Here is a 56,494-nt window from a genome sequence, read left to right as displayed (position 1 = left end):
AAGGAAGAGGTCAAGAAGATGCTCGCCGACAATTTCCTGTCGCCGGACAATGTCGTGCTGGAGCAGAACTCGCCGATCGTGAACACCGGCGACAAGCTCATCCTGTTCGATACCGGCATGGGCAGCTCGAAAATGTTCGGCGCCAGCACCGGCCGGCAGCAGAAGAGCATGACCGAGGCCGGCATCAAGCCGGGCGACATCGACGCCGTCGTCTGCTCGCACGCCCATATCGATCATATCGGCGGCATCGTCGACGAAGGCGGCAAGCCGCTGTTCCCGAACGCGCAAGTTTACATCTCACAGACCGATTTCGACTTCTGGACCGACGAGGGCAAGCTCGGTAGCGCGGCCAAGGACTTCGTCGTTCACGCCCGCAAGAACCTGCTGCCGGTGCGCGACCGCATCGTGTTCTTCAAGGACGGCCAGGAATTCCTGCCCGGCGTGCAGGCGATCGCCGCGCCCGGTCACACCGTCGGCCACACGATCTTCATGGTCTCGTCGGCGGGAAAATCGTTCGCCTTCCTCGGCGACCTCTCGCACCATTCGGTGCTGCTGCTGGAGCGGCCGCGGATGGAGTTCTCCTATGACACCGATCCGAAGCAGTCGGCGGAGACGCGCGTCAAGCTGCTGACGATGCTTGCAGCCAACAAGACCCCGGTGATGTCCTATCACTTCGCCTGGCCGGGCTACGGCCATGTCGCCAAGGCGGGCGACGGATTCCACTACTATCCGGAACCGATGAAGATGACGTTGTAGGTCGGCAAATCGGCTCCGGGCGACGCGAGCCGCCCGGAGCCGCGATTCAGCTCATTCCGCAGGCTCCGCGCGGGCAAGTGACGTCGAGCCGGCTGCGTCGGGCCGCACGCGGGGAAAGATCCGCTGAACGAGCACGAACAGCGCGGGGACGAAGAAGATGCCGAGGACGGTTGCCGCGATCATCCCGCCGGCAACCCCGATTCCAACCGCGTTCTGGCTGGCGGACCCCGCGCCCGTCGCCACCGCCAGCGGCAGCACGCCGAGGATGAAGGCGATCGAGGTCATCAGGATCGGACGCAGGCGCTGGCGCGCCGCGTGCAGCGTGGCCTCGACGAGGCTGCGGCCGGCCGCGATCTGCTCCAGGGCGAATTCGACGATCAGGATCGCGTTCTTCGAAGCGAGACCGATAGTGGTGAGCAAGCCGACCTGGAAATAGACGTCGTTGGCCTGACCGAACAGCGTCGCAGCGAGAAGCGCGCCGAGCACGCCGATCGGCACCGTCAGCATCACCGCGAACGGAACCGACCAGCTCTCGTAGAGCGCCGCAAGGCTGAGGAATACGATCAGGAGCGAGATCGAATAGAGATACAGCGTCTGGCTGCCGGTGAGACGCTCCTGGAACGACAAACCGGTCCATTCGTGGCCGTAGCCTTTGGGGAGCTTCGCCATCTGCTCCTCCACCGCCTGCATGGCGACGCCCGAACTGATGCCCTGCCCCGGCTGTCCCTGAAGCTCGACGGCGGCAACGCCGTTGTAGCGCTCCAGGCGCGGCGAGCCAAAACTCCAGCGATCGGTCGCTACGGCCGTGAACGGCACCATGGAGCCGGCGGCATTGCGGACGTACCAACGGCCGATGTCGCTGGTGTCCATCCGGAACGGCGCGTCGCTCTGGACGTAGACCTGCTTGACGCGGCCGCGGTCGATGAAGTCGTTGACATAGGCGCCGCCCCAGGCGGCCGACAGCGTGGTGTTGAGATCGCTCAGGCTCACGCCGAGCGCCGTGGCCTTGGCCTGGTCGACGTCGAGATTGAATTGCGGGGTGTCGTCCTGTCCGTTCGGCCGCGCCTGCGCCACGCGCTTGTCCGCCGCGAGCTGGCCGAGGAGCTGGTTGCGCGCCTGCATCAGCGCCTCGTGACCGTTCCCGCCGGTGTCCTGCAGATAGACGTCGAAGCCGCCGGCATTGCCGAAGCCTGGGATCGGCGGCGGCAGCACGGCGAACACCATCGCATCGCGGATCCGGGCAAACGCACCCATGGCGCGGCCGACCACGGCCTGCGCCGAGGCCGCCGCATCCTTGCGCTCGTCGAACGGTTTCAGGCTGACGAAGGCAAGACCAACGTTCTGCCCCTGGCCGGCGAAGCTGTATCCACTGATCGCGAACACGCCTTGCACGGCGTCTTTTTCGTTGTCGAGATACTGGTGCTCGACCTGCTTGATGACGTCCAGCGTGCGCGTCGAGGTGGCGCCGACCGGAAGCTGGATCAGGGTCATAATCGAGCCCTGGTCCTCCTCGGGCAGGAACGAGCTCGGCAGCCGCTGGAACAGGACGACCATGGCGGCGACGATCGCCGCGAACGCGATCAGGACGCCGGCGACACGCTTGATCGCGCCGGCCGCTCCGCGCTGGTAGCCATCGGCCATGCGGTCGAAACCGCGGTTGAAGGCGCCGAAGAAGCCGCGCCGGGCGCCGTGCTCCTTCGGCGGCTTCAGGATGGTGGCGCACAGCGCCGGCGTCAGCACCAGCGCCACCAGAACGGAGAGCAGCATCGCCGTGACGATGGTCAGCGCGAATTGCCGATAGATGATGCCGACCGAGCCGTTGAAGAACGCCATCGGGATGAACACGGCCGAGAGCACGACGCCGATCCCGACCAGCGCGCCGGTGATCTCGCGCATGGACTTCTCGGTCGCCTCGCGCGGGCCGAGATGCTCCTCGGTCATCACGCGCTCGACGTTCTCGACCACGACGATGGCGTCGTCGACCAGCAAGCCGATCGCCAGCACCATCGCGAACATCGTCAGCGTGTTGATGGAATAGCCAGCCAGCGCGAGCACGCCGAACGTCCCGAGCAGCACCACCGGCACGGCGATGGTCGGGATGATTGTGGCGCGCCAGCTCTGCAGGAACACGAACATCACCACGAAGACGAGCGCGATCGCCTCGAACAGCGTGTGGATCACCTTCTCGATCGACAGCTTCACGAACGGCGTGGTGTCGTAGGGATAGATGACGCGAAGCCCCTCCGGCATGGTGGCCGTGAGCTGGGAGATGCGCGCCTTCACCGCTTCCGAGGTCGCGACCGCATTGGCGCCGGTCGCGAGGCTGATGCCCATGCCGGCAGCCGGCTTGCCGTTGTAGCGCGCGCTGGAATCGTAGGATTTCGAGCCGAGCTCGATACGCGCGACGTCGCCGATACGGACGGTCTGGCCCGTCGTGGCGGTGCGCAGGATGATGTCCTTGAACTGCTCGACCGTCTGCAGGCGGCTCTGCGAGGTGATGGTGGCATTGAGCTGCTGGCCGCCGACGGCCGGAAGACCGCCGAGCTGCCCGGCCGTCACCTGGGTGTTCTGGGTCTGGATCGCCGCGGTGACGTCGCCCGGCATCAGATTGTATTTGGCGAGCTTGTCGGGATCGAGCCAGATCCGCATCGCGTATTCGGCGCCGAACAGCTGCACCTGGCCAACGCCGGCGACCCGGCTGATCGGGTCGTTGATCGAGGACGCGACGTAATCGGCGATGTCGCTGGCACTGAGCCGGCCATCATCGGAGACGAAGCCGAGCACCATCAGGAAGCTCGACGACGACTTCACGACCTTGATGCCCTGCTGCTGCACCACCTGCGGCAGCAAGGGGGTGGCGAGTTGCAGCTTGTTCTGCACCTGCACCTGGGCGATGTCGGCGTTGGCCTCGCTGGTGAAGGTCAGCGAAATCGACACGGCGCCGGTCGAGGTGCTCGACGACGACATGTATTGCAGATTGTCGAGGCCGGTCATGTTCTGCTCGATGACCTTGGTCACCGAGTTCTCGGCGGTCTGGGCGTTGGCGCCGGGATAGGTCGCGCTGATCGTGACGACGGTGGGCGCGATCTGCGGGTATTGCGCGATCGGCAGGCGCATGATCGCGAGCGCGCCGCCCAGCATGACCAGGATGGCGATGACCCAGGCGAAGATCGGCCGCTTGATGAAGAAATGCGACATGACGATTACCGCTCCGTTGCCGCGGCCGCCGGCCGCGCCTCAGCCTGCCGGATCGGGCTCACCGTGAGGCCGGTCGCCCGATCCACCGTGACTTCGACGGTCTTGACCGGCGCGCCCGGACGCGCCTTCTGCGTCCCCTCGACGACCAGGCGGTCGCCCGCCTTGGCACCGGCGCGAACGAGCCAATTGCCGTCGACCGCCTCGCCGAGGTCCAGCGTCCGCTGCTCGATCTTGCCGTCGCCGTCGACGAACATCGCCACGGCCTGCCCCAGCGGATTGCGCGAGACCGCCCGCTGCGGCACCAGGATCGCGGCCGCGTCGACGCCGGCGACGACGCGTGCGCGCACATACATACCGGGCAGCAGCAGGCGCTCGGGATTGGCGAAGATCGCGCGCGATGAGACCGAGCCGGTACTCTCGTTGACGCTCGTATCGGTGAAGCCGTATTTGCCCTTGCGGCCGTAGACCTTGCCGCTCTCCATCAACAGCTCGACCTGCACGCCTTCGGCCGGGCGCTTGAGCTGGCCGCTGGCGAGCTCGCCCCGCAGGCGCTCCATCTCGGAGGTCGACTGGTCGAGATCGACATAGACCGGATCCAGCTGCTGGATCGTCGTCATCGCAGTGGCCTGGCTCGCGGTGACGAGCGCGCCGGGCGTGATGGTTGACTTGCCGATACGGCCCGAGATCGACGCGGTCACCTTGGTGCGGTCGAGCGAGATCGCCGCGGTGTCGCGGTTGGCCTGCGCCGCATGCAGATCGGCCTCGCCCTGCTTGTAGGCGGCAACGGCGTCGTCGACGTCCTGCTGGCTGGCCGCATTGGTCTGAAGCAGCTGGGTCTTGCGCGCGGCCTTCAGGCGCACGCTGACGAGCGTCGCCTCCGCCCGCTGCACCGAAGCCTCGGCGCTCGCCAGAGCGGCCTTGTACTGCACCGGGTCGATCTCATAGAGCAGGTCGCCCTCCTTGACCTCGGCGCCCTCCACGAAGTCGCGCTTGAGCAGAATGCCCGTGACCTGCGGCCGGACCTCCGAGACCTGATAGGCGACGACGCGCCCCGGCAGGACGGTCGATATCTCCGCCTCCTGCGGCGTCAGCGTCATCACGCCGACCTCCGGCGCCATCTGTTGCGCGGCAGGCATCGGGCCCTGCTCTCCGCAGGCCGCGAGCGACAGCAGGGCCATCATGGGAACGATTTGGGCGATCGGGGCACGCATGAACGATCCATCGGTGAAGTCGCGGCCCCTCGACAGGTCGCGCACGGAAACAATCGGAAACTCTTCAGTTTCCATTGGGAAACTTGGTAGTTTCCAAGTCCGAAGTCAAGTGCTAGGCTGCCCGCAGATTTGCGTTCAAGCAGTCGTGAAGCGGCTCACATTCGGCGGCAGGTTGACATGGCGAGAGGATCCAGCGGCCACAGGCCCATCGAGGGCGGTCCGGCTCCAGCGCGAAGCAAGCGGGATCGCGACCCCGCCCCGGACGCGCGCATGACTCAATTGCTGGCGGCGGCAAAGGACACTTTCACCCGCAAGGGTTTTGCCGCGACGACGATGGACGACATCGCCGGCGCCGCCGGGATGTCGAAGAAAACGCTCTACAAGCTCTTCGAGAGCAAGATCGAGCTTTTCCGCGCCATGCTGCTACGCAGCCTGCCCGATACCAATTTCGCAGACGCTCCCTGGGAGGGATCACCGACGAGCCGGCTTCGGAATACGTTGAGAGAGGCCGCGAACGTGGCGCTGACGCCCGGCGAGATCGCGCTGCAGCGCCTGATCATCGGCGAACGCCAAGCCTCGCCTGCGCTCGGCCGCATGTTCGCGGAGATCATCATCGACACCGCCACGGAACGCGTCGTCGACCTGCTCAAGGCGGTTCGTCTGCACCCTCGTTTCCAGGCCGTGCCGCTCCGCCTCATCGCCGAGATGCTGTTCGGCATGGTGTTCGGCCATGATTATTTCAGGCTGCTGACCGACACCGGATTCAGGCTAAACCGCCGCGTCCTGGACCGACGGATCGACCTTGCGATTGCAACTTTCTGTGCGCCCGATGACCCCGCCGATGAGCTGCCGCGCCCGGGTTGAGCGACGATCAGCAGCCAAGCCGGTCCGCGATCCCGCCAAAATCCTTCGCGACGATGTCCCAGTTGCCGGTCGCCTCGAAGTCGACCTTCTGCAACGGCCCGTATTCGGTCGGCCGCGCCACGAACGCGGTCCTCAATCCGTTCTTCTGCGCGGCCGCGAGATCGCCGTTGTGGGCGGCGACCATCATCACCTCTTCAGGCTTGAGGCAGAGCAGCCGCGCGGCGCCGAGATAGGTTTCCGGATCGGGCTTGTAGTGCTCGAACAGCTCGGCCGACAGGATGAGGTCCCACGGCAGGCCGGCGAACTTCGCCATGTTGGTGAGCAGCGCGACATTGCCGTTCGAGAGTGGCGCGATCACGAATTTCGACTTCAGCCGCGTGAGGCCAGCGACGCCGTCGGGCCAGGCATGCAGGCGGTGCCAGCCCTTGGTGAGGTAATCGAGATCGGCGTCCGTGAGGCCCGGAATCGCGAACTTCTCGACCAGCTTCTCCAGCGAGCGGCGATGCAGATCATCCAGCATGACATAGCCGCGCTCGGGATGCTGGCGCACGTCGTCCATCGAGGCCATGTACATGCCGCGCCAGCCGTCGACGAGCGCGGTCCAATCAGCGGTGATGCCGCGACCTTTCGCCCACCACATGAAGTCGGTGATCAGGCTGGTGCGCCAGTCCACCACAGTGCCGAACACGTCGAAGACCAGGGCTTTGACGGCGGAGAGATCGGACATGTGCGCTACCCCCAATTCTTGTTGTCATTCCGGGGCGATGCGCAGCATCGAGCCCGGAATCCATTTAACGTCGGACTTTGCCGCCCGATGGGTTCCGGGCTCTCCGGGCCGCGCACTTTGCGCGGTCCCGTCGCCCCGGAACGACGGAGCGCGCTAATCCAAATGGAACTTGGCCAGCTCGCGGTGCTCGGCCTTGATGTAGCGCACGGTGCCGGTGACGGAACGCATCACCACCGTCTCGGTCTCGATCACGCCGTCCTTGCGGAACTTGACGCCCGAGAGCAGCGAGCCCGTGGTGACGCCGGTGGCGGCGAACAGGCAGTCGCCGCGCGCCATGTCCTCGATGCCGTAGATCATCTTGGGATCGTTGACGCCCATCTTGGCGGCGCGCTCGCGCTTCTCGTCGGAATCGAGGATGAGGCGGCACTGCATCTGGCCGCCGATGCAGCGCAGTGCCACGGCCGCGAGCACACCTTCCGGCGCTCCGCCGGTACCGAGATACATGTCCACGCCGGTGTTGTCGGGGTCGGCGCAGTGGATCACGCCGGCGACGTCGCCGTCGGTGATCAGGCGCACCGCGGCGCCGGTCGAGCGCACGCTCTCGATGATGCTGGCATGGCGCGGACGATCGAGCACCAGAACCGTGATACCATCCGGCTGGACACCCTTGGCCTTGGCGAGGCGGCGGACATTGTCGGCCGGCGTTGCATCGAGATCGACGATGCCCTTGTCGTAACCCGGGCCGATCGCGAGCTTCTGCATGTAGACGTCGGGGGCGTGCAGCAGCGTGCCGCCGTCGGCCATCGCCATCGTGGCAATCGAGCCCGGCATGTTCTTGGCGCACAGTGTGGTGCCTTCGAGCGGATCGACCGCGATGTCGACCTGCGGGCCTGCGTTCAGGCCAACTTTCTCGCCGATGAAGAGCATCGGCGCCTCGTCGCGCTCGCCCTCGCCGATCACGATGGTACCCTCGATGGGGAGCTTGTTGAGCTCGCGGCGCATTGCATCCACCGCGGCCTGATCGGCCGCCTTCTCGTTACCGTGCCCGCGCAAGCGCGCCGACGACACCGCCGCTCGCTCCGTCACGCGCACGATCTCCAGCGTGAGGATGCGCTCGAGCAGCGCTTGCGGCGGGACTGAAATATGGGTCGACATCGGCTAACTCCTTCGAACAGTTCTGGACGGAAATCTCCGTCCGCTTTAACTCGCAACGCCCACGGTTCGTTCGAACGAACCGCCTCAGTTCTTCTCGATCCGGATCACCTGCGGCCGTCCGCTGATCACCTTGTCCTTCTGCACGGCGGCGAGCGCGCGGCGCACGGCGTCCTCATGCGTGGCATAGGTGATCAGGATGACGGGCACGGGGACCGCCTTGCCGTCGGCCGCCGCAGCGCCGCCATTGGGATGACGCTGCACGATCGACTCGATCGAAATCTTCTGCTCGGCGAGCCGCGTCGCGATCGCGGCCGCAGTGCCCGGGAAGTCACGCGCCAAAAGGCGGATGTAGTAGCCGCCCTCGTGCCGCTCCATCGGCGCCTTCTTGGTGTCGCGAAGCTGCGAGATCGGCCGGCCGAACGGATTGGCGCGGATGCCGCGCGCAACGTCGGCGATGTCGGCGACGACGGCGGATGCAGTGGCTGCGCCCCCGGCGCCGGGGCCGACCAGCGTGATCGGCGGAATGCCCTCGCCGTCGATCGTGACCGCATTGGTGACGCCCATCACCTGCGCGATCGAGGATGATTTCGGCACCATGGTCGGGTGCACGCGCTGCTCGATGCCCTTGGCGGTGCGGACCGCAACGCCGAGCAGCTTGACGCGGTACCCGAGATCGGCCGCCGCCCGCAGATCTTCCGGCGCGATGGATGAGATGCCTTCGACATACACGGCGCTTTGAGCAACTTTCGTGCCGAAGGCGAGGCTGGCGAGAATGGCAAGCTTCTGCGCAGTGTCGTGGCCGTCGACGTCGAAGGACGGATCGGCCTCGGCATAGCCGAGCCGCTGCGCATCCTTGAGGCATTCGGCGAAAGACAACCCCTCCTGCTCCATCCGGGTCAGGATGTAGTTGCAGGTGCCGTTGAGGATGCCGTAGACGCGGTTGATGCCGGTTCCGGCGAGCCCCTCGCGTAACGTCTTGATGACGGGGATCGCCGCGCCGACCGCTGCCTCGAAATTCAGCGCGCCGCCGTGCTTTTCAGCCGCCTTGGCGAGCTTGAGGCCGTGCCTGGCCAGCAGCGCCTTGTTGGCGGTGACGACCGATTTGCCGGCGCTCAGCGCGGCTTCCACCGCCGACAGCGCCGGATCGCCGGCGCCGCCCATGAGCTCGACGAAGCAGTCCACCTCGGGGTGAGTGGCCAGCGCCATCGGATCCCTGGCCCATTCGATGCCGCGCAGGTCGATGCCGCGCTTCTTCGCCTTCGAGCGCGCAGTGACGGCGACGACGCGAATGCCGCGGCCGCTGCGGCCCGCGAGCACGCGCGCCTGCGTTTCGATCAAACGGATAACTTCGGCGCCCACGGTGCCGAGCCCCGCTATGCCCACTTTGAGGGGTGCAACCATGATGTCTTAGAAAACCTGCCGAAGAGAACTCAACGCCGATTGGCGAGCGGAACGACGTTGTGCAACGTTTCGATGCCGCTTTCAAGGAAGCGGCGCACGCCGCGCGCGGCCTGCCTGATCCGTTGCTCGTTTTCCACCATGGCGATGCGGACATATCCTTCACCATGCTCGCCGAAGCCGACGCCGGGCGAGACCGCAACGCCGGATTTCTCCACCAACAGGGTCGCGAACTGCATGCTGCCGACGCTGCGGAAGGCTTCCGGCAGCGGCACCCAGGCGAACATCGAGGCCTCCGGCGCCGGGATCTCCCAGCCGGCGCGCCCGAACGATTCCACCAGCGCGTCGCGGCGCTTGCGGTAGGTGTCGCGCATCTCCTTGATGCAGTCGTCCGGCCCGTTCAGCGCGGCGGTCGCCGCGACCTGGACTGGCGTGAACGCGCCGTAGTCGAGGTATGATTTGACGCGGGCGAGCGCCGCGATCACGCGCTCATTGCCGACCGCAAAGCCCATGCGCCAGCCGGCCATCGAATACGTCTTCGACATCGAGGTGAATTCGACGGTGACATCCATCGCGCCGGGCACCTGGAGCACCGAGGGCGGCGGGTTGTTCTCGTCGAAATAGACCTCGGCATAAGCGAGATCCGACAGGATCAGGATCTCGTGCTTCTTCGCGAAGGCGACGAGGTCCTTGTAGAAATCGAGGCTCGCGACATAGGCGGTCGGATTCGAGGGGTAGCAGACGACCAGCGCCAGCGGCTTCGGAATCGAATGCACGATCGCCCGCTCCGCCGCCTCGAAGAATTGCGGCGTCGGCTCGGACGGCACCGAGCGGATCACACCACCCGCCATCAAAAAGCCGAAGGCATGAATCGGATAGCTCGGGTTCGGACAGAGGATGACGTCGCCGGGCGCGGTGATCGCCTGCGCCACATTGGCAAAGCCTTCCTTCGAACCCAGCGTCGCCACCACCTGGGTTTCGGGATTGAGCTTCACGCCGAAACGGCGGGCGTAGTAGCCGGCCTGGGCCCTGCGCAGTCCGGGAATGCCGCGGGAGGCCGAGTAGCGGTCCGTGCGCGGCTTGCCCAGCGTCTCCTTCAACTTCTCCAGCACATGCGGCGGCGCCGGCAGATCCGGATTACCCATGCCGAGGTCGATGATGTCGGCGCCGGCATTCCGCGCGGCCGCCTTGGCCCGGTTGACCTGTTCGAACACGTAAGGCGGCAGACGACGGATGCGGTAAAATTCTTCCATGGCTCTCTAGGGCTCCGGGCAACCGGTCAGGACAGAATCGACAGGCCACGAGGGCCCATTCCAAAAGGCGCTTATTTCTTCGCGAAAATCGCTCAAAATCAAATGCTTAGAGCAATCATCGACGACGAGGACTGAAGTCGTTCGCCCTGACTCTTGGCTGAACCGAGATCTTTTAGCACGGCAAGGCGGAGGCGCCAGCGATTACCTTGCAGCGCCCTATTTGGCGTCCTTGGCAGCCACCGCCTGGCGGTCGCGCGCAGCAGCGAGCTCGGCCTCTATCTTGGCGCGCTGCTCCGGCGGGATGACCGCCTCACCGCGATCCGGCGGCAAGTCGTGCACCGGCAGATAGGTGCCGGGCTCCCTGACATGCGACTGCGCATCCGCCGGCGTCATATCCGCGAGCTGGCTCGAGCATCCGCCCAGGACGAGCGCCGTGATCAGCAGCGCGCCGCAGATCGGCCGCGTCTTTTGCAGGTCCCATAACGCCAACACTTGGGAAATCCCCTACTCGTCCCAAAGCACGGCCCCGGGCAACCTTACCCAAGACCGCGCCCAAGCTCAAACCATTGCTGCCCAAATGGTGCGAGCGAGAAAACAGCCCTTGCCCAACAAGACGAGCGGTGCGGCCCGATTGTGACGGAACCAAGAAAATTTGTCGCAGTGCAACACATCTTCGAGAGTGTTTAACGTCAAACTTGCGAGCTTCGCGGTGACGAATACGGAATGAATCGTTACTGTTCTGCTCATGAGCATGGCCACGACCGACACGCCGAAAACCGGGACGAAGTTCGACGCGGAAGCCTTCGCGATGAATGTCGCGCGGGCGATGGAGAGCGGCGGCAAGGCGCTCGCCGCTTATCTCAAGCCGCGCGAGAGCGGCGAGGTGCAGGATCGCCCGCCGGCCGAGCTTGCCGAGGTCGTCAGGACCTTCACGTCGGTCGCCGAATACTGGCTGTCGGACACCTCCCGCTCCTCCGATCTCCAGACCAAGCTCGCCAAGGACTATCTCGACCTCTGGGGCTCGGCGGTGCGCCGCATGGCCGGTCAGGACGCCCAGCCCGCGATCGCGCCCTCGCCGCGCGACAAGCGCTTTGCCGATCCGGAATGGAAGTCGAACCAGTTCTTCGACTTCGTCATGCAGCTCTATCTGCTCACGACCAAATGGGCGCAGGATCTGGTGCGCGATGCCGAAGGGCTCGATCCGCAGACCCGCCGCAAGGCGGAGTTCTACGTCCAGCAGGTCATCAACGCATTGTCGCCGTCCAATTTCGTGCTGACCAATCCGGAGGTGCTGCGCGAGACGGTGGCCAGCAGCGGCGAGAATCTCGCCCGCGGCCTGAAGATGCTGGCCGAGGATATCGCGGCCGGCAAGGGCATGCTGAAGATCCGGCAGTCCGATCCGGACAATCTCATCGTCGGCGTCAACATGGCAACGACGCCTGGCAAGGTGATCTACCAGAATGAGATCATGCAGCTGATCCAGTACGCTCCGACCACGGAGACGGTGCTGCGCACCCCGCTCCTGATCGTGCCGCCCTGGATCAACAAATTCTACATCCTCGATCTCAAGCCGGAGAAATCCTACATCAAGTGGTGCGTCGATCAGGGCATCACCGTGTTCGTGATCTCATGGGTCAATCCCGACAAGCGGCTCGGCAACAAGAGCTGGGAAGACTACATGAAGGAGGGCCCGCTAACGGCGATGGACGTGATCGAGAAGGTCACCGGCGAGATGAAGGTGCACACCGCCGGCTACTGCGTCGGCGGCACCATGCTGGCGACCACGCTGGCCTGGCTCGCCGAGAAGCGCCGCCAGCGCGTGTCGTCCGCGACGTTCTTCGCCGCCCAGATCGACTTCACCCATGCCGGCGATCTCCTCGTGTTCGTCGACGAGGAGCAGATCTCGGCGCTAGAGCAGGACATGAGGGCCGCCGGCGTGCTCGAAGGCTCGAAGATGGCGATGGCCTTCAACATGCTGCGCTCCAACGACCTGATCTGGTCTTACGTCGTCAGCAACTATCTGAAGGGCCAGCAGCCGAGCGCGTTCGACCTGCTGCACTGGAATTCCGACGCGACGCGGATGACTGCGGCCAACCATTCCTATTACTTGCGCAATTGCTATCTGGAGAACCGGCTCTCCACCGGCACGCTGGTGCTCGACAACACCCTGCTCGATCTCTCCAAGGTGAAGGTGCCCGTCTACAATCTCGCCACCCGCGAGGACCACATCGCGCCCGCTGAATCGGTGCTGTACGGCTCGCAATTCTTCGGCGGTCCGGTGAAGTACGTCCTGTCCGGCTCCGGCCACATCGCCGGCGTCGTCAATCCGCCCGCCTCGAACAAGTACCAGTACTGGACCAACGACAACATCAAGGACGTCAACGTCGCGCAGTGGATGAAGGGCGCCGTGGAGCACAAGGGCTCGTGGTGGCCGGACTGGCGCCAATGGCTGGGCGAGCTCGATCCCGAGGAGGTCCCGGCGCGCGCAGTCGGCAGCGAAGCATTCCCACCGATCGAGGACGCACCCGGCAGCTATGTCAGGGTTCGCGCATAGCGGAATCTCCCGCGCTTGTATAAGCTCGCTTGCAGCACCGCGACGACTGAGGGAACCGGACTATGACGCGCGAATTGTTCTGGCTGACACTGACGGTGATCCTGACCGGGATCCTCTGGATTCCCTACATCATCAATCGCTGCCAGGTTCGCGGGCTTAACGGTGCCATGGCCAACCCTTCGCGCGGCGACAAGCCGCAGGCGGAGTGGGCGAACCGGCTGATGTTCGCGCATGACAACGCGGTCGAGAACCTCGTGATCTTCGCGCCGCTGGTGCTGATCCTGAACGCGATCGACTATTCCACGAAATGGACCGTGCTCGCCTGCGCCGTTTATTTCTGGTCGCGCGTCGCACATATCATCGTCTACGCGATGGGAATCCCTGTGTTCCGCACGCTGGCCTTCACCGTCGGCTTCCTCGCGCAGGCCGTGCTGGCGCTGGCGATCTTCAATATCTTCTAAAGCGCGATGCGATGAGGATGAATCGTCATCGCGCTTTAGGTCGTTGTTTAAGCATGATCTTTTCGGAAAACCGCTGCGCACTTTTCCGGATCATGCTCTAGAGATCAGGCCGCGACCTTGCGAACGACGAGATGCAGCATGTTGGCCGGCGTCTTGTCGAAACTCTGGATCACGTTGGTTTCGGCTGACAGCGTGATCCACGGACCTGCGCCAGCGTAAGTCGCCTCGAGCCATTCGCGCGCCGGATAGTTGTAGTAGCGATCGAGGCTGTCGCGACCGTCACCCTCGCCCATCTTGTAGCTGGCGTAGAACACGCCTGAAGGCTTGAGCGCACGATGAATGCGCCCGAGGATGCCGGCAAGCTCGTCGCGCGGGACGTGCAGGAGACAGGCACTGGCCCAGACGCCGTCATAGGCCTCCTGCGCATCCAGCTGATCGAACCGCATCGCCTCGACGGGATGACCGAGCCGCAGCGAGGCAATCTCGGCCATTTCAGGCGAGCCGTCGGTCGCGCGCACCGAAAATCCTTCGGCCAGCATCACCGCCGCATGATTGCCGGCGCCGCAGCCGAGCTCGAGGATCGCGCCGCTGGATGGCAGCAGGGCCAGGAAGTCTGGCAGCCGCGTCGACGGTGCCTTCGCCCAGCCAGCATAGGACGCGGCATGGCCGCGGTAGAACTGCAAGGTCGCTTCGTCCACCGCCGTACCTCGTGTCATGGGAACAGCGCGATCTGCTCCAGCCCCGTCGTCTCGGGCAGCCCGAACATCCGGTTCATGTTCTGGATCGCCTGCCCGGCCGACCCCTTCACCAGATTGTCTAGCGTGGAAATCACGATCGCCCGGTTCTTGATTCGGTCGGCGACGACGCCGATCTGCACATAGTTGGAGCCGCGCACATTCTGGGTCTGCGGCAGCACGCCCTTCCTGGCAACCTGCACGAAGGGCTCGTTGGCATAAGCCTGCTCCAGCACGATTCGCAGATCGTCCGGTGTCGCGCCGTTGAGCTTGACGTAGGACGTGCAAAGTTCGCCGCGCGCCATCGGAATAAGATGCGGCGTGAAGTTGATCGTCACCGCGGAACCGGCGGCGACGCCAATCTCCTGCTCGATCTCGGGCGCGTGCCGGTGGGTGCCGACCGAATAGGGCGACAGCCCCTCGCCCGCCTCGCTGAACAACGTGTTCTGTTTCAGCCCGCGGCCGGCGCCGGTGACGCCCGATTTCGCGTCGATGACGATGTCGTCGATGTCGATCAGTTTGGCTTTCGCAAGCGGCACCAGCGCGAGCAGCGCCGCCGTGGGATAGCAGCCGGGACAGGCGACCAGCCGCGCCGACGTGATCTCCTCGCGATAAAATTCGGTCAGCCCATAGACCGCTTCGGCCTGCAATTCGAGCGCCCGGTGCTCGTGGCCGTACCATTGCGCATAGGTGTTCTTGTCGCGCAGCCTGAAATCGGCGGACATGTCGAGGACCTTGATTTTGGGATTTGCCTTGAGGACCGCGGCGATGATTTCCTGCGTGGTGCCGTGCGGCAGCCCACAGAACACCGCATCGAGCTTGCTCCAGTCGACCTTTTCCCATTCCACGAGTTTCGGCAGGTCCAGCATGAAGAAATGCGGAAACACGTCACCCATCGACTTGCCGGCGTGGGTGTTGGCGGTGAGCGTGACGATCTCGGCATCCGGATGCCGCGCCAACAGGCGCACCGCATCGGCCCCGGTGTAACCGGAGGCGCCGAGAATGCCGATCTTCTTCGAGCTCATCACGCGTCCCTTTCAGGCGTCATTGGATCGTCTTGCCGGGGTAGAAAGTTGCAGCGTCGCTTCCTCCACCGGGCTGGCCTCGCGAGCAACGCTCGATCATCTACTTGTCGGCAAGGCCCAGCATCAGCCGCATGTTCTGCACGGCAGCGCCCGATGCGCCCTTGCCGAGATTGTCGAGCCGGGCAACCAGCAGTGCCTGATGGTACTTGTCGCTGGCGAAGACGTAGAGTTCGAGCATGTTGGTCTCGTTCAGCGCCTCCGGCTCGATCCGGCCGGCCTTGGTCGCCTCGTTCTGGAGCGGCATCACCTTGACGTATTTCGAACCCGCGTAACGCTTTGCCATCGCCGCTTGCAGGTCGGCACCGCCGGGCTTGCCCGGCAGCGCGTCGAGCTGCAGCGGCACCGAGACCAGCATGCCTTGCCGGTAGTTGCCGACCGAGGGAATGAAGACCGGCCGTCGCGTCAGGTTGGAATAGAGCTGCATCTCCGGCAGATGCTTGTGCTCGAAGCCGAGGCCATAGAGCTCGAAGGACGGCGCGCTGCCATCCTCGAAGCTTGCGATCATCGACTTGCCACCACCGGAATAGCCGCTCACCGCGTTGACGGTGACGGGATAGTCAGGCGGCAGCAGGCCGGCATCGACGATCGGCCGCAGCAGCGCGATCGCGCCGGTCGGATAGCAGCCGGGATTGGAGACCTTCTTCGCCGCCCTGATCTTGCCGGCCTGGTCCGGCGTCAGCTCGGGAAAGCCGTAGGCCCAGTCCGGCGCGACCCGGTACGCAGTCGAGGCATCCAGCACCTTCGGCGCAGACGTGCCCATGCTGTCGACCAGCGCAACGGTTTCCCTGGCGGCATCGTCGGGCAGGCAGAGAATGACGAGGTCCACCTCCTCCATCAGCGCCTTCTTGGCCGCGGGGTCCTTGCGCTTGTCGTCGGCAATGGTCTTCACCGCGACATCGCTCTGGAGCTTCAGCCGCTCGTTGATGCCGAGCCCTGTGGTGCCGGAGCCGCCGTCGACGAAGACGGTCGCGGGCTTCCTGGCCGCTCCGGTGGTCGGGGCTTTCGTGGTCTCAGCGAGGCTGGTGTCGGAAAGGCTCATGGCGCGCTCCTTTCGAGCATGTTCGTATCGTCTGCGAAAATCTGTTCTGCGAAGCCTTGCGGCCTGGCCTGCCGCATCAACTGCGAGATCTGCCTGGCGTCGGCATCGCCGGTGCCGAGCGCATGGGCGATCGCGACATAGTCGGCGTCCGATTTGTGCTGGTTCAGCTTGAAGCTGCCCTCGACCTCCTCGACCGTCATGACCAGCCCCACGATCGCTTTCTTCATCGTCTCGAGCCGCCCCGACGTCATCTTCGCCGACGTCCACGGCTTCTTCGGCAACAGCCAGCTCTCGAACTTTTTGCTGAGCGTGTCGACCTGCACCGACAGCTCGTCGTCCGACAACAGCCGCACCGGCCCGCTCAGATGCACCGACTGGTAGAGCCAGGTCGGCACCTGATCCGGCGAGACGTACCAGTCCGGCGATACATAGGCATCGGGTCCGTTGACTGCGAGCAGCCAGGACGCCGCGCCGTCCGCCAGCTTTAGCAGCGGATTGTGACGGGCCAGATGAAAGGCGGCCTGCGGCGTGCCGTCAGCGGCGTAAGTCAGATAGAACGGCAATGGCGAGGCGATGGGCTTGTGGCCGTCGAAGGCGCACATGGTCCCGAAGCCGCGCTCGTCGGCAAACTTCAGGCTCGCGGCGCGGTCCTGCTTGAAAAAGGGCGGTGTGTACATCGTAGTCTCCTGCTGGGCCTCCCTGGGGGAGCCGCCGGATCAGATCGCGCTGACAGGAGAGAGAATGCCGCGGATCGGATCCAGCGGCAAAGACGATGATCTCAAACGCGATCGACCGCCCAAACCGCTAAAGAGCGGCGGCGGCGACGGGCGAACAGGATGGTCGCGGCGTTGATCATGGCGCGCGGCTATAAGGCCAGATCGGGTTCCGGTCAAGATGCCGGCGTCAGATGACGCGCCAGATCCATTCCATGATCTTGGCGAGCACGTCGCCGAACAGCAGGAGCACGGCCGACCAGATCAGGGCCGAGACGAAATTCGCGGCCTGGAAACTCCAATAGGGCATCTCGAAGATGCCGGCCGCAAGCGGCACGGAGGCGCGCAAGGGGCCGAAGAAGCGCCCGATGAAGATGCTGGGTATGCCCCAGCTGCGCACGAAAGCCTCGCCTCTCGGCAGCAGGTCCGGATAACGCGAGAGCGGCCACATCTGGGCAACCCTCTCCTTGTAGCGGTAGCCGAACCAGTAGGAGACCCAGTCGCCCAGCGCCGCGCCGAGGCCGCCGGCAATCCAGACCGGAAAGAAACTGATGCCGCTGACCCCGATCAGCGCACCGATAGCCACCAGCGCGCCCCAGGCCGGAACCAGCAGCGAGATGAACGCAAGCGACTCCCCGAACGCGAGCAGAAACACGATCGGTGCCGCCCAGGCCTGGTGAACGCGCACGAAATCAGCCAGGGCGTGCGCAAATTGCTCCATCAAAAATAGCCTTCCCGCCCCGTCTCAAGGTGCTGCTCGATGAAAAGGACTGGTAAGCCAAGGACTTGTGTGACATCAAGTCACAAAACCCGACATCACGCCAGCGAACCGTCAAATTGCCGGGAACTTGTGGTCCTGCGGCGTAAAATCGCCGGGATTGGCTCCCAACCCACACCGCCAACCCCCGCCTGCGGTAACCTTTCCAAGGCAGAAGTGGCATAGTCGGCCTAGCCGATTCGCCGCTTATGCGGCCCTCAAAACACATCAAGATATATGTCCAAGCAGTTGAAGCCCAAAGCAAAAGACGACTTTTTTGGCGGCGACGAGCCGAAACCCCGCGCCGCCAGGGCGGCGCCGCGCGGAAGCGGCGGGGAAGCCGACTACACGGCAGCCGACATCGAGGTGCTCGAAGGCCTGGAGCCGGTGCGTCGCCGGCCCGGCATGTATATCGGTGGCACCGACGAGAAGGCGCTCCATCACCTGTTCGCCGAAGTCATCGACAACTCGATGGACGAGGCACTGGCCGGGCACGCGACCTTCATCGAAGTCGAGTTGAGCGCTGACGGGTTCCTGACCGTGACCGACAACGGCCGCGGCATCCCGATCGATCCTCACCCGAAATTCCCGAAGAAGTCGGCACTCGAAGTCATCATGTGCACGCTGCATTCGGGCGGCAAGTTCGACAGCAAGGTCTACGAGACCTCGGGCGGCCTGCACGGCGTCGGCATCTCCGTGGTGAACGCCCTCTCCTCGCGCCTCGAGGTCGAGGTCGCGCGCAGCCAAAAACTCTACCGCATGACGTTCGAGCGCGGCCACCCGAAGGGCAAGCTCGAGGACCTCGGCAAGATCAACAACCGCCGCGGCACGCGCGTGCGCTTCAAGCCCGACACCGACATCTTCGGGGCCAAGGCCGCGTTCAAGCCGCAGCGCCTGTTCAAGATGGCGCGCTCGAAAGCCTATCTGTTCGGCGGCGTCGAGATCCGCTGGAACTGCGCGCCCGAGTTGCTCAAGGGCATCGACGACGTGCCGGCCGAAGCGACGTTCCACTTCCCCGGCGGCCTCAAGGATTATCTCGCCGCGGCGATCCACGCCGATACGCTGGTGCATCCCGACATTTTCTCCGGCAAGTCGGGCCGCAACGGCGCGCATGGCGCCTGCGAATGGGCCGTGGCCTGGACCGCGGATGCCGACGGCTTCCTCTCCTCCTACACCAACACCGTGCCGACGCCGGATGGCGGCACGCACGAATCCGGCCTGCGCAGCGCACTGCTGCGCGGCCTGAAGGATCACGCCGAGCGCGTCGGCCAGGGCAAGCGCGCGGCCTCCGTCACCTCCGAAGACGTGATGGTCGGCGCCGCCGTGATGCTGTCGGTGTTCGTGCGCGAGCCCGAATTCCAGGGCCAGACCAAGGACCGCCTCGCCACCGCGGAAGCGCAGCGCATCGTCGAGCAGGCGATGAAGGATCCGTTCGACCATTGGCTGTCGGGCAATCCGAACATGGCCAACCGGCTGCTCGACTTCGTGATCGACCGCGCCGAGGAACGGCTGCGGCGGCGGCAAGAGAAAGAGACCTCGCGCAAGACCGCCGGCAAGAAGCTGCGCCTGCCCGGCAAGCTCGCCGACTGCACCGATGCCGGCACCGAGGGCTCAGAGCTGTTCATCGTCGAGGGTGACTCGGCCGGCGGCAGCGCCAAGCAGGCGCGCGACCGCAAGACCCAGGCCGTGCTCCCCCTGCGCGGCAAGATCCTCAACGTCGCTTCCGCCGGCAAGGACAAGCTGACGGCGAACGCCCAGCTCGCCGACCTCGTGCAGGCGATCGGATGCGGAACGCTGGCGCAGTATCGCGAGGAGGATCTGCGCTATCAGCGCATCATCATCATGACCGACGCCGACGTCGACGGCGCGCACATCGCCTCGCTCCTGATCACCTTCTTCTACCGGCAGATGCCGCGACTGATCGACGAGGGCCACCTCTTCCTCGCGGTACCGCCGCTCTACAAGCTGACGCACGGCACCAAATCGGTCTACGCCCGCGACGACAAGCACAAGGACGAGCTGATCAAGACCGCGTTCAACGCCAACGCCAAGGTCGAGGTGAACCGCTTCAAAGGCCTCGGCGAGATGATGCCGGCGCAGCTCAAGGAAACCACAATGGATCCGCGCAAGCGGACGCTGCTCAAGGTGGTCCTGCTCGCCGACGACCGGGACACCACCGCGGATTCGGTGGAGCGCCTGATGGGCACCAAAGCCGAGGCGCGCTTCGCCTTCATCACGGACAAAGCCGAATTTGCCAGCGAAGAGCTGCTGGACGTCTGAGGCCTCAACCGGGCCGGCCGCGTTCCACGACAGCCCCGGCCAAAGCCGGGGCTGTCGTGTTTAGGGGACGACCGCCTTGTCCGGCAGTGTTGCCGGGATGTTTCCGTTGATTCCCGAAATCGACGCATGCCGACTCGGCTGGCGACTCGCAGGCGCCAAGCCGAGGCAGGATTGCCTCCATTTCGGACAAAGCCGACTTTGCTAACGACACGTTACTCGAAGTCGAAGTTTGAAATTTGCCGCAACTTATTGAAACGTCTGATTTATTTACGATGCGCGTGATGCAACCTGAAATACTCCGACACCGGTGTTTTCCGGCGACTGTGCCTGCCCGGCAACAGCTTTTCGGCGAGAACCGTCTATAGTTCGGGCATCAGATGAAACGAACTTCAGCGCGCTCGCGCCTGCTGCGACAGACCAAGTTGGGGATTTGATATGAAGAAGACTTTGCTCGCTCTGTCCGCGGTTGCGGCGATGACCGGTTCGGCCTCGGCGGCCGACCTCGCGGCCCGTCCTTACGTGAAGGCCCCGATGCCCGCGCCCGTCGCCAACTGGACCGGCTTCTACGTGTTCGGCGGTGGCGGCGGCGGCCTTTCCAATGCTGACCAGCACGTTGTCGACACCGCCACGGGCACCCCGCTGACGATCAGCCAGCGCCAGGGCGGCTCGGGCTGGTTCGGCACCGTTGGCGCCGGCTACGACTGGCAGTTCAGCGGCACTTGGGTCGCTGGTGTGTTCGCCGACGGTCAGTTCGGCAGCATCCGCGCCACCATCCAGGATCCGACCCTCGGCATCACTGGCAACCAGAAGCTGGAAACCTCCTGGGCCGCGGGTGTTCGCCTCGGTTGGCTGGTCGCCCCGAACGTTCTCTCCTACGTCAACGGCGGTTACTCCGGCGCTCATTTCGGCCAGACCAACTTCACGACGCTGGGCGGCACTCCCGTGGGCGCCCATCTCAGCAGCTACGATCGGCATGGCTGGTTCGTGGGTGGCGGCGTCGAGAACAGCCTGAACATCTTCGGCATCACGTCGCCCGGCTGGTTCATGAAGACCGAGTATCGTTCGGCCTTCTACAATGCCAAGACTCAGGACGAACTGCTCGACGGCAGCAACCTCCCGGTCGGCAACAGCATCCGCGCCAACAGCTGGAACCAGACGATCTCGACCTCGCTGGTCTACCGCTTCAACTGGACCGGTCCGGTCGTCGCGAAGTACTGATCCGATCTCACGATCAAACGTCAAAGCCCCGGCATCGCCGGGGCTTTTTCGTTTGGGGCCGGGCGGCCGACACTCGCCAGCAATGACCTGTACGGCGAGCCGGGCTCCGTCCGCCGACGATCGGCACTGCCGATCGCCCGGCGGCGAATTGCTTGTCCAGGGACACGCTCCCTCCCCGCCGGCAGCTTGCGCCGGTGCCGCCATTGTATCCACACCGAAGCTACGGCTAGTGTGCGCCCAAGCTTTCGCGGCGGCGGCGATCCTTCGTCGCCCCGCCGCCGACAGAAGCGGACCGATGGGAGGAATGCATGCGCAGATTTCTGCTGGTCGCAGGCCTGCTTGCGACTGCCGTCGGGCTGCTCTGGATCGGACAGGGCACGGGCACCGTTCCGTGGCCGCGATCGAGCTTCATGGTCAACCAGCTGCAATGGGCCGGCTATGGCGCAGCCGTGGCCGGCTTCGGGCTGGTGCTGATCTGGCAGAGCAACCGATAGAAGAAACCAGGGAATGAAAGCATGACATCCAGCCGGTTCGATCTTCGCGGCAAGGTGGCGATCGTCACGGGAGGCAATGGCGGCATCGGCCTCGGCATGGCGCGTGGCCTTGCCGACGCCGGCGCCGACATCGCCGTGGTCGGACGCAACGAGACCAAGTCCGCCGCCGCCGTGTCCGATCTCAGACAGCGCGGCGTGAAGGCGATCGCCGTCACCACCGACGTGACCGACAAGGCGGCGGTTGCGGCAATGATCGAGCGCGTCGTCGGGGAGCTCGGCCGCATCGACGTGCTCATCAACAATGCCGGCATGAGCATCCGCAAGCCGCCGCACGAGCTCGAGCTCGACGAGTGGAACAAGGTGATCGACACCAACCTCACCAGCGCCTTCGTGTGCTCGAAGCTGGCCTATCCGGCGCTGAAGGCGTCCGGCAACGGCAAGGTGATCAATATCGGTTCGATGATGTCGATCTTCGGCGCGAGCTTCGCGACAGCCTATGCGGCGAGCAAGGGCGGCATCGTGCAGTACACCCGCGCCTGCGCCAACGCCTGGGCGCCCGACAACATCCAGGTCAACGCCATCCTGCCGGGCTGGATCGACACCGATCTCACCCGCGGCGCCCGGCAGCAGGTCTCGGGGCTGCACGAGCGCGTGCTTGCGCGCACGCCTGCAGGCCGTTGGGGCGACATCGACGACTTCGCCGGCATCGCCGTGTTCCTCGCCTCGCCCGCGTCGAACTTCGTCACGGGCACCGCGATCCCCGTCGACGGAGGCTTCTCGGTGATGGCCTGAGGCCCGACCTGCCGCAATCAAACGACACAAAAAAGAAGCCCCGGACCAGGCCGGGGCTTTTGAAATTTGCAGTGCTTTTCTTGATCGTTGGTCGCGTTGCGTCGACGTGCTCAGTAGCGGCCGATGGTCGGCGCGTCGAACTTGTAGCTCGCGCGCACGACGGCCCATTGGATGTCGCGCGGCTTGGCATCGAAGGTGTAGTTACCCGAGGTGCCGCCGAGCTGATAGGTCTGGCTGCCGAAGGCCGCATAGTTGTATTCGAGGCCGACGATCCAGTTACGGGTGACACCGTATTCCCAGCCGGCGCCGACGGTCCAGCCGTTGGCCCAGTGAGTCTGTTCGCCCGAACCCGTCGCCACGCCGGCGGTGTCGGTGACCGAGAGACGGTTGTTCACGCCGGCATAGCCGCCCTTGATGTAGAACAGGTTGTTCTGCACGGCGAAGCCGGCGCGACCGACGACGGTCGCGAGCACGTTGGCGCGCCAGGAGAACACGTCGTCCGCGGCGCCAAACACGTTGTTGACGACCGTGCCCTTGTTGTCGAGGCCGGAGATCGTCCCTTCCACGCCGAACACGTAGTTGTTGGCCTGCCAGTTGTAGCCGATCTGGGCGCCACCCATGATGCCCGAGTTGCGCTGACGGAAGCCATCACCCGGCGAAAGATCGCCGAACGGCGCGCCGGTCCCGTTGTTGGTGAACTGCTCGTTGGTCCAGGCGCCACCGATATGACCGCCGACATAGAATCCGGTCCAGTTGAACAGCGGCTCGACATAGGCGGGCGCCTTCGTATAGCGCGCACCGAGATCGGCGGCGGAAGCCGCGCCGGTCGAAACCAGAGCTGTCGTGCAGGCGAAGGCGGCAATCAATTTAATACGCATGGTACACCCCGTGTCCTTTGATGGGCGCACGGTCACAGACGGCTCTTACTAAAAATGAAATCAACACGGTTAACGTGGCGGATGAGCTCGCATCGGCCCGAGAATGCGTCGGCGCTGTTGCAGGCGCGCAACGCGCCCCGCGCGATTTAGCACAGCGTTATCCCTACCAAGTCCTACGCTAGTATCCTGGTGCGGCCTTCGAATGCACGTGCTCGGGCCGCACGCCGAGCGCAAGCAGGCGCGCCGGAATGCCCTGAAGCCACGGCAGCGCGGTGACGAGGCGCACGACCAGCGGCACTTTGAGCGGCCGATCGCCGCCCTGCAAGGCGCCGCTGATGATGTTGTTCTGCACGATCACCTGCATTGCTTGCGTCATCTTCACCGGAAACTCGCGTCGGCGCCTGATAGCATCGAGCTCGTCCTCGGTCGGGCAGCCACGCTGAAGCTTGTCCGCCAACAGATTGGCGGTCGCGACTGCGTCCTGCACGGCGAGATTGACGCCAACGCCGCCGACCGGCGACATCGCATGCGCGGCGTCGCCGATGCACAACAGGCCCGGCTGCGTCCAGCGCTCGAGCCGGTTGATCGCGACCGTGAGCAGCTTGATATCGTCAAAGCTCTTCACCTCGGCGATGCCGGATCGAAGGATCGGCGCCATGCGCGTGACGTCGTCAAGCAACGCCTGCAATCCCCTCGCCTTCACCGCTTCGTGCTGTCCCTTGGCGATGACATAGGCGCATTGCCAATAGTCGCCGCGGTCGAAGGTGATCATCATCTTGCCCGGCTCGACCCGCGCGAACACGTTCTCGGTCTCGTCGGGTCTGCGGCCGGCGCGGAACCAGAGCACGTCCATCGGCGCACCGATCTCCTCGACCTCAAGGCCAGCGCGCTCCCGCACAGTCGAATGCCGGCCGTCGCAGGCAATGGTGAGATCGGCCTCGATGTCGATGATGCCGTCGGGCGTCTTCGCCCGCACCCCGGCGACCGTCTCGCCGCGGCGGATCAGATCCACCGCCTCCGTGCTCATCATCACCTTGAGCGAGGCGAAACGCCGGCCGGCCTCGCGCAGGAAATTCAGGAAATCCCATTGCGGCATGAAGGCGATGAAGGGATATTTGGTGCGGAGCCGGCTGAGATCGGCAATGCGCACCGGCGTGCCGCCGAACAGCCCGTCCATCTTCTGCAAGCGCTGATGCGGCAGCTTCAGGAAGCCATCGATCAGGCCGAGCTCGTCCATCACCTGAAGCGTCGAGGGATGCACGGTGTCGCCGCGGAAGTCGCGGAAGAAATCCGCATGCTTCTCCAGCACCACCACGTCAATGCCGGCCCGCCCCAGCAGATAGCCGAGCATCATGCCCGCCGGCCCGCCGCCGACGATGCAGCAGCGGACTTTCATGGTCTGGTTTGGTTGCTGGTCGGATGTCATTGCCGCTGCGAGCCGCGATGTGAGTATCGATCAGGATATGCCGGACGATACTAGCGCGATTCAGGCCGAAGGCAGCCTCAATTTGCAGGCTGAAGCGCGCCGAGGCCGGTTTGCAGCGGTAAACAGGCAGGCGCCCCGATAAAAAAGGCCCGCAGAACGCCGGCCTTGCCTGAAGCGGGACCAGACTATTTCTAATCCTCGTTGCTGGTGCCGGTGCCAGGATTAAATTTTCGGATCATTGATGGTCTCCCTGGTTTGACAGACAATCCAAGCGACCAATGAGTTGTTCCTTTCGCGGGAGATCGACGTTCGCTTGCCTTAGAGCTTCGGCGACTTCCGCTCCCATGGGCGCTTGCCGTCGGCGTCGCGATCCCAGGGGCGAGTGATCGGAGCTCCCCTCTCGGCCTCGTCGGCCTTCGCACGTTCCGCTTGAACGCGTTCGCGGTCGGTGAGTGGCGGCGCCGTGGGAACAGGCGTTGTCTGCGCCAGAACCGGAAGCGTCGTAAGGAGTACGACGGTAATGAATTTTGTCATCCCCGGCTCTAGCACTTTCACCTTGGCCTGTCCCGATTTAAGTTCGTCCGCTCCGTCAGGTGATCCCGTCACAATCCGCCGGCTGAACAGCGCATCAATGATTGCTGCGGTTCGCGCTGCGAAAACTCTTGATCTCCGAGACGCTGCCGTCCCGGTAGGTCAGTTCCACCGAGACGGACTGCGTGCTTGACGCGAGCTTCATGTAGAGCGGCATGCCGGCGGTGATCGCGCTGGGGTCGCGCATGTCGCAAGGCGGCATCTTCAGCACCTGGTTCGGCACGGCGGTGTCGATGCCGATGCGCACCTCGCGGATTGCGCAGCGGTAGGACACGAGATGCGTGTAATAGACCAGCAGCCCGTTGAACTCGCGGAACGACAGCCAGCTCGTCGCGGTCATGTCGAGGATCTTGCGCTGGTCGCGGATCAGCGCGGCCTCGGGATCGAACCTGATCGGGAACGGTCCCTGCATCTCGCCGGACTGATCGACATAGCGGATCTCGATGGTGCCGGCCTGCGCGTCAGGCGGCAGCTCGATCGACGGGTTCGGCATCCGCTTGCGCGTGCGTGGATCGAGCGTGTCGATGAAGCCGGTCTCGCGGAAATCGCCCTTGCCGGCTATGCGCCAGGAAATGCCGAGCGTCGGGTCGGCGAAGGAGAACACCACGCTCCAACCGCCATTGTGCCGCGAGAAGCTCGCGATCGGCGCGTTGGTGGTCTCCTCCCTTGGCATCTGTGGCACCGACACCGGCGGCAGCGCCGCAAGCTTCTGCGGCGGCGGATCGGCCGGACGCGCGGCGGCATCCTTCGCGATGCCGCTGAGGAAGACGTCGTCGACCATCTGGTCGAAATAGACCGGCACCTGCTTGTGCTTGACGGTATCGGCCAGCTCGCTGACGGCACGCCGCGTGCGCTGGGCCACCTGTACGAGATTCTCGCCGGGCTGGAGCAGCTCCTTGGCGAAAGTGCGCGTGAACACCGAATTCGGATTGGTGTCGTCGTTGGACAGACGATCGAGCGCGGTCTGGCGAGGTCCAGCCGAGAACACCGAGAACACGCCTTCGGGCAGTTGCGTCATCGGCGCGAGCCCGCCGCCGCCGGCGACCGCGCGGGTGCCCTTGCGCTCGAACGGGTTGTTGCGGCAGGCGTCGAACACCAGGATTGATGTCCGCGCCTTCTTGTTCTGAAGGCGCTCGACGATGCGGTCGGCCAGGATCGCGGCGTCGCGCACCAGCTCTTCCTGTCCTTCCGTCGCCGCCGGCACGTCGGTCGGCAGCAAATAGTTCTGGCCGGCGATCTCGAAGCCGTGGCCGGCGTAGAAGAAGAACGCGGTGTCGCCGGGCTCGATCGCCCTGTCGAAGGCGAGCAGCGTCTCGGAGAATTGCTGCCGGCTCTGGTTCTCCGCGACCATCACCGAGAAGCCGAGCTGCTTGAGCGTGTCGCCCATGGTGCGGGCGTCGTTGACGGCCTTGAGCAACCTCGGGACGTTCTTGTAGTCGTTGTTGCCGACGACGAGCGCGACGCGCTTCTCGGCCTGGGCGGGCGCTGCGAAGCCGCTCAGGCTCGCCGCGAGGCCAAGGGCCGCCAGAATTCCGAAAAGCCGACGCGTCATCGCAAAATATCCCGTTGCAGAACGGCCCTACGCCGGTTCCTTCGAATAGCAGTTCATGGGATCCCCTGCCGCTGTGTGATAGTCGGCCCAGAGGCAACGACGGTTCAAGGGGCCCGGGCTCCGATTCCACGATCTGGCTATGGCCGATTGCATTGGAATCTGCTTCTTCTTGGACGATTTCGCCGGAAAACGAGGGGCAGCCGTGTTTCGCTGGTGTACGGACGAGGTGGAGCCACACGACCGCTTCGAGTATTGGCGCGAAGTGCGCGCCAAGGGATTGTTCGGCGTTACCGCCGAGCTCGAGCGCGAGCGGCGAACGAACTTCTTCGGCGAGTTCTCGCTGCGCCAGCTTGGCGGGGCCGGCCTCGTCGAGCTGAAGGCCTCGCCCTACGCGGTCGAGCGCAGCACGTCCGACATCGCCGACGCCCCGGGTGACGCAATCTGCGTCTACCAGCAGCTCGGCGGCGGTGGCTGGTTCGGTGGCATGCGCGCGAGCGACTTCTCGATTGCCAACGGCAGCTTCGCCACCAGCCATACCGACCTGCCTTACCGCACCGCGCCGCTGGGCGTCGGGGGCTTCCACCTGCGGATCCTGAAGATTCCCGTGAGCAGCATCCCGACGCAGGACAAGCGCATGCGCGAGCTTGCGCCCCGGACGTTCGACGATCCGACCCTGGCGCCCCTGCTCGCTGCCTGCTTTGCCGATCTCGGCGAGGCCGCCGCGGATGATGCCGCCGCCGATGCGCCCCCTCTCGTCCAGACCTCCCTGGTTCAAGCTTTGGCCCATCTGGCGCTGATCGAGCGCGGCATTGTGCGGCCCGGCAGCCGGCGCGGCCAGGCCGCGCTGCGAACCGCGCGCCTTTCGCAGGCCCGCCGCCTGATCGCCCGCCACCTGCAAAACCCCGATCTGGCGCCGACCATGGTGGCCGACCTGCTCGGCGTGTCCGTGCGTCACCTGCACATGCTGTTCGAGACGGCAGAGAGGAGCTTCTCGCAGACCGTGACGGACGAGCGGCTGAAACGGAGCCGCCGCCTGATGCGCGAGGCGCCGGATCGGCTGATCGCCGATATCGCGACCTCCTGCGGTTTCGAGAGCCTTGCGACCTATTACCGGGTCTTCAACGCCGCCTATGGGATGGCGCCCGGTGACTTCCGGGCCAAGGGGTCGGATGGGCGTTAGCCGACCTATCGGCGGATCCGGCCGCGCCGACGGGCTGGGCGAAAAAGGCGAGCCACGCCCGCGATTTGGGCAAAAACCTCAGGTTTTTTAGGGCCTTCCCGCGCCCGCTCCATTGACTTTGGCCAATTCCCCCCTATGTTCCGAGGCGACGCGGCTCAGATCGACGAGCGATTCCTGAGCCTTGCGCTTTGTTCGCGTGAGTCAGCACCCCCAGCTTCTTCGAGAGCGCGCCGTTTCGGGGTGGAACGCGACAGCCTTATTACCCTCGATTCCGAACGGCGGTTTCGACCAGAGGCTCAATGTCCTTTTCAAATCTCGGACTGTCCGAAAAAGTCCTCGCCGCAGTGGCGGCTACCGGTTACACCACCCCCACCCCCATCCAGGAACAGGCGATCCCTCACGTCCTCGCACGCAAGGACGTGCTCGGCATCGCCCAGACCGGCACCGGCAAGACCGCGGCCTTCGTGCTGCCGATGCTCACCATCCTCGAGAAGGGCAGAGCCCGGGCGCGCATGCCGCGCACGCTGATCCTCGAGCCGACCAGAGAGCTCGCGGCCCAGGTGAAGGAGAACTTCGACCGCTACGGCGCCGGCCAGAAGCTCAACGTCGCCCTGCTGATCGGCGGCGTCTCCTTCGGAGACCAGGATGCCAAGCTGATGCGCGGCGTCGACGTGCTGATCGCAACCCCCGGTCGCCTGCTCGACCACACCGAGCGCGGCGGCCTGCTGCTCACCGGCGTCGAGCTCCTCGTCATCGACGAAGCCGACCGCATGCTGGATATGGGCTTCATTCCCGACATCGAGCGCATCTGCAAGCTCGTCCCGTTCACGCGGCAGACCCTGTTCTTCACCGCGACCATGCCGCCGGAAATCCGGCGCATCACCGAAGCCTTCCTGCACAACCCGCAGAAGATCGAGGTCTCCCGGCCCGCCACCACCGCCGTCACCGTCACGCAAGCCCAGGTGCCTGCCGGACGCGAGGCGCACGAGAAACGCGAGCTGCTTCGCCGCCTGCTGCGCGAGGCCAAGGACCTCAAGAACGCGATCATCTTCTGTAATCGCAAGCGCGAGGTTGCCATCGTTCACAAGTCGCTTCAGAAGCACGGCTTCAGCGTCGGCGCGCTGCACGGCGACATGGACCAGTCGGCCCGCACGGCGGCACTCGAACAGTTCCGCAAGGGTGAGCTGCCGCTGCTCGTCGCCTCCGACGTCGCCGCCCGCGGCCTCGATATTCCCGAGGTCAGCCACGTCTTCAATTTCGACGTTCCCCATCACGCCGACGACTACGTTCATCGTATCGGCCGCACCGGCCGCGCCGGCCGCACCGGCACCGCGATCTCGATCGTGACGCCACTCGACCAGAAGTCGATGGCAGCGATCGAAAAGCTGATCGGCCAGAGCATTCCGCGCGCCGAAGGCGATTTCGAAGTCTCGGCCGAGGCCGCCGATGCGAGCGAGCGTCCGCGCGAGCAGCGCGGCCGTGAACGTTCACGCGGAGGACGCGGCAAGCCGCAGCGCAGCCGCGACCGTGAGCGCAGTCACGAGCCGCGCGACGCACGGGGCGAGGCAAGACATGCTTCCGAATCAAGGCCGCCTTCGGAGACGCGACAGCCCGCCGAATCAAAGCATCGGCCCGACGACAAGCGTCGGGCGGAGCCGCGTCACGAAGCGCGCCAGCAGGCCAACACCTCGCATGTACCCTCGATCGGCCGTCCCGAGCCGCGCCGCCAGCGCGAGGTCGACACCGAGCCGGGCGATCACTCGCATCTGCCGGCGTTTCTGCTGCGGCCGGTTCGCTCCCCTGCCGGCGCCTGAAGCGCGAGCGCTCCAGATTCCGGTTGAGCAAACCCGTCGCGCACTTTATTAGACGCCTTCGTGAACGTATATTTACGGGGCGTTCACGATCGTCCGTTAGCCTACGAACATAATTTAAGCATTGCTGCGGTCGAAGGCGCGCGACCGCTGTGGGGTATGTTCTGTGATCAAGGTGCTCGATGAACACGAACGCACGATGGCGTTCGCCGAGGTGGCGCTCGGTCAGATCCGATCGCTCCGGCAGACGGCAATTCCCCGCAATTACGAGATCTGGTACGTCTACGCCACCGGCTACAACGCACCGCTCAACAAGATCATCAACGAAACGCTGGCGCGCAGCGGCAAGCTGACCGAAGCCGATCTCGAGCAGATCTACGAGACCTATCTCTCCCACATCAAGACCACCGACCGCATCGACAAGGTCGGCGCGCGCGTCATCGGCGAGATCGACGACGTGATGAACGTCTTGGGCGACGCGCTCGGCATGACCAGCGCCTACGACGCCAACCTGTCGGGCGCGACCGAGAAACTGTCGTCGGCCAGGAACCGCGACCAGGTCAAGGCAATCGTCGAGGCCCTGCTGCGCTCGACCAGCGAGATGCGCGAGACCAACAAGGCGCTGGAAGACCGGCTCACGCTGTCGAAGAACGAGATCAGCAATCTCCAGCAGAGCCTGGAAGCGATCCGCGCCGAGAGCCTGACCGATCCGCTCACCGGCCTCGGCAACCGCAAATATTTCGACCGCATGATCGGCATGGCCGTGCAGAGCGCACTCGCCTCGGGCGAGCCGTTGTCGCTGCTGCTGTTCGACATCGATCATTTCAAGTCGTTCAACGATTCCTACGGCCATCTCACCGGCGACCAGGTACTGCGGCTCGTCGGCCTTTCGATGAAGCAGACCATCAAGGGCCAGGACATCACCGCCCGCTATGGCGGGGAGGAATTCGCGGTCGTGCTGCCCAACACCGCGCTGCGCCAGGCTCTCACGGTGGCCGACCACATCCGCCGCGCCGTGATGGCGAAGGAATTGAAGAAGAAATCGACCGGCGAGATCCTCGGCCGCGTCACCATCTCCGTCGGCGTCTCCATGCTCAAGGAGGGCGACGACACCGACTCGCTGATCGAGCGTGCGGATGCCTGCCTCTACGCCGCCAAGCGCAACGGTCGCAACCGCGTCATCTGCGAAGCCGACCCGGAATACGCGGCCGAGACGCACAGCCGGGTGGCATAGGTTTTCACCGGCTCTTTGTAGGGCGGGCAAAAGGTGGGCAGCGCCGTGCCCACCATCTCTATCCTGAACGGCGGGCACGCTTTGCTTTGCCCACCGTGCCAACCGCCTTCTTGGCGGTGGTGCTGGCCGGCCGCTTCTTCGCAACGGGATTCTTCGGTTTCGCTTTCTTCGCCGCCGCCCTCTTCGCCTTCGGCCGCTTCTTCACCTTGGCGCGCTGGGCGGCGGCGAGCGCGGCCCTCGCCCATTGTGCAAGCTCTGCGGAATCGTCGAACAGGCGTGCGGGCAGCTCCCAGTAGGAGTTGACCATCACGGTCTTGGCGCGCGTCTGGTACTGGAACGGCTTTGAGCCTTCGGCCTCGAAGTCCGGAATGGTCGTCTCATCGGCGCGGAAGAACAGGCCCGCGCGCAAGGACAGCGCGAAATTGACACCGTCGGCGGAGATTCCGTAGCCCGAGAACATCTTGCGGATGGTGACGGGGCCGAAATCGGCGAACAGGTCGATCAGGAATTCGCGGTCCATGCCTGGATGCCTCCCCATCGTCGTCCGGGCGAAAGCCAGGACACATTACCCCAGGGAGTAGTTTAGCGAAGACTGGAAGTTACGCCACGTGGTACGGACACCTCCCACGATCGAGGCATCACGCGGTATGGGTCCTGGCTTTCGCCAGGACGACAGCGGAGTTGGAGACGCGAGCCGGGTCTACCCGTCGATCTTGGCCGGCCGCAGCTCGACCGATTCGCCGCAGCCGCAGGCGGAGACCTGATTGGGATTGTTGAAGACGAACTGGGCCTGCATCTTGTCGGCCTTGTAGTCCATCTCGGTACCAAGCAGAAACAACACGGCCTTGGGATCGACCAGGATCTTGACGCCCTTGTCCTCGACGACCTCGTCGGTCGGCCGGATCTCGTGGGCGTATTCAACCGAGTAGGACTGACCGGCACAGCCGCCGTTCTTCACGCCGACGCGGAGGCCCACGATCTCGGAGTCTGCACGCTGAGTCAGCTCGGTGATGCGCTGGGCAGCGGCATCCGTCAGACGCATCACCTGCGGGCGCGGACGCCGGGGCTTCGGGGTGGATACTGGTGTTATCTGGGTCATATCAATGATGTGGTCCGTTGCGGCGCGAATTCAATGCCGATGGTGGCGTCACCACATGTTGAGCACGAGGCGCGCCTCGTCGCTCATGCGTTCCGGCGACCACGGCGGCTCCCAGACGACCTTGACGTCGACCACGCCGACGCCAGGGACGCTGGCGACCGCGTTCTCGACCATGGTCGGCAGTTCGCCGGCGGCCGGACAGTTCGGCGTCGTCAGCGTCATCTGCACGTCGACCGAGCGGTCGTCCTTGATCTCGACCTTGTAGATCAGGCCGAGCTCGTAGATGTCGGCCGGGATCTCCGGATCGAACACGGTCTTGAGCCCGGCGATGATCTCGGTGGTCAGACGCTCGGTCTCCTCCGGGGGCAGCGCCGAATGGGTCTCCATCGGACTAGCTTTGATTTCGGCCGTGTCACTCATGCGAACAAATCCCGCGCTTTCAGAAGCGCCTGTGCCAGATGATCGACTTCTTCCCGCGTATTATACATGCCGAACGAGGCCCGGCATGTCGCTGTCACGTTGAACCGCTCTAAAAGCGGCATCACGCAATGGGTGCCGGCGCGCACCGCGATGCCCTGGCGGTCGATCACGGTGGCGACGTCATGGGCATGCGCGCCCTTGAGCTCGAAGGAGATCACCGGGCCCTTGCCCCTCGCCGTGCCGATCAGCCGCAGCGAGTTGATCTCGCGCAGGCGCTCCTGGGCATAGGTGGTGAGATCGTGCTCGTGGGCGGCGATGCGCTCCTTGCCGATCGAATTGACATAGTCGATGGCGGCGCCTAGGCCGACGGCCTCGACGATGGGCGGGGTGCCGGCCTCGAACTTGTGCGGCGGGTCGCCGTAGGTGACGATGTCGCGCGAAACCTCGCGGATCATCTCGCCGCCGCCGTTGTAGGGGCGCATCGCGACGAGGTGGTCGTACTTGGCCCAGAGCACGCCGATGCCGGTCGGCCCGTACACCTTGTGGCCGGTGAAGACATAGAAGTCGCAGCCGATATCCTGGACGTCGACCGGCAGATGCACCGCGCCCTGGCTGCCGTCGACCAGCACCGGAATGCCGCGGGCATGGGCGATCTTGACGACGTCCTTGACCGGCACGATGGTGCCGAGCGCGTTCGACATCTGGGTGATCGCGACCAGCTTGGTCTTGGCCGTGAGCAGCTTCTCGAACTCGTCGATGAGGAAATTGCCCTCGTCGTCGACCGGCGCCCATTTGATCACGGCACCCTGGCGTTCCCTGAGGAAGTGCCACGGCACGATGTTGGAGTGGTGCTCCATGATCGAGAGGACGACCTCGTCGCCTTCCCCGATGTTCGGCCCGCCCCAGGACGAGGCGACCAAGTTGATCGCCTCCGTCGCGTTGCGGGTGAAGATCACTTCTTCGGTTCGGGGGGCGTTGATGAACTGCGCGACCTTGGTGCGGCCGCCCTCATAGGCCTCCGTCGCCGCATTGGCGAGGTAGTGCAGGCCGCGATGCACGTTGGCGTATTCGCTCGTATAGGCCTGCGTCATGCGGTCGAGCACCGACTGCGGCTTCTGCGCGGATGCCGCGTTGTCGAGATAGACCAGCTTCTTGCCGTAGACCTGCAAAGCGAGCGCCGGGAAATCCTGGCGCACGCGCGCGACGTCATAAGCGCCGTTCTTGACCGCCGGATGCGTGCTCATGATCGCCGCTCCAGCCAGCGCTCGGCGATGCCGATCACATGCTCGCGCAAGCCGTCATCGGCGATCTGCTCGATCGCCTCGCCCACGAAGGCCTGGATCAGCAGCGCCTGGGCCTGCTTCTCCGGCAGGCCGCGCGCCTTGAGATAGAATAGCAGGCTGTCGTCCAGCGCGCCGGCGGTGGCGCCGTGGCCGCAGGAGACGTCGTCGGCAAAGATCTCGAGCTCGGGCTTGTTGTCGGCCTCGGCTTCGTCCGAGAGCAGCAGCGCGCGCGTCATCATCTTGCCGTCGGTCTTCTGCGCGTCGGGGCGGACGATGATGCGGCCCTGGAACACCGAATGGGCGCGGTCGTCGATCACGGCGCGGAAGATCTCGCGGCTGACGCAGTTCGGAACGGCATGGTCGACCACCAGCGTGGTGTCGCCGTGCTCGGTCTTCTGCAACAGGTTCACGCCATTGATGGAGAGCTCGCTGCCCTCGCCCGCCAGCGTGATGAAGCCCTGCAGCCGGCTGACCGCGGCACCGCTGGTCATGTTGAAAAAATTGAGCTTGGTGTTGGCACCGACGGTGACGAATTGCGAGGTGATGTTCACCGCATCGGGCGCGTCGTCCATCAGACGGATGTGCGCGACATCGGCGTCATCGCCGATCCAGAGGATCACCGCATCGTTGACCTGATAGCCGCCTGCCTTTCCGGCCGCGACGAATGTCTCGATGATCGTGGCACGAGCACCTTTGCCAATTCGCAGATGCGAGCGGGTGAACGCGGACGCGCCAGCCGCCGTCGCAACATGGATGATTTGGATCGGCGCGGCCAGTTGCACGCCGTCGGCGATCGTGACGACCACCCCATCCGTCGCCATGGCTGCATTGAGCGAGATCACTGCATCGGTCGAGGTGGTCCGGAGGAGATCGCCAGCGACCGGGTTGGCCCCGTTGTCCAGGATCTCGCGCAGCGTCTTGACACCCGCTTCTGAAACCAGCGCCTTCACGTCGGATAGATCGGCCGCGAACACGCCGTCGACCAGCACCAGCTTGCGGGCGCCTTCGATCGCATGCGCCTTCACCACGTCCGCGGCGCGCTTCAGCGCGGCCGCATCGGGCGCGGCTGCCAGCGGCAGCACCTCGCCGACCAGCGCGCGCAGGTCGGTGTATTTCCATTCCTCGATCCGGCGGTGCGGCAGGCCGAGACGCTCATAGCTCTCGAACGCCTCGCGGCGCGCCGCGATCACATCAGGCGATCCCGGCAAGCGGCCTTCTGCGCTGGCGAAGAGATCGCTCACCGCGCGGCCGCTTCCGGTCTTTGCCACAGCAACGTTCATTGCAACCAATCCTTACGCGGCCTCGAACTGGGCGTAGCCGGACGCTTCCAGCTCCAGCGCCAGCTCCTTGCCGCCGCTCTTCACGACGCGGCCCCTCGACATCACATGCACGACGTCGGGCACGATGTAGTTCAGCAGCCGCTGATAGTGGGTGATGACGACCATCGCGCGCTTGGGCGAGCGCAGCGCGTTGACGCCGTCGGCCGCAATGCGCAGCGCGTCGATGTCGAGGCCGGAATCCATCTCGTCGAGGATGCACAGACTCGGCTCGAACAGCGCCATCTGCAGCACCTCATTGCGCTTCTTCTCGCCGCCTGAGAAGCCGACATTGACACCGCGCTTGAGCATGTCCTGCGGAATGTTCAGCGACTTCGAGACTTCACGCACCTTCTTGAGAAAATCGGGCGTCGAATATTCGCTCTCGCCGCGCGCCTTGCGTTGCGCGTTGAGCGCGGTGCGCAGGAAGGTCATGGTGGCAACGCCGGGAATTTCGACCGGATACTGGAACGCCAGGAACACGCCCTTCGCGGCGCGCTCCTCCGGCGCCATCTCCAGCAGGTCCTCCCCCTTGAACAGGATCTGGCCGTCGGTGACTTCATATCCGGGCTTGCCGGCGATGACGTGGGAGAGCGTCGACTTGCCGGAGCCGTTCGGCCCCATGATCGCGTGCACCTCGCCCTCGTTCACGGTCAGCGTCAGCCCGTGGAGGATTTCACGCTCCTCGACACGAACCTTGAGGTCTTTCACTTCAAGCAAAGCCATTGTCTTGTTTCCATCTATCTCCTCATCCTGAGGAGCGCCGCAGGCGCGTCTCGAAGGACTGAGGCCACCAATCTTTCCGAAATCCATCCTTCGAGACGGCCGCTTGCGCGGCCTCCTCAGGATGAGGCCGGACCTAGCCGACCGATCCTTCGAGCGAGATCGAGATCAGCTTCTGCGCTTCCACCGCGAATTCCATCGGCAGCTGCTGCAGCACGTCCTTGACGAAGCCGTTGACGACGAGGCCGACAGCCTCCTCCTGCGAAAGCCCGCGCTGGATGCAGTAGAACAGCACGTCCTCGGAGATCTTCGAGGTCGTCGCCTCGTGCTCGAATGTCGCCGACGAGTTCTTCGCCTCGATGTACGGCACGGTGTGCGCGCCGCATTTGTCGCCGATCAGCAGCGAATCGCAGGCCGTGAAGTTGCGCGCGCCGGTTGCCTTGCGGTGTGCCGTCACCAGTCCACGATAGGTGTTCTGCGACTTGCCGGCGGCGATGCCCTTGGAGATGATCCGGCTCGTCGTGTTCTTGCCGAGATGGATCATCTTGGTGCCGCTATCGACCTGCTGATAGCCGTTCGAGATCGCGATCGAGTAGAACTCGCCGCGGGAATTGTCGCCGCGCAGGATGCAGCTCGGATATTTCCAGGTGATGGCAGAGCCGGTCTCGACCTGGGTCCAGGAGATCTTGGAATTGTTGCCGCGGCAGTCGCCACGCTTGGTGACGAAATTGTAGATGCCGCCCTTGCCTTCCGAATTGCCGGGATACCAGTTCTGCACCGTCGAATATTTGATCTCGGCGTCGTCATGCGCGACGAGCTCGACCACGGCGGCGTGCAGCTGGTTCTCGTCGCGCTGCGGCGCGGTGCAGCCTTCGAGATAGGAGACGTAGGAGCCCTTGTCGGCGATGATCAGCGTGCGCTCGAACTGGCCGGTGTTGCGCTCGTTGATGCGGAAATAGGTCGACAGCTCCATCGGGCAGCGCACGCCCGGCGGCACGTAGACGAACGAGCCGTCGGAGAACACCGCCGAGTTCAGCGTCGCGTAGAAATTGTCCGAGGTCGGAACCACGGAGCCGAGATATTTCTGCACCAATTCAGGGTGCTCGCGGATCGCCTCCGAGATCGGCATGAAGATCACGCCGGCCTTCTTCAACTCGGCCTTGAACGTGGTCGCAACCGACACCGAATCGAAGACGGCATCGACCGCGATCTTGCGGCGGGCCGGGTCTTCCTCGCCGACCTTCGGCTCGACGCCTTCGAGCATGGCGACTTCCCGCAAGGGGATGCCGAGCTTCTCGTACGTCTTCAGGATCTCCGGATCGATCTCGTCGAGCGAGGACACCGTCTTCTTCGGCTTCGGCGCCGAATAGTAATAGAGGTCCTGGAAGTCGATCTTGGGATAGTCGACACGGGCCCAGGTCGGCTCAGTCATGGTCAGCCAGCGCCGATAGGCTTCCAGCCGCCACTGCAGCATCCAGGCGGGCTCGTTCTTCTTCTCGGAGATGAACTTGACGGTTTCTTCCGACAGCCCCTTGGGGGCCTTGTCGGACTCGATCAGGGTCTCAAACCCATAACGATACTGGTCGACGTCGATGCGCTTCACGCGCTCGACCGTCTCTTGTACGGCTGGCATTTCATCCTCCGCTCGCGGTTTCAAGGACCGCGGTGGATCAAACTCGGTCGAGTATTACGATATTTCTCTGCGGAAAGCACGGGCTTAGAACCGTTCGAGCCGTGTTTCGTCGCTTAGCCCTTAAGTAGGGTATTACCAAGCTTTCGCCAAGCCTCTAACGCCCTATTGATGTCATCTGGCTCCGTGGACCAGCCCAGACTGAGGCGCACCGCTCCCTGGGCGACCGAGGGGTCGTAGCCCATGGCAGACAGGACGTGGGACGGCTGGACCTTGCCGGAGGAGCAGGCGGAGCCGGAGGAGACGGCGATGCCCTCCAGATCGAAGCCGATCACGGCGGTTTCGGCCTTCATGCCTGGCGCGGTGAAGAGCACGGTGTTCGGCAAGCGCTCCACGTCGTCCGCAAAGACCGTCGCTCCGGCAATTCCGTGCAGGCCATTTTCCAAGCGATCCCTGAGGGTTGCCATTCGCTTCACATCCTCCGGCAGAGCCTGAAGCGCGGCCTTCACCGCTGCCCCGAAGCCGGCGATCCCAGCGACGTTCTCGGTTCCGGCCCGACGGTTGAGCTCCTGCCCGCCGCCACGCAGCACCGGCTCCAGACCGGCTATCCCCTCGGCCATCACCAGTGCGCCGACCCCCTTGGGGCCGCCGATCTTGTGCGCAGAAAAGGTGGCAAGGTCGGCGCCTACTGATTTGATATCGAACGGGAATTTGGCCAACGCCTGGATCGCATCGACGTGCAGAAGGCCGCCGGCCTCGTGGACGATGCTTGCGGCCTCAGCGACGGGCTGGAGCGCGCCGGTCTCGTTGTTGGCGGCCATGATCGAGACCAGGGCCGGCGGGCCGTCCTTGAGCCGTACCCTCAGGTCCTCAAGGTCGACCACGCCGGAACGCGTGACCTGGATCAGACCGATCTTGTCTGCCGGGAACCGGCCGCCGGCCAGCACCGAAGCATGCTCGACCGCCGAGACCAGCAGCCGCTCGACAGGGGCGCCGGACGGCTCCCGCAGATCCGGCGAGAGCGCCAGCGCATTGGCCTCGGTTCCAGCGGAGGTGAAGACGACGTTCCGCGGTAGCGCACCGACCGCCGCGGCAAGCACGGCGCGGGCATCCTCGACCCGCCGTCGCGCCTCCCGCCCTTCGGCATGGACCGAGGATGGATTACCGATCAAGTCGTATGCAGCCAGAATCGCAGCCCGCGCTTCCGGGCGGAGCGGCGTGGTCGCGTTCCAATCGAGATAGACCCGGGCTCGCATTGAGTAGGATATTACCTTACGTCGCAGAGGGCTTTCGCGTCGTCCCGACATGGGCCGCGGGCACGCACTTGGCAACCCGATTCCGAATGAGCGGCCCGGCGTGACGCGCTCATGACAGGCTAACGCCTTGAACCGATTGGCTGATGTTCAAGATGCTTGCTTTTTGACCCTCAGCCTATGTTAGAACGCGCACCGTCAAGTCACCGCGCGCTCTCAGCGCATCACCGCAAGGCGCGCCTTCTCACCCTTCATTCGCGCTTCCGTCGGCATCTGCCGATGAAGCCATAATCGGTTGATTGCTAGGGATCATCTCTCCAGGGAATCAATCAAGAGATCACCGATGCCCGAAGTCATTTTTACCGGCCCTGCTGGCCGCCTCGAAGGCCGCTATCACCCGGCCAAGCAGAAGAACGCGCCGATCGCTATGATCCTGCATCCGCATCCGCAGTTCCACGGCACGATGAATCACCAGATCGTGTACCAGTGCTACTACGCCTTCGCGCATCGCGGCTTCTCGGTGCTGCGCTTCAATTTCCGCGGCGTCGGCCGCAGCCAGGGCTCGTTCGACCACGGCACCGGCGAGTTGTCGGATGCGGCCGCCGCGCTCGACTGGGCGCAGACCATCAATCCCGAAGCGCGCGCCTGCTGGGTCGCCGGCTTCTCCTTCGGCGCCTGGATCGGCATGCAGCTGCTGATGCGCCGTCCCGAGGTCGAGGGCTTCATCTCGATCGCGCCGCCCGCGAACCTCTACGACTTCTCGTTCCTCGCGCCCTGCCCCTCGTCGGGGCTGATCGTGCATGGCGAGAAGGACGCGGTGGTGCCGCCGAAGGACGTCAATACGCTGGTCGAGAAGCTGAAGACGCAGAAGGGCATCGTGATCGATCAGCAGATCATCCCCGGCGCCAACCATTTCTTCGACGCCAAGCTCGAGCCGCTGATGGAAACCATCACGGCGTATCTGGACATGCGTCTCGCCAACGTGCGGTGAAGGGTGCAGCTCAAGCGAGCTTGAGCGCGACGATCCCCATCAAGACGAGCGCGATGCCCGCAAGCTTCATCGCGCTCAAGGACTCGCCGAACAGCACCACGCCCATCAGGAAGGTGCCGGCGGCGCCAATGCCGGTCCACACCGAATAGGCCACGCCGACCTCGAGCACCTTCAAGGCGCGTCCCAGCAGGAAGACGAAGGCAGCGAGCAGCACGAGCGACGCGATGCTCCAGCCGGGCCGCGTATACCCTTCCGCATATTTCATCGCGATCGCCCAGCCGACGTCGAGCAGGCCTGCGATTACGAGCATGGCCCAAGCCAACGACGGAGACATGGCGCGCGCTCAGGCCGCAAGCTTGAGCAGATGCGCATCGTGGCGCAGGAGGAAGGCGCGCAGCAATTGCGGATAGTCCGCGCCGACCGCGCTGCGCACGCTCGGACGTTTCGCGAGCTCGGCGCGCCACGCACGGACCTTCGGCACATCGCGGAAGATGCCGTGCTCGGTCAGTTCGTCGAACAGATCGAAATAGCGGAAGATCGGCGCGAACACGGCGTCAACGAGACTGAACGCGTCGCCGGCAAAGAATGGACCTGTGCCGAGCGCGGCCTCGACGCGCGCAAATTTCGCCGCGAGCGCATGGCGCTTGCTTTCGAAGGTCGCCGGATCGCTCGTGGTTTCCAGGCCCCAGAGATCACCGAGGATCGCCGAGCCGAACTCCATCCAGGCGCGGTGCTCGGCACGCTCCAAAGCATCAGCCGGATGCAGCTTCGCGCCACCTTGTATCTCCTCGATGTATTCGCAGATGACGTTGCTCTCGAACAGCGCGACCTCGCCCTTCTCCGTCGTGACCACAAGCACCGGCACCTTGCCGAGCGGCGACAGCTTCAGAAACCAGTCGGGCTTGCTGGCGAGATCGATGTCGATCCGCTCGAACGGCACGCCCTTCTCTTTCAGCGCGATCACCGCGCGCTGCACATAGGGACAAAGCTTGTGGCTGATCAGTTTGAGCGAGGCGGTCATGGCGATGATCCCGGCAGTTAGATGCAACTGCATCCAATGTAGATGCATTTGCATGCACCTGTCAAGATCAATGCACCTGCATTAATCAGCCGTGATCTCAGGGCCGCGCCATGATCCCGCCGGTCATCGGCATCGGCACGCCCGTGGTGGAAGGATAGGACAGCGGCAGGCCCTTCAGGCCGCGGGCGGCGAGAAAGCCGAAGGCTTGCGCCTCGATGGCGTCGGAGGCCCAGCCGAGCGTCTCGGCGGCCTCGACGGTGGCCGAGCCCACCCGCTCGCGCAGCATCCGCAGCATGGTGAGGTTGCGGGCGCCGCCGCCGCAGACGATCCAGCTGCGCGGCCGCCGCGGCAACAGCGGAATGACCCGGGCGATCGCCGCCGCGGTGAAGGCAGTCAGCGTCGCGGCACCGTCGGCCGGCGCGACGTCGCCGAGCTTCAGGGCGGCAAAATCGTTGCGGTCGAGCGATTTCGGCGGCGGCAGCGCGAAGAACGGCAGCTCCAGCGCCCGCGCGATCCAGGCTTCATCCACCTTGCCGAGCGCTGCGAATTTGCCCTCGGCATCGAACGCCTGGTTCATGGTGCGGTACATGAAATCGTCCAGCAGCGCATTGCCGGGACCCGTGTCGCAGGCGATCAACGTATCGTTGCCATCGATATAGGTGATGTTGGAGACCCCGCCGATATTGACCACGACGATCGGCGCCTCGCGCTCCAGCGAGTGGGCGAGCGCGCGGTGGTAGACCGGCACGAAGGGCGCGCCCTGCCCGCCGGCCTCGACGTCGGCGGCGCGGAAATCATGCATCACGGGGATATGGATGGCCCTGGCCAGGGCCGGCGCGTCGCCAATCTGCACCGTCAGCCGTTTTTCGGGCCGGTGCAGCACGGTCTGGCCGTGGAAGCCGACGATGTCGATGTCCTCCGGTCTCATGCGGTTCTGGGCGAGGAAGGCAGTGACTGCCTCGGCATGGGCCCGCGTCACCGCGCGCTCGGCATCGGCCAGAATGCCCGGGCGGGCGTCGCGTTGCTGCAGATGCACGGCCTCGCTCAGCGCCTGGCGCAGCAGGTTGCGCTCGGCCGGGCTGTACGGCCGGTAACCGGATGGCCCGAACGCCTTCACCTGTTTTCCGTCGGTTTCGATCAGCGCGACATCCACCCCGTCCAGCGAGGTGCCGCTCATCAGACCGAGTGCCGTCAACATCATGGAATCAGCGTCCTCAAAAGACCCGCCCTGGCGTGCCGATCTTGTGCCAGAGGGACACATCTTATAATGCCAACGCGCCAAGTGGCGGGCGGTCATCGGGTTCCCGCGGAAGACCCTTAAATTGCCCCCAAAACAGTAAACCAAGAATTGTCAGGCACGCCGACAGATGACTGCATTTAAATCGGATTTCCTCAATATCCTGCAGGAACGAGGATTCATCCACCAGTGCTCCGATTTCGAGGGGCTGGATGCGCTTGCCGCCAAGGGCGAAGCCATCGCCTATGTCGGCTACGATTGCACCGCCCGCTCGCTGCACATCGGCAATTACCTGACCATGATGATGCTGCACTGGCTCCAGCAATCCGGCAACAAGCCGATCACGCTGATGGGCGGCGGCACCACCATGGTGGGCGATCCCTCCGGCAAGGACGAGACGCGCGCGATGCGCACCGTCGCCGAGATCGAGGCCAACAAGGAATCGATCCGCGGTGTGTTCGCAAAGGTGCTGCGTTATGGCGAGGGCAAGAGCGACGCCATCATGCTCGACAATGCGGAGTGGCTGACCAGGCTGAACTGGATCGAGATGCTGCGCGATGTCGGCCGGCATTTCTCGGTCAACCGCATGCTGACCATGGACTCCGTGCGGCTACGTCTCGAGCGCGAGCAGGAGATGAGCTTCATCGAATTCAACTACATGGTCTGCCAGGCCTACGACTTCGTCGAACTGGCCAAGCGCACGGGCTGCCACCTCCAGATGGGCGGGTCCGACCAATGGGGCAACATCATCATGGGCGTCGATCTCGGCCGTCGCATGGGCACCCACCAGCTGTTCGCGCTGACGACACCGCTGCTGACGACCGCGTCGGGCGCCAAGATGGGCAAGACCGCGCAAGGCGCGGTCTGGCTCAATGCCGACCAGTTCAGCCCTTACGATTTCTGGCAGTACTGGCGCAACACCGAGGACGCCGACGTCGGCAAGTTCCTGAAGCTGTTCACGACGCTGCCGATCGCCGAGATCAAGAAGCTCGAGGCGCTCGGCGGCTCGGAGATCAACGAGGCCAAGAAGGTGCTCGCGACCGAAGCGACCGCGCTGCTGCACGGCCGCGACGCCGCGAACGAAGCAGCGGAGACCGCGCGCCGCACCTTCGAGGAAGGCGCGCTCGCCGAAAGCCTGCCGACCGTGGAAATTCCGCGTAGCGAGCTGGACGCCGGCCTCGGCGTGCTCAACGCCTTCGTCAAGGCAGGCCTCGTTGCCTCCAACGGCGAAGCCCGACGGCAGATCAAGGGCGGCGGCCTGCGCGTCAACGACGCGCCAATTGCCGACGAGAAGATGGCCCTGACAGCGGGCAATCTGACGCCGGAAGGCGTGATCAAGCTGTCCTTCGGTAAGAAGAAGCACGTGCTCATCAAGCCTGCATAGGCGTATGAGCTTTTCACTGCTTGTCAGGTCGCGCCGAAGCGCGCCTCCTGACCGGCAATGGACCAGAACACGACCAGGGAAGCGAGCAAGGAACAAGCCGGAAGCACCAGGCCGAACGCGGTGCGCACCGCTCTCGTCGTGCTCGGCCTGTGCTTTACGCTGGCGGTTCTTGGGCGCGGGCTCAGCGAGAGCTTTACCGTCTTCCTCAAGCCGATCTCCGAAAACTTCGGCTGGGATCGCGCCCAGGTCGTCTCGATTTATTCACTGACCTGGCTCGTCAGCGGGCTGACCGCACCGCTGGTCGGGCGCCTGTTCGATCATTCCGGACCGCGTATCGTCTATGCGCTCGGGCTGCTCCTGCTCGGTTCGGCCTTTCTGATCGCGAGCCATGCGCAAGCCCTCTGGCAATTCCAGCTGTCGATCGGCATCTGCGTCGGCATCGGCGTTGCCTTCATCGGCAATGTGCCCAACTCGATGCTGCTCGGCCGCTGGTTCGGACCGCGACTGCCGACCGCCATGGCCGTGGTCTATTCGGCGATGGGCGGCGGCGTGCTGGCATTGCTTCCGGCCTCGCAGCTTCTGATCGATCATCTCGGCTGGCGCGAAACCTATCAGGTCTACGGCCTCGCCGCGCTCGGGCTGCTGGTGCCGCTGCTGCTCCTGCCCTGGCGCATGTTCGCGGCCGGCTCACCGCACGTCACCAAGAAGAGCGATCCGGATTTCGTCGACAGCGGCTGGACCCTTGTGAGCGCGATGCGTCATCATGCCTTCTGGGCGCTGTTCTCGACCTTCTTCTTCACCGCAGTCGGCATGTATTCCATCGCGGCGCAGATCGTGGCCTATTTGATCGACGCCGGATTTCCGCCGCTCCAGGCTGCGACCGCCTGGGGCTTCTCCGGCGTCGTTCTGGTGTTCGGCATGCTGGGGGTCTCGGCGCTCGACGGCCTGATCGGACGCCGGCCGTCGGTGCTGCTCAGCTACGCGATCTCGATTCTCGGCATCGTTCTGCTCTGGCTGCTGCAGTACTATCCGAACGTCATCCTGCTCACCGGTTTTGTCGTCTGCTTCGGCAGCATGATGGGCTCCCGCGGGCCGCTGATCACCGCAACCGCGATGAAGATCTTTCGCGGCAAGCGCGTCGGCACCATCTTCGGCACCATCTCGATCGGCAGCGGCTTGGGCTCGGCCTTCGGCTCATGGAGCGGCGGTCTGATTCACGATGCAACGCACGGCTACAATCTCCTGCTGGTCTTCTCACTTGCGAGCGTGATTCTCGGAATGATTCCATTCCTGATCGTCCCCGCCTTGCGGGAGTAGGTCTCCCCGACGTAACCTGCATCCCTTGGCATCACCGGGCTATTACGTACGGGCGCGAGACGAACATACGCAAAAAAGCGGATCGCGCGCGGCTGAAAGCCGGGCCTGCGGTGTTTTGTCCGACATGACAAAAATGTCAGCACGGAATTGATCCCGGGTGGCTTGCGAGACGAAACCGAATGCGGTCCAAGTCGCAGCATTGGATGGAGGGCAAACCAATGGACTTTCCTTATCTCACTCGCTTTCAACCGGTTATTCTGAGCCTGTTTCGCTTCGTCACCGGCCTCTTGCTGTTCCAGTATGGCGTCGCCAAGCTGTTCAAGTTTCCGGTGCTTCCCTACTTCGCCAACATCCCGCCGCTGATCTGGACGGCCGGAGCGATCGAGCTCGTGCTCGGCGCGCTCCTGATGCTCGGCCTGTTCACCCGGCTCACCGCGTTCATCCTATCGGGTGAAATGGCCTTCGCCTACTTCATGGGCCACATGTTCAAGGGCGAGACGCCGGTGTTCCTGCCGCTGCTGAACGGCGGCACCGCCGCGATCCTGTTCTGCTTCGCCTGTCTCTATCTCTCGGCGGCCGGCGGCGGCTCGGTGAGCGTCGATGCCGCGATGGGCAAGGAGAGCGACGCAGGCGGCGGCGCCTATGCGCGGCGCTGACGCGCTTCGCCGGTTAACCTGAAAGTAAGACGGCACCGGCGGATCTGCCGGTGCCGGTCAGCGCGCCCCCAGCACGTTCCAGATGAGAACGAGGACCGCCACGAGCAGCACGGACATGATGATTCGGTGAACGAATCGGTTCATGAGCGCTCCTGCCAGGCTGGCCGACCGCCAAAGCGAAAAACCAATTCTCTCCGCCATCCGCATTGGCCTGCACCGAGACCTGTCGTCGGTTTGGTTGCAGGCTTGCGCATAAGACCGCACGGCAGCTTTCGCGCGGCGCGGTTCTGCGCGCGCGTGTTCACGATTGGTAAGAACTTCATGCTACCCATGCGAGCAACAACAACCATTCCGTAGGGGCTGTGATGAAGCTGCTGAGCCATTTGAAGATCCGCACCAAGCTTGCCAGCATGGTTTGTCTTGCGGCTCTCACAGTCACGGCCATCATCGGTGTATCGGCCGTGCTCAGCAAGAGCCGCATGATGGAGGACCGCGTCCAGCAGATGCGGACCGCCGTGGAGCTCCTCTTCAACTACGCCCAATCGCTCCAGGACGAAGTGACCGCCGGCAAGCTGACGCCGGCCGACGCTAAGGCCCTGTTCCACCAGCGTGGCCGCCGCATGAGCTTCGACGGCGGCCAAGGTTATCCGGTGGTCTATAATCAGGACACCTCCCTGGTCGTGAACGGCGCCAATCAGAAGCTCGAAGGCAAGATCACCGGCGCCAAGGATTCCAACGGCGTGCTGATCGCCGACGCCATCATCAAGGCCGGCAGCGAGACCGCGCAGGGCGGCGTGACATCCTATCTCTATCCCCGCCCCGGCCAGACCGAGCCGGTCCGCAAGACCGTGTTCGCGCGCAAATTTGCGCCCTGGAACGTGACCATCAGCTACGGCCTCTATGTCGACGACATCGACGCCGATGTGCGCGCGCTGACGCTGGAGCTCGGCGCGATCGGCATCGGACTGATGCTGCTGATGGCGACGCTGTCCTGGCTGATCGCCCGCGACGTGCTCGGCGCGCTCGAGCGCCAGAAGAATCGTATGCAGGAGATTTCCGAAGGCGCCATCGACAAGCAGGTCGAGGAGACCGATCGCGGCGACGAGATCGGACGCATGGCCGAGACCCTCGAGATCCTGCGCCAGACGGCACTGACGGCGCGGGCGCTGGAGGCCGAACAGGTCGCCACCAAGACGCGCACCGAGCAGGAGAAGCGCGAGGCCCTGATCGCGCTTGCCGACCGCTTCGATGCCTCCGTCGGCCAGCTCGTCGGCCTGATGGCCTCCGGCTCCGGTGAGCTCGAGGCCACCGCCAAGTCGATGTCCTCGACCGCCGAAGGCACCAACCGCCGTGCCGCCGTGGTCGGCTCCGCCGCCACCGAGGCCAGCCAGCGCGTCCAGACCGTCGCGGCCGCCGCCGAAGAGCTCTCCTCCTCCATCACCGAGATCAGCCGTCAGGTCGCGCAATCCGCCGAGGTCACCGGCCGCGCCGTGGACAGTGCCCGCCGCACCGACACCATCGTGCGCGCATTGTCCGACGGCGCCCAGCAGATCGAGCACGTCGCCGAGCTGATCTCCAGCATCGCGGCCCAGACCAATCTGCTCGCGCTCAACGCCACCATCGAGGCGGCGCGCGCCGGCGAAGCCGGCCGCGGCTTTGCGGTCGTCGCCTCCGAGGTGAAGTCGCTGGCAAGCCAGACTGCGGAAGCCACCCGCGAGATCGGCGACAAGATCGCCCAGATCCAGGGCGCGACCAAGGAAGCGGTGGATGCGATCGGCGGCATCACCGCCACCATCGAGGAAGTCAGCCGCATCGCGACCTCGATCGGCGCCGCCATCGAGGAGCAAGGCGCCGCCACCGCCGAGATCGCCCGCAGCGTCTCGCAGACGGCGGAGGCGACCAAGGAGGTCACCACCAATATCGGCGTCGTCTCCACCGCCGCCAACGAGACCGGCAACGCCGCCGGCATGGTGCTCGCTGCAGCCTCGAACCTCTCCAAGCAGGCCGAGCAGCTCTCCGGCGAGGTCGGCACGTTCCTGGCCGGCGTGCGCGCCGCCTAACGCGCCACCCCCGACTCGAGACGTTTAGCGCGAAAACGTCGCCACATTCGTCATGGCCGGGCTTGTCCCGGCCATCCACGTTTTTGGCCGCGCCGCACGAAGAACGTGGATGCCCGGGACAAGCCCGGGCATGACGAGCACTTGGGAATGTGGGCGTTTATCGCCGCGCGAGGCTGCAGCCGCTCGACAGCTGGCGCGTCGATCCCGTCGAACCGTCGTTGGACTGCGACGGGAATTCCTCGAACGGCGAGTTCTGCTTGCCGGTGTTGAACTCGAAGATCTTGCGGAATAGGCCCGGGGCCATCGCCGAGATCGGATTGACGCGCATCACCGGGGCCGCCGGGGTGCCGACGACCTCGTAGGTCACGCCGATCAGCCCCTCGTTGTTGCCGCCGCCGAGGAAGATGCCGAACAACGGGATCTGGCCGAAGATGTTGTTGACGCCGTACATCGGCACGAAGGTGCCGCTCATGCACACCTGGTTGCCGGGATAGTCGATCGAGCCCTCGATGGTGGCACCGATCATCGGCCCCTTGACCACGCCGTCGCGGATCGTCAGCGCGCCGTTCTGGCGCGTGAACTCGGCGCGAAGCGCGCTGAAAGAGATGCCATTCCCGGTGCCGTTGGGCGCGCCGGCGGCAACGCGTTCGAGCTGCGCCTCGCCCTTCACGGTGAAGTCGCGGACATTGATCAGGCCCTCGCGCGAGGCGTTCGGCTCGGATGTCGGAGGCTCCATCGCCACCACCATCTGGCCGCCAACCGCCTTGGTGTAGGTGTCGGTGAAGCGCAGCAGCGCGCCGGCATCGTTGGTCTGCAGATAGATCACCTCGCGGTTGCCCTGCGCCCGGCCGCCGCGAAGATCGGCTGCCACCGGCGTATCGCGGCCGATCTTGCCGCTCAGCGTGAAGGCTTTGACGGCACCGTTGCGTTTCGACATCTTGGCATCGACGCTGCGCATGGCCTCGCCGTTAAACCCGGCGACGGCGCCGAGCTTCACGTCGATGTCGAAATCGACGTTCTTCAGCTTGCTCTTGCCTTCATCCTTGGAATTGCCCGAGATCGCCGACTTCAGGAAACCGCGGCCGTCGAACACGTCGCCACGCATCGTGCCGCGCAGCACGCCGTCCTGGCTGCGCTCCACTTTGAGCGACGCCTTATCGCCGTCGGAGGGCGCGTAGGTCGGGAAGTTCGCGTTCATGAGATCGCCGTTCGCGTCGACCTCGAGCGAGCCCTTGATCGAGGCGCCGCCGCCCTCGATGACGATGTCCTCGAATCGCGTCGATTGCGTCGTCGGCACCACCTTGAAACTGGCTTTGGCGGATTTGCCCGGCAGCTTGACCCAGCCGGGAAGGATATTGTCGAGCTTGACCGAGGTCAGGTCGGCGTCGACGCCGAGCCTGGTCGTCTGATCCGGACCGCCTGCGATCTTGCCAGACAGCTTGATCGGCAACGATCCGCTGACGGCGGGGCTCAGATCGAATCCGAGGCGCGCGCGGCCGGCATCGTCCAGCGTCGCCTGCAATCGGACGTCCGCGTCGCCCTCGGCCGGCTTGCGATAATCGATCGAGGCCGCCTGGCCGTTGATCTTGACGTCGCCCTTGACCTGATAGCCCTGGTTGTTGGCGACGATCTTGAGATTGTTGGCCTCCAGCTTCTGGTTCATCACCAGCTTCTCGGCGGCAAAGCCGTTGAGGTCGGCGGTGACGGCATAGGTGGTGTCAGCCTTGGTCAATTCGCCCTTGACCGGCATGCCGAGCTGGATGTTCGCCGAGAACGTCCCCTTGCTGGTGTTGGGATCGACGACTGTCGACGACAGATCGCTCAGCCGATCATTGGCGAGCATTTCAGCGGCTGCAGGCACCGGACCATCGACCCGGAACCTGCTCCGCGACGGCGACGGCTTGGGCGCCATGTCGGGCACCTCGAAGACGAAATCGGAGATCGTGACCTTGCGACCCGAGGGCGTATCCGCAACGCCCTGCCCGATGTTCACGGTCGCAGTGCGCCCGGTCACGCGCGCCTTCAAATCGGCATCGCGCACCACCGGCATGCCATCCACGGGGCGGACCGCGACGCCGCTCGCCACGATGTTGACCGACAGGCCGTCGTCCGGAATGGGCGGGCCCCTGCGGGGCAGGTTCTTGGTCGGCGAGTTGATGCCGATCTCGATGCGCTGGAGCGTACCGCGCTCGATCCGTTCGATCACCCATTCACGCAATTCGGGGACGATCAGCGTCGGCCACATCCGCTTCAAGGCGGAGGCCGACATCGGCGTTCCCGCAAAGCCCAGCGTCAGCCGCGGCTCGCCGGAATAGTCGATGGCACCGGTGCCGGCGACGCCGATCTCGCCATTGCTGATGTCGGCCTGCGTCAGCAAGAGGCGCTTGTGATCCGTGTCGAAGCGGAGGCCTATCGCAATGCGGTTGAAGACGAGCGGCGGCTCGTCGTCGATACCGCCGAGGAGAATCGAACCGCCGCTGAAGCCGAGCTGCCAGTCGTCGGTGGCGCCGTTGGGCGGCTCGAGATGAGCCAGCAGCGTCAGGCGGTTCGCGCCGGAGAGAATCTTGAACGGAGCGACCAGCACGCGCCGGTTGGCGTCCCACTCGACATTGATCTCGGCCGAGTCGATTCCCATCGGATAATCGGGCGTGTCGGTGTCGATGATGTTGCCGGCACCGACCGCGATCTTGCCGCGGAAGAAGGTCGGCACGCCGTCGCGGCCGAGCTCGCCCTTGAGTTCGCCGGTCAGCGGCAGGTCGGCGGTATAGGTGAAGTCCTTCACCCGCAGCGCCAGGAGGATATTGGAGGTCGAGACCTTGTCGGCCTTGATGTCGACGGAGCGCACGCCGTTCTCGGCGGGACCGATCGTGGCGCGCAGCATCCACGGGCGCGCGCCCTCCTCGCCGAGGCTGAGCGCGACACCGCCGCGGCTCGGCCGGCGCAGGCTGAGCGTGATGTTCTCAAACGACCATTTGCTGCCGCGCTGTTGATCGTCGACGATCAGGTTGCCGTTCTTGAGACCGATCTCGTTGAGGTTCTGGCCGTCGAGGCCGGTCATGCTCAGACTGTCGAGCCAGTCGAGGCCCTGGAGGATGCCACTCTGCGCCGTCGCCTGCGGCGCGGTCTGCGACACATCCGGACTCCCAGGCGCGGTCGCGAATGGCGGCGGCGGGACACCGCTACGCGGGAATGTCGGCGGCAGGCCCGCATCCTTCTTGGAAGCGACGCCGGTCGCCAGGGGCTTTGCGGTGTCGCCGGCGGACACGGTGACGGTGCCGTCGGGCGCAATGCGGATCGCGAGCTCGGCGTCGACAAGATTGAGGCTTTCCGCGCGCAGGCGCCCCATCAGGAGACCCGCACCCAACAGCTTCACCTCGGCCTTTGGTGCGCTGGCGACGATGGCGTGATCGCGGTCGCGAACGATGATGTCTCGAATGCGGACGGCGATGCGGACCCGGCCGGCGCGCTCGATCTGGGTGCCGCCGATCTCAACCGTGTTGCCGTGACCGATATTGTCCTCGATCGCAGCCGCCAGCCATGGCGTTGCGATATCCAGATTGATGGGACCGGCACCGAGCCGCCACCACAGCGCACCGAAACAGCCGACGAAGATGACGACCAGGGCGCCGAGAACCGCCGCCACGCGCTTCAGCCAGCGACCACCACCCAGCCAGCGGCGCAACGTGCCGAATCCGTCGCCGAAACGATGGAAGCTCGAACCGGAACGCGACAACAGCCGGCGCGCACGATGGCCCGCCGCCGCTTCCTGATCCGGATCCCAGTCGGCGTCGTCCCATTCCTGCGGCTCATATTGGCCGCCGCGCCGATCGAAATCCCGGTTGTGGTTCTGGGGCGACGTATTCCTTGCCATTGCTTCTCGATACAGGCGCCCGTCATAGGATTGAGCGCCGCCGGGACCGCAGCCGGCCACGGGGGCTGATGCTCCCTGCGCCGGCACTGCCGCCATACCTCGTATGTTCCTGCTGTTCGTCATTTCGCCCCGGGAGCGCGTTCAACGAGCAGTGGGGTAGTCTGTGGAATTCCTTGTAACCATACTCCGGCGTCGTCAGACTTTCCCAGCGGAGGGCGCGATTCCGGCGCGCCGGACGAGGGCTGCAATACCGCTTCGATTGACCCGCCGAAAGCGTCGAAAGGAAGGCGTATGTCCAAGAAATCCCGAAAGAAATCGTCCAAAACGTCCTCCGGCAGTTCGACCGCCAAAAAGAAAACCGCGAAAACGCGGGCATCGACTCGAACACGGTCCGCGACAACACAGCGGACACCGGCAAGCAAATCAACCCGAACCATAGCAAAAGCAGGATCACACAGGGCCGCATCGAAACAGTTAAGCTCATCCAAATCGGCCTCCTCCCCGCCCGCTGAGGCGAAGTCCGGCCTGGTTGAGGGCCAGAAGGCCCCCGCCTTCCGCCTGCCCCGCGATGGCGGCGACGTGGTCACACTGGCGGACTATGCCGGCCGAAAGCTCGTCCTGTTCTTCTACCCCCGGGCCGACACGCCCGGTTGCACCCGGGAGGCGATCGACTTCACCCGCCTGGCCGCCGCTTTCGCCGCCGCCGGTACCGCCGTGCTCGGCATCTCCGCCGATCCGCTAAAGGCCCAGGAGAAATTCCGCGACAAACACAAGCTCGGCGTCCCCCTCATCTCGGACGAGAAACATGAGATGCTGGAGGCCTATGGCGCCTGGGGCCAAAAATCCATGTATGGCAAGAGCTTCCTGGGAATTCTTCGCACCACGATACTGGTCGGGACCGACGGCAGGGTGGCCCGGATCTGGCGCAATGTCCGCGTCGATGGCCACGCCGACGAGGTGCTGGAAGCGGCAAGAAGCCTTTAACCAGTCCCTTAAATTCGCCTGTTCCCGTTTCCGGAAAATTAACCATGACGAGCCCAGATTGCTGCGGCAATTGAGCCGCAAGGAACCCATCCGACCGGCGCGGGAGTGCCGATGTCGAAAAGTTCTGCCCAATACTCGCAGTACCCCCAACATCATCCTCACGACCACGGACGCGCCTTCCACCGCCGTCCGGCCGCCGCAGCGGCGGCAGCCGCGATTCCCCTGCCCGCGACCGACGACGCCTACACCATCGTCCATGCCGGCAAGCAGGTCCGCTTTGGCCCTGTGGTGTTCTGGATCGTGGTCGGCACCGTGGTGCTGCTCGGGCTGTGGTCGGCCGCGACGGCCACCTACTTTGCGTTCCGCGACGACGTCCTGACCCGGCTGATCGCCCGCCAGGCCGAGATGCAATATGCCTATGAGGACCGCATCGCCGAGCTGCGCGCCAAGGTCGACCGCACCACCAGCCGTCAATTGCTCGACCAGGAACAGTTCGACCAGAAGCTCGACCAGATCATGAAGCGCCAAACGGCGCTGGAGTCCCGGGCGACGGCGCTTGGGGCCATGCCCGACGTGACCGGCTCGATTCCCCGCTCCGCCCCACAGCGCGGCGACGCAAGCCAGACCACGCCAAAGCCGTCGCCGATCAGCGACACCGTCATCTTCGTGGCGCCGCCGGACCGTGAAGCGCGCCTCGAATCGCGCGCCCCGACCGTGGCGGCGCCGTCGACCAGCCAATTCGCCAAGAACCACGGTTTCGACAACGTGCTGGCCCGGCTCACGAACTCGCTCGACCAGGTCGAGCGGCGCCAGATGGCGGCGCTCAGCGCCGTCGAGGAAAGCATGGATTCACGCATGCGCCGGATGCGCGGCGTGGTCAGCGATCTCGGCCTGAACCTCGCCAGTCTCGAAGCCGCCGTGCCGCGCAGCGCAATGGGCGGGCCTTTCGTACCGGTCAAGTTGACGGCCAATGCCGGACCGTTCGAGAAGCAGCTCTATCGCATAAACACCACGCGCGCCGAGATGGACCGTCTCAATCGCACGCTGGCACTGGTGCCCTACCGCAAGCCCGTCATTGGCGAAGTCGAGTTCACCTCCGGCTTCGGCGTGCGCAGCGATCCTTTCCTCGGGCGGCCCGCGATGCATACCGGACTCGACTTCCGCGCCGCCAGCGGCGATCCCGTTCGCGTCACCGCCAACGGCAAGGTGGTCTCAGCGGGCTGGTCCGGCGGCTATGGCCGCATGGTCGAGGTCGACCACGGCAACGGGTTGTCGACCCGCTACGGCCATCTCTCAGAGATCAATGTCAGAGTCGGCGAGATCGTGAAGATCGGCCAGGTGGTCGGGCTCGTCGGCTCGACCGGCCGCTCCACCGGTCCGCATTTGCATTATGAGACCCGCATCGACGGTGAGGCGGTCGATCCGCAGAAGTTCTTGCGCGCCGGCGTCCGGCTCAGCGCGGGCTAGGCTCGCGCTCCTCTGCCTCGGCGCGCGCTGCCTCGGCGCGCGCTGCCTTACCGTCGCCCGCCGCCCATCCCGCCCCCGGGACCGCCGAAGCCACCACCACCCATTCCACCACCAGGCGGCCCCATCGGTCCGCCGGGTGCCCCCATATCGCCCGGGCCCGACGGGCCGCCAGGACCCGTTGGTGCAGCGCCGGGATTGGCACCCGGGCTCGACCCCGGCGCAGATGCACCCGGGGCGCCGGACGGACCACCGCCCAAATTGGGCGTGCCGCGATTCGGATGCAGGATCGAGCCACCCGGCGACCGGTTCGGATTGCTGCCGCCGGGTGGAGGTGCTCCGGGTCCCTGACCGATGGCCTGCGCCGAATCCACCTGGAAGCCGCGGGAAGGATCGAATGTGCCGTTGACCACCATGCGTGCTTCGCCGGCCGCCGGTCCGAACCGTGAGCCGTCATGGGCCACGAAGCCAGAGCCGAGCTGGAGGTTCGCCCCGGCTCGCTGCACATAGGCCTCGACCGACAAACGGCTTGCGCCGACGAGATCCGAGAAATCGTCGATCCGCGTGCGCGCGGCCTGCATCGCACCCTGGCTCGCACGGCCTTCGATCTGGACGCGCTGGCCGACCAGCAGCGGATCGACACCTTTCAGCTTCAGCCCGCCAATTCGCAGGCCGTCGGGCCCGCGCTCGACCAGGCCTGTCACACGCTCGGTCGCCACGCGTCGCGGCTCGACCAGGCTTGCGACGACCACGCCGTCGGTCCGGCGCAGACCATAGACGGCCACCTGCGTGCCCGGGCGGAGCCTGCTCACCTTGTCGCTCAAGACGATTTTCTGGCCGAGCACCGTCAGTTCGTTGCCCTTCACCGACTCGATCGGACCGGCAACCTCGCTCGCGATCGCGATATTGCGCGTGAGGAGTGTGCCGTCGGCCTGACGGACCGCGACCACACGCGCAAGCTGGCCGATGCGCAACGCCTTGGGGCTCGCCGCCTGGCCGTCGATCCGAACCGGCACGTCGCTGGCATAAGTGACTCGCTCGCCGTTGACGTAGATGCTGCCGAAGCGCTGGATGACGCCAACGATGCCGGTACCGCCGATGCCGTGGTCATCGCCGCGCGTGATTCCGGTGCCGCCGATGCCCTGATCGGTGCCGCGCTTGACCTGCGCATGGGCGATCGCCGTACCGGCGAGCCAGATTCCTGTCAGCAGTAGACGGCGTGAGATCAGCGGCGGCCGGCTCATGAAGAACCGCCCTCCTTGCCATTTTCCTTGGCCTCGCCCTCCCCGTCAGCGTCCTCGCTGTAGATGTAGATGCCGAAATTCCAGCGGGCATCACCACCCTTGTCCTTGGACAGCGCGCGGTTGGCCTCGCGGTTGGCGGTCTTCAGCGCGTCCATGGCAAGCTCGCGCGAGCGCGCCTCAAGACGCCGCGCCAGCTTCGGCGAGATGTTGTTGTAGTGCACCGCGCGCTCGAGGAAGCGCGGCGCTGCGCCCGAGACGTTCTGTGCGGCCGCAGCGATGTGGTCATGCAGATTGCGGCCGAGATAGTGCCACTTGCTGTCGTCCTCGCCGCTCGGGACGAAAGCGGCCTCGACCAGCTCGATCTCGTCATCGTCGTTGATGGTGACGAGCTTGCGGTCGATCCATTCATCGAGCACCGCACGCGGCCGCACGTCCTTGGTGACGGAAGCGACCAGTTGCTCGAAGGACGGCGCATCGCCCTCCGCCGTGCGCGGCAGCGGCAGCGGCTCGCCCTTGGCATCGGTGAATTCGGGCGCGGCCAGCCAGCGCGCGATCACCGCGCTGGTGAGCGACACCGCGGCCGGCACCTCGTGCACGGGGGCACCCGCGCCGCGCAGCCGCGCCACTTCCTTGCGATGGATACCCGTGAGCAGGCTGACGCGGCTGTCGGTCTGCTCCTTTCCGTCCAGCGCGAAATCGTGCTCGGCGACATTGACGAAAAGCTCGCGAAGCAATTGTGCAAGCGCCGGAAAGGTCATGCCGCTGCGGATGCAGAGCCGCACGAGCGGGCGCAGCAGCCGCGCCAACGGCGCGTGCAGCTTCGCGGCGGCATTCGGCCGCGGAGCCGCTGCTTTGGATCCGGGCTTGGCATTCATGTCTGAATTGTAGCGATCCGCGGCGTGGGACACAATCCCACTTTTTTCACCCGGCGATTGACGTGGTAAATTTTCCCACATATACGGAGCGCCGCTGAGGGCACGACGTAAAGGGACACAACACCCATGGCTGACCGCTTGGTCCGCATTTCCAGTTCACCGCGTGCCGTGCAGGCTTCCGACTGGGGCCGCGGCGCAACCGAACCGATGCTGCCGGCGCTGCTGCGCGGCGTGATCTTCATCTCCGTGCTGGCTGCACCATTCGTCGCAGCGCTTCTGGCAGGCTGACCGCCGTCATGCATCAC

At 64.9% G+C, this 56,494-nt stretch carries 50 protein-coding genes (2 of these 50 cut by a window edge); 20 read left to right on the top strand and 30 right to left on the bottom strand.

Annotated features, from left to right (window positions below; genetic code table 11):
* On the top strand, window positions 1-756 hold the 3' portion of the coding sequence (locus ACSHT2_RS02105) for an MBL fold metallo-hydrolase (protein WP_319336663.1). It extends 216 nt beyond the left edge of the window; the window shows 756 of its 972 coding nt (coding positions 217-972); the start codon falls outside the window, past its left edge; the stop codon is at window positions 754-756.
* A gap of 51 nt (window positions 757-807) precedes the next feature.
* Here the strand turns inward: ACSHT2_RS02105 and ACSHT2_RS02100 are convergent, their stop codons facing one another.
* Both ACSHT2_RS02100 and ACSHT2_RS02095 read right to left on the bottom strand, forming a co-directional pair.
* Window positions 808-3,954, bottom strand: coding sequence for an efflux RND transporter permease subunit (locus ACSHT2_RS02100; protein ID WP_440640171.1), 3,147 nt, complete (start codon window positions 3,952-3,954; stop codon window positions 808-810).
* A 5-nt stretch (window positions 3,955-3,959) separates the two neighbouring features.
* Window positions 3,960-5,165 (bottom strand): efflux RND transporter periplasmic adaptor subunit, encoded by a 1,206-nt coding sequence (locus tag ACSHT2_RS02095; RefSeq protein ID WP_440640170.1) that lies wholly within the window; start codon window positions 5,163-5,165, stop codon window positions 3,960-3,962.
* A gap of 270 nt (window positions 5,166-5,435) precedes the next feature.
* On the opposite strand from ACSHT2_RS02095, the gene ACSHT2_RS02090 reads away from it, so the two are divergent.
* Complete coding sequence (locus ACSHT2_RS02090; RefSeq protein ID WP_440640169.1) at window positions 5,436-6,029, top strand: TetR/AcrR family transcriptional regulator; 594 nt, start codon at window positions 5,436-5,438, stop codon at window positions 6,027-6,029.
* A gap of 7 nt (window positions 6,030-6,036) precedes the next feature.
* Here the strand turns inward: ACSHT2_RS02090 and ACSHT2_RS02085 are convergent, their stop codons facing one another.
* The 5 genes from ACSHT2_RS02085 to ACSHT2_RS02065 form a co-directional block, all read right to left on the bottom strand.
* Complete coding sequence (locus ACSHT2_RS02085) at window positions 6,037-6,756, bottom strand: haloacid dehalogenase type II (RefSeq protein ID WP_440640168.1); 720 nt, start codon at window positions 6,754-6,756, stop codon at window positions 6,037-6,039.
* A 153-nt stretch (window positions 6,757-6,909) separates the two neighbouring features.
* The gene (gene glpX / locus ACSHT2_RS02080; RefSeq protein ID WP_319336648.1) at window positions 6,910-7,911 is read right to left on the bottom strand and encodes a class II fructose-bisphosphatase; all 1,002 of its coding nucleotides are present in this window, start codon (window positions 7,909-7,911) and stop codon (window positions 6,910-6,912) included.
* A gap of 84 nt (window positions 7,912-7,995) precedes the next feature.
* Complete coding sequence (locus tag ACSHT2_RS02075; protein WP_440640167.1) at window positions 7,996-9,312, bottom strand: homoserine dehydrogenase; 1,317 nt, start codon at window positions 9,310-9,312, stop codon at window positions 7,996-7,998.
* A 29-nt stretch (window positions 9,313-9,341) separates the two neighbouring features.
* Window positions 9,342-10,562, bottom strand: a complete 1,221-nt coding sequence (locus ACSHT2_RS02070) for an LL-diaminopimelate aminotransferase (protein WP_319336642.1) — start codon at window positions 10,560-10,562, stop codon at window positions 9,342-9,344.
* A 216-nt stretch (window positions 10,563-10,778) separates the two neighbouring features.
* Window positions 10,779-11,054, bottom strand: a complete 276-nt coding sequence (locus ACSHT2_RS02065) for a hypothetical protein (protein ID WP_440640166.1) — start codon at window positions 11,052-11,054, stop codon at window positions 10,779-10,781.
* 253 nt (window positions 11,055-11,307) lie between these two features.
* Between ACSHT2_RS02065 and ACSHT2_RS02060 the strand changes: the two genes are divergently transcribed.
* Window positions 11,308-13,116: a PHA/PHB synthase family protein gene (locus ACSHT2_RS02060; RefSeq protein WP_440640165.1), complete on the top strand. Its 1,809-nt coding sequence runs from the start codon at window positions 11,308-11,310 to the stop codon at window positions 13,114-13,116.
* 62 nt (window positions 13,117-13,178) lie between these two features.
* A complete protein-coding gene (locus ACSHT2_RS02055; RefSeq protein WP_319336633.1) occupies window positions 13,179-13,577 on the top strand; it encodes an MAPEG family protein in 399 nt (132 codons plus the stop codon).
* Window positions 13,578-13,681: 104 nt separating this feature from the next.
* On the opposite strand, the gene ACSHT2_RS02050 is transcribed toward ACSHT2_RS02055, so the two are convergent.
* From ACSHT2_RS02050 to ACSHT2_RS02030, 5 genes are all read right to left on the bottom strand, one after another.
* Window positions 13,682-14,275, bottom strand: coding sequence for a class I SAM-dependent methyltransferase (locus tag ACSHT2_RS02050; RefSeq protein WP_440640164.1), 594 nt, complete (start codon window positions 14,273-14,275; stop codon window positions 13,682-13,684).
* A gap of 14 nt (window positions 14,276-14,289) precedes the next feature.
* A complete protein-coding gene (argC, locus tag ACSHT2_RS02045; RefSeq protein WP_440640163.1) occupies window positions 14,290-15,336 on the bottom strand; it encodes an N-acetyl-gamma-glutamyl-phosphate reductase in 1,047 nt (348 codons plus the stop codon).
* 100 nt (window positions 15,337-15,436) lie between these two features.
* On the bottom strand, window positions 15,437-16,435 hold the full coding sequence (argC, locus tag ACSHT2_RS02040; RefSeq protein WP_440640162.1) for an N-acetyl-gamma-glutamyl-phosphate reductase: 999 nt from the start codon (window positions 16,433-16,435) through the stop codon (window positions 15,437-15,439).
* Window positions 16,432-17,112, bottom strand: coding sequence for an FMN-binding negative transcriptional regulator (locus tag ACSHT2_RS02035; protein ID WP_440640161.1), 681 nt, complete (start codon window positions 17,110-17,112; stop codon window positions 16,432-16,434). The genes argC (ACSHT2_RS02040) and ACSHT2_RS02035 overlap by 4 nt, the downstream gene beginning before the upstream one ends.
* Window positions 17,113-17,338: 226 nt before the next feature.
* Window positions 17,339-17,869 carry a DedA family protein gene (locus ACSHT2_RS02030; protein ID WP_035703691.1) on the bottom strand — a complete coding sequence of 177 codons (531 nt, stop codon included), beginning with the start codon at window positions 17,867-17,869 and terminating at the stop codon, window positions 17,339-17,341.
* A gap of 273 nt (window positions 17,870-18,142) precedes the next feature.
* On the opposite strand from ACSHT2_RS02030, the gene parE reads away from it, so the two are divergent.
* From parE to ACSHT2_RS02010, 4 genes are all read left to right on the top strand, one after another.
* The gene (gene parE, locus ACSHT2_RS02025; protein ID WP_440640160.1) at window positions 18,143-20,185 is read left to right on the top strand and encodes a DNA topoisomerase IV subunit B; all 2,043 of its coding nucleotides are present in this window, start codon (window positions 18,143-18,145) and stop codon (window positions 20,183-20,185) included.
* 435 nt (window positions 20,186-20,620) lie between these two features.
* The gene (locus ACSHT2_RS02020; protein WP_440640159.1) at window positions 20,621-21,403 is read left to right on the top strand and encodes an outer membrane protein; all 783 of its coding nucleotides are present in this window, start codon (window positions 20,621-20,623) and stop codon (window positions 21,401-21,403) included.
* 308 nt (window positions 21,404-21,711) lie between these two features.
* Window positions 21,712-21,897: a hypothetical protein gene (locus ACSHT2_RS02015; protein ID WP_440640158.1), complete on the top strand. Its 186-nt coding sequence runs from the start codon at window positions 21,712-21,714 to the stop codon at window positions 21,895-21,897.
* A 21-nt stretch (window positions 21,898-21,918) separates the two neighbouring features.
* A complete protein-coding gene (locus tag ACSHT2_RS02010) occupies window positions 21,919-22,689 on the top strand; it encodes an SDR family NAD(P)-dependent oxidoreductase (RefSeq protein ID WP_028177580.1) in 771 nt (256 codons plus the stop codon).
* Between the two features lie 110 nt (window positions 22,690-22,799).
* Here the strand turns inward: ACSHT2_RS02010 and ACSHT2_RS02005 are convergent, their stop codons facing one another.
* The 4 genes from ACSHT2_RS02005 to ACSHT2_RS01990 form a co-directional block, all read right to left on the bottom strand.
* Window positions 22,800-23,567, bottom strand: a complete 768-nt coding sequence (locus ACSHT2_RS02005; RefSeq protein WP_440640157.1) for an outer membrane protein — start codon at window positions 23,565-23,567, stop codon at window positions 22,800-22,802.
* 178 nt (window positions 23,568-23,745) lie between these two features.
* A complete protein-coding gene (locus ACSHT2_RS02000) occupies window positions 23,746-24,993 on the bottom strand; it encodes an FAD-dependent oxidoreductase (protein ID WP_440640156.1) in 1,248 nt (415 codons plus the stop codon).
* A gap of 318 nt (window positions 24,994-25,311) precedes the next feature.
* Window positions 25,312-25,527, bottom strand: coding sequence for a hypothetical protein (locus ACSHT2_RS01995; RefSeq protein WP_440640155.1), 216 nt, complete (start codon window positions 25,525-25,527; stop codon window positions 25,312-25,314).
* 94 nt (window positions 25,528-25,621) lie between these two features.
* The gene (locus ACSHT2_RS01990) at window positions 25,622-27,136 is read right to left on the bottom strand and encodes a caspase family protein (protein ID WP_440640154.1); all 1,515 of its coding nucleotides are present in this window, start codon (window positions 27,134-27,136) and stop codon (window positions 25,622-25,624) included.
* A gap of 202 nt (window positions 27,137-27,338) precedes the next feature.
* Between ACSHT2_RS01990 and ACSHT2_RS01985 the strand changes: the two genes are divergently transcribed.
* From ACSHT2_RS01985 to ACSHT2_RS01975, 3 genes are all read left to right on the top strand, one after another.
* Window positions 27,339-28,316 (top strand): helix-turn-helix transcriptional regulator, encoded by a 978-nt coding sequence (locus ACSHT2_RS01985; RefSeq protein WP_440640153.1) that lies wholly within the window; start codon window positions 27,339-27,341, stop codon window positions 28,314-28,316.
* 299 nt (window positions 28,317-28,615) lie between these two features.
* Entirely contained in the window at window positions 28,616-30,130 is a 1,515-nt protein-coding gene (locus ACSHT2_RS01980; protein WP_440640152.1) for a DEAD/DEAH box helicase, read from the top strand.
* Between the two features lie 163 nt (window positions 30,131-30,293).
* Window positions 30,294-31,361, top strand: a complete 1,068-nt coding sequence (locus tag ACSHT2_RS01975; protein ID WP_440640151.1) for a GGDEF domain-containing protein — start codon at window positions 30,294-30,296, stop codon at window positions 31,359-31,361.
* Between the two features lie 58 nt (window positions 31,362-31,419).
* Here the strand turns inward: ACSHT2_RS01975 and ACSHT2_RS01970 are convergent, their stop codons facing one another.
* The 8 genes from ACSHT2_RS01970 to ACSHT2_RS01935 all read right to left on the bottom strand — a co-directional run bounded on the left by ACSHT2_RS01970 (window position 31,420) and on the right by ACSHT2_RS01935 (window position 39,088).
* Entirely contained in the window at window positions 31,420-31,881 is a 462-nt protein-coding gene (locus ACSHT2_RS01970; RefSeq protein ID WP_440640150.1) for a TfoX/Sxy family protein, read from the bottom strand.
* Window positions 31,882-32,061: 180 nt separating this feature from the next.
* A complete protein-coding gene (locus tag ACSHT2_RS01965; RefSeq protein WP_028177248.1) occupies window positions 32,062-32,460 on the bottom strand; it encodes a HesB/IscA family protein in 399 nt (132 codons plus the stop codon).
* A gap of 48 nt (window positions 32,461-32,508) precedes the next feature.
* Window positions 32,509-32,880, bottom strand: coding sequence for an SUF system Fe-S cluster assembly protein (locus ACSHT2_RS01960; RefSeq protein ID WP_018323035.1), 372 nt, complete (start codon window positions 32,878-32,880; stop codon window positions 32,509-32,511).
* Window positions 32,877-34,124 (bottom strand): cysteine desulfurase, encoded by a 1,248-nt coding sequence (locus tag ACSHT2_RS01955; protein ID WP_440640149.1) that lies wholly within the window; start codon window positions 34,122-34,124, stop codon window positions 32,877-32,879. The genes ACSHT2_RS01960 and ACSHT2_RS01955 overlap by 4 nt, the downstream gene beginning before the upstream one ends.
* On the bottom strand, window positions 34,121-35,443 hold the full coding sequence (gene sufD, locus ACSHT2_RS01950; RefSeq protein WP_440640148.1) for a Fe-S cluster assembly protein SufD: 1,323 nt from the start codon (window positions 35,441-35,443) through the stop codon (window positions 34,121-34,123). The genes ACSHT2_RS01955 and sufD overlap by 4 nt, the downstream gene beginning before the upstream one ends.
* A gap of 12 nt (window positions 35,444-35,455) precedes the next feature.
* Complete coding sequence (gene sufC, locus ACSHT2_RS01945) at window positions 35,456-36,205, bottom strand: Fe-S cluster assembly ATPase SufC (protein WP_035675958.1); 750 nt, start codon at window positions 36,203-36,205, stop codon at window positions 35,456-35,458.
* A gap of 133 nt (window positions 36,206-36,338) precedes the next feature.
* Window positions 36,339-37,835, bottom strand: coding sequence for a Fe-S cluster assembly protein SufB (gene sufB, locus ACSHT2_RS01940; RefSeq protein ID WP_440640147.1), 1,497 nt, complete (start codon window positions 37,833-37,835; stop codon window positions 36,339-36,341).
* 113 nt (window positions 37,836-37,948) lie between these two features.
* On the bottom strand, window positions 37,949-39,088 hold the full coding sequence (locus tag ACSHT2_RS01935; RefSeq protein ID WP_440643023.1) for a cysteine desulfurase family protein: 1,140 nt from the start codon (window positions 39,086-39,088) through the stop codon (window positions 37,949-37,951).
* Between the two features lie 340 nt (window positions 39,089-39,428).
* On the opposite strand from ACSHT2_RS01935, the gene ACSHT2_RS01930 reads away from it, so the two are divergent.
* Entirely contained in the window at window positions 39,429-40,076 is a 648-nt protein-coding gene (locus tag ACSHT2_RS01930; protein WP_024337874.1) for an alpha/beta hydrolase, read from the top strand.
* Between the two features lie 10 nt (window positions 40,077-40,086).
* On the opposite strand, the gene ACSHT2_RS01925 is transcribed toward ACSHT2_RS01930, so the two are convergent.
* From ACSHT2_RS01925 to ACSHT2_RS01915, 3 genes are all read right to left on the bottom strand, one after another.
* The gene (locus tag ACSHT2_RS01925; RefSeq protein ID WP_440640146.1) at window positions 40,087-40,410 is read right to left on the bottom strand and encodes a DMT family transporter; all 324 of its coding nucleotides are present in this window, start codon (window positions 40,408-40,410) and stop codon (window positions 40,087-40,089) included.
* A gap of 9 nt (window positions 40,411-40,419) precedes the next feature.
* On the bottom strand, window positions 40,420-41,097 hold the full coding sequence (locus ACSHT2_RS01920) for a glutathione S-transferase family protein (protein WP_440640145.1): 678 nt from the start codon (window positions 41,095-41,097) through the stop codon (window positions 40,420-40,422).
* A gap of 97 nt (window positions 41,098-41,194) precedes the next feature.
* Window positions 41,195-42,298, bottom strand: coding sequence for an anhydro-N-acetylmuramic acid kinase (locus ACSHT2_RS01915; RefSeq protein ID WP_440640144.1), 1,104 nt, complete (start codon window positions 42,296-42,298; stop codon window positions 41,195-41,197).
* 166 nt (window positions 42,299-42,464) lie between these two features.
* Here ACSHT2_RS01915 and tyrS point away from each other — a divergent pair, with 166 nt between their 5' ends.
* The 4 genes from tyrS to ACSHT2_RS01895 all read left to right on the top strand — a co-directional run bounded on the left by tyrS (window position 42,465) and on the right by ACSHT2_RS01895 (window position 47,751).
* Window positions 42,465-43,718: a tyrosine--tRNA ligase gene (tyrS, locus tag ACSHT2_RS01910; RefSeq protein ID WP_440640143.1), complete on the top strand. Its 1,254-nt coding sequence runs from the start codon at window positions 42,465-42,467 to the stop codon at window positions 43,716-43,718.
* A 57-nt stretch (window positions 43,719-43,775) separates the two neighbouring features.
* On the top strand, window positions 43,776-45,035 hold the full coding sequence (locus tag ACSHT2_RS01905) for an MFS transporter (protein WP_440640142.1): 1,260 nt from the start codon (window positions 43,776-43,778) through the stop codon (window positions 45,033-45,035).
* A 218-nt stretch (window positions 45,036-45,253) separates the two neighbouring features.
* Window positions 45,254-45,691: a DoxX family protein gene (locus ACSHT2_RS01900; RefSeq protein ID WP_440640141.1), complete on the top strand. Its 438-nt coding sequence runs from the start codon at window positions 45,254-45,256 to the stop codon at window positions 45,689-45,691.
* Window positions 45,692-46,056: 365 nt separating this feature from the next.
* Window positions 46,057-47,751: a methyl-accepting chemotaxis protein gene (locus ACSHT2_RS01895; RefSeq protein ID WP_440640140.1), complete on the top strand. Its 1,695-nt coding sequence runs from the start codon at window positions 46,057-46,059 to the stop codon at window positions 47,749-47,751.
* Between the two features lie 157 nt (window positions 47,752-47,908).
* Here the strand turns inward: ACSHT2_RS01895 and ACSHT2_RS01890 are convergent, their stop codons facing one another.
* Window positions 47,909-51,718, bottom strand: coding sequence for a YhdP family protein (locus ACSHT2_RS01890; protein ID WP_440640139.1), 3,810 nt, complete (start codon window positions 51,716-51,718; stop codon window positions 47,909-47,911).
* A 195-nt stretch (window positions 51,719-51,913) separates the two neighbouring features.
* Between ACSHT2_RS01890 and ACSHT2_RS01885 the strand changes: the two genes are divergently transcribed.
* Window positions 51,914-52,606, top strand: coding sequence for a peroxiredoxin (locus tag ACSHT2_RS01885; RefSeq protein ID WP_440640138.1), 693 nt, complete (start codon window positions 51,914-51,916; stop codon window positions 52,604-52,606).
* Between the two features lie 111 nt (window positions 52,607-52,717).
* Window positions 52,718-54,073: a M23 family metallopeptidase gene (locus ACSHT2_RS01880; protein WP_440640137.1), complete on the top strand. Its 1,356-nt coding sequence runs from the start codon at window positions 52,718-52,720 to the stop codon at window positions 54,071-54,073.
* Window positions 54,074-54,120: 47 nt separating this feature from the next.
* Here ACSHT2_RS01880 and ACSHT2_RS01875 read toward each other — a convergent pair whose 3' ends face one another.
* Both ACSHT2_RS01875 and ACSHT2_RS01870 read right to left on the bottom strand, forming a co-directional pair.
* Window positions 54,121-55,314, bottom strand: coding sequence for a DUF5666 domain-containing protein (locus ACSHT2_RS01875; RefSeq protein WP_440640136.1), 1,194 nt, complete (start codon window positions 55,312-55,314; stop codon window positions 54,121-54,123).
* On the bottom strand, window positions 55,311-56,189 hold the full coding sequence (locus tag ACSHT2_RS01870; protein ID WP_440640135.1) for a DUF6502 family protein: 879 nt from the start codon (window positions 56,187-56,189) through the stop codon (window positions 55,311-55,313). The genes ACSHT2_RS01875 and ACSHT2_RS01870 overlap by 4 nt, the downstream gene beginning before the upstream one ends.
* Before the next feature lie 126 nt (window positions 56,190-56,315).
* Between ACSHT2_RS01870 and ACSHT2_RS01865 the strand changes: the two genes are divergently transcribed.
* On the top strand, window positions 56,316-56,477 hold the full coding sequence (locus ACSHT2_RS01865; RefSeq protein ID WP_440640134.1) for a hypothetical protein: 162 nt from the start codon (window positions 56,316-56,318) through the stop codon (window positions 56,475-56,477).
* Between the two features lie 8 nt (window positions 56,478-56,485).
* On the top strand, window positions 56,486-56,494 hold the 5' portion of the coding sequence (locus tag ACSHT2_RS01860) for a glycosyltransferase (protein ID WP_440640133.1). Its footprint extends 1,917 nt past the window's final position; only the first 9 of its 1,926 coding nucleotides appear in the window; it begins with the start codon at window positions 56,486-56,488; its stop codon lies beyond the right edge, outside the window.

Origin of the sequence: Bradyrhizobium sp. PUT101, from assembly GCF_052043945.1 — a bacterium.
Lineage (GTDB): Bacteria > Pseudomonadota > Alphaproteobacteria > Rhizobiales > Xanthobacteraceae > Bradyrhizobium.
This window is presented reverse-complemented; position numbering and strand designations above follow the sequence as displayed.

What these genes read in the sequence shown, in the direction of transcription:
- ACSHT2_RS01990 (WP_440640154.1), bottom strand. Translation starts at nt 27,136, where the DNA reads ATGACGCGTCGGCTTTTCGGAATTCTGGCGGCCCTTGGCCTCGCGGCG.
- parE (WP_440640160.1), top strand. Translation starts at nt 18,143, where the DNA reads ATGTCCAAGCAGTTGAAGCCCAAAGCAAAAGACGACTTTTTTGGCGGC.
- ACSHT2_RS01920 (WP_440640145.1), bottom strand. Translation starts at nt 41,097, where the DNA reads ATGACCGCCTCGCTCAAACTGATCAGCCACAAGCTTTGTCCCTATGTG.
- argC (WP_440640163.1), bottom strand. Translation starts at nt 15,336, where the DNA reads ATGAGCTCGAAGAAGATCGGCATTCTCGGCGCCTCCGGTTACACCGGG.
- sufD (WP_440640148.1), bottom strand. Translation starts at nt 35,443, where the DNA reads ATGAACGTTGCTGTGGCAAAGACCGGAAGCGGCCGCGCGGTGAGCGAT.
- ACSHT2_RS02005 (WP_440640157.1), bottom strand. Translation starts at nt 23,567, where the DNA reads ATGCGTATTAAATTGATTGCCGCCTTCGCCTGCACGACAGCTCTGGTT.
- ACSHT2_RS01905 (WP_440640142.1), top strand. Translation starts at nt 43,776, where the DNA reads ATGGACCAGAACACGACCAGGGAAGCGAGCAAGGAACAAGCCGGAAGC.
- ACSHT2_RS01870 (WP_440640135.1), bottom strand. Translation starts at nt 56,189, where the DNA reads ATGAATGCCAAGCCCGGATCCAAAGCAGCGGCTCCGCGGCCGAATGCC.
- ACSHT2_RS02010 (WP_028177580.1), top strand. Translation starts at nt 21,919, where the DNA reads ATGACATCCAGCCGGTTCGATCTTCGCGGCAAGGTGGCGATCGTCACG.
- ACSHT2_RS01980 (WP_440640152.1), top strand. Translation starts at nt 28,616, where the DNA reads ATGTCCTTTTCAAATCTCGGACTGTCCGAAAAAGTCCTCGCCGCAGTG.
- ACSHT2_RS01960 (WP_018323035.1), bottom strand. Translation starts at nt 32,880, where the DNA reads ATGAGTGACACGGCCGAAATCAAAGCTAGTCCGATGGAGACCCATTCG.
- ACSHT2_RS02020 (WP_440640159.1), top strand. Translation starts at nt 20,621, where the DNA reads ATGAAGAAGACTTTGCTCGCTCTGTCCGCGGTTGCGGCGATGACCGGT.
- ACSHT2_RS01865 (WP_440640134.1), top strand. Translation starts at nt 56,316, where the DNA reads ATGGCTGACCGCTTGGTCCGCATTTCCAGTTCACCGCGTGCCGTGCAG.
- ACSHT2_RS01970 (WP_440640150.1), bottom strand. Translation starts at nt 31,881, where the DNA reads ATGGACCGCGAATTCCTGATCGACCTGTTCGCCGATTTCGGCCCCGTC.
- glpX (WP_319336648.1), bottom strand. Translation starts at nt 7,911, where the DNA reads ATGTCGACCCATATTTCAGTCCCGCCGCAAGCGCTGCTCGAGCGCATC.
- ACSHT2_RS01880 (WP_440640137.1), top strand. Translation starts at nt 52,718, where the DNA reads ATGTCGAAAAGTTCTGCCCAATACTCGCAGTACCCCCAACATCATCCT.
- sufC (WP_035675958.1), bottom strand. Translation starts at nt 36,205, where the DNA reads ATGGCTTTGCTTGAAGTGAAAGACCTCAAGGTTCGTGTCGAGGAGCGT.
- ACSHT2_RS02095 (WP_440640170.1), bottom strand. Translation starts at nt 5,165, where the DNA reads ATGCGTGCCCCGATCGCCCAAATCGTTCCCATGATGGCCCTGCTGTCG.
- ACSHT2_RS01930 (WP_024337874.1), top strand. Translation starts at nt 39,429, where the DNA reads ATGCCCGAAGTCATTTTTACCGGCCCTGCTGGCCGCCTCGAAGGCCGC.
- ACSHT2_RS01925 (WP_440640146.1), bottom strand. Translation starts at nt 40,410, where the DNA reads ATGTCTCCGTCGTTGGCTTGGGCCATGCTCGTAATCGCAGGCCTGCTC.
- sufB (WP_440640147.1), bottom strand. Translation starts at nt 37,835, where the DNA reads ATGCCAGCCGTACAAGAGACGGTCGAGCGCGTGAAGCGCATCGACGTC.
- ACSHT2_RS02015 (WP_440640158.1), top strand. Translation starts at nt 21,712, where the DNA reads ATGCGCAGATTTCTGCTGGTCGCAGGCCTGCTTGCGACTGCCGTCGGG.
- ACSHT2_RS01965 (WP_028177248.1), bottom strand. Translation starts at nt 32,460, where the DNA reads ATGACCCAGATAACACCAGTATCCACCCCGAAGCCCCGGCGTCCGCGC.
- ACSHT2_RS02030 (WP_035703691.1), bottom strand. Translation starts at nt 17,869, where the DNA reads ATGGAGCAATTTGCGCACGCCCTGGCTGATTTCGTGCGCGTTCACCAG.
- ACSHT2_RS02090 (WP_440640169.1), top strand. Translation starts at nt 5,436, where the DNA reads ATGACTCAATTGCTGGCGGCGGCAAAGGACACTTTCACCCGCAAGGGT.
- ACSHT2_RS02075 (WP_440640167.1), bottom strand. Translation starts at nt 9,312, where the DNA reads ATGGTTGCACCCCTCAAAGTGGGCATAGCGGGGCTCGGCACCGTGGGC.
- ACSHT2_RS02085 (WP_440640168.1), bottom strand. Translation starts at nt 6,756, where the DNA reads ATGTCCGATCTCTCCGCCGTCAAAGCCCTGGTCTTCGACGTGTTCGGC.
- ACSHT2_RS02055 (WP_319336633.1), top strand. Translation starts at nt 13,179, where the DNA reads ATGACGCGCGAATTGTTCTGGCTGACACTGACGGTGATCCTGACCGGG.
- ACSHT2_RS01995 (WP_440640155.1), bottom strand. Translation starts at nt 25,527, where the DNA reads ATGACAAAATTCATTACCGTCGTACTCCTTACGACGCTTCCGGTTCTG.
- ACSHT2_RS02035 (WP_440640161.1), bottom strand. Translation starts at nt 17,112, where the DNA reads ATGTACACACCGCCCTTTTTCAAGCAGGACCGCGCCGCGAGCCTGAAG.
- ACSHT2_RS01955 (WP_440640149.1), bottom strand. Translation starts at nt 34,124, where the DNA reads ATGAGCACGCATCCGGCGGTCAAGAACGGCGCTTATGACGTCGCGCGC.
- ACSHT2_RS02100 (WP_440640171.1), bottom strand. Translation starts at nt 3,954, where the DNA reads ATGTCGCATTTCTTCATCAAGCGGCCGATCTTCGCCTGGGTCATCGCC.
- ACSHT2_RS02070 (WP_319336642.1), bottom strand. Translation starts at nt 10,562, where the DNA reads ATGGAAGAATTTTACCGCATCCGTCGTCTGCCGCCTTACGTGTTCGAA.
- ACSHT2_RS02060 (WP_440640165.1), top strand. Translation starts at nt 11,308, where the DNA reads ATGAGCATGGCCACGACCGACACGCCGAAAACCGGGACGAAGTTCGAC.
- ACSHT2_RS01935 (WP_440643023.1), bottom strand. Translation starts at nt 39,088, where the DNA reads ATGCGAGCCCGGGTCTATCTCGATTGGAACGCGACCACGCCGCTCCGC.
- argC (WP_440640162.1), bottom strand. Translation starts at nt 16,435, where the DNA reads ATGAGCCTTTCCGACACCAGCCTCGCTGAGACCACGAAAGCCCCGACC.
- tyrS (WP_440640143.1), top strand. Translation starts at nt 42,465, where the DNA reads ATGACTGCATTTAAATCGGATTTCCTCAATATCCTGCAGGAACGAGGA.
- ACSHT2_RS01900 (WP_440640141.1), top strand. Translation starts at nt 45,254, where the DNA reads ATGGACTTTCCTTATCTCACTCGCTTTCAACCGGTTATTCTGAGCCTG.
- ACSHT2_RS01890 (WP_440640139.1), bottom strand. Translation starts at nt 51,718, where the DNA reads ATGGCGGCAGTGCCGGCGCAGGGAGCATCAGCCCCCGTGGCCGGCTGC.
- ACSHT2_RS02000 (WP_440640156.1), bottom strand. Translation starts at nt 24,993, where the DNA reads ATGACATCCGACCAGCAACCAAACCAGACCATGAAAGTCCGCTGCTGC.
- ACSHT2_RS01875 (WP_440640136.1), bottom strand. Translation starts at nt 55,314, where the DNA reads ATGAGCCGGCCGCCGCTGATCTCACGCCGTCTACTGCTGACAGGAATC.
- ACSHT2_RS01915 (WP_440640144.1), bottom strand. Translation starts at nt 42,298, where the DNA reads ATGATGTTGACGGCACTCGGTCTGATGAGCGGCACCTCGCTGGACGGG.
- ACSHT2_RS01885 (WP_440640138.1), top strand. Translation starts at nt 51,914, where the DNA reads ATGTCCAAGAAATCCCGAAAGAAATCGTCCAAAACGTCCTCCGGCAGT.
- ACSHT2_RS01895 (WP_440640140.1), top strand. Translation starts at nt 46,057, where the DNA reads ATGAAGCTGCTGAGCCATTTGAAGATCCGCACCAAGCTTGCCAGCATG.